The sequence below is a fragment of the Arthrobacter sp. T2-23 genome (genome assembly GCF_055398325.1).
Window position 1 is genome coordinate 680,832 of sequence record NZ_AP027917.1, and the last position, 56,075, is coordinate 736,906.

A 56,075-nucleotide genomic window follows, 5' to 3' on the forward strand; every position below is an offset into this window, starting at 1 on the left:
TTGTGAATAAAGGAAAGCGAGAAAAGTGGTGCGCAGTGGAGGGAATTTCGGCTCCCCGGCGCCTGGCAGCCCCCAAGCTGCCCCCCACCGCTGACGTGGGCCCGGCTCGGCAGCGGTTGCTCCATACGTGCCCTTTTGGCGCCCCACAACGGCAACAACGGAGCAGCGGATGCGGGTTAGATGCGGGTTAAACGGCAAAAGACCCGCCGAAGCGGGTCTTGAGTTGCCTACCGGAGGCCTGGGTGGTGCGGAATGGAGCGGCGGCCCTGGCGGCCGAACGGAAACGCCCGGTCAGGAGTCCCCGCGGTGCCGTTCCTCCCAGCGCTCTTCAAGGTTGCTCATAAAGGAACTGCGCGGCTTGCCGGGCTTTCGGCCGGCGCCGGCAGCCCTGCCTCCCGAGTTGCGCATTGTCGCGAAATAGACGCCGGCACCCATCACAATGAAGCCCAGCACCCCGACGATGATGCTTTGCAACGAAACGCCCAGCAACAGCAACAGGATCCCTGCCAGGGCGCCAAGGACCCCAATGACCAGATGCCGGGTAGACCAGGAGCGACCCGGATCCGAGCCCATGGAACTGGCAAACTTGGGATCGTCCTCGTGCAGCTGCTTCTCAAGTTGCTCCAGCAACTTCTGTTCGTGCTCCGAGAGCGGCATCACGACCTCCTTAAGTCGGCCAACGTCCAGACTTGACGCGGCCCTTGTCCCTAAATCCCTAACGTCCGGGATTCCCGCCTGGTTCCCATTCCCCCGCCATTGGACGAAATGTGGATTCCGGGTTCCCCGAAAGGTGTTTAGTTGGCATGGCCGGCAGCCCGAACGTTTGATCCGGTCGTTCGAAATCTACGTATATCTAGGATAGTTTGTTGCGCCCTGTTCTGAAAGACGCTCCCACCGGCTTCGCGGCTCAGCCGGAGCCGCGCCCGGGGTCCAGCAAGCGGGCCGGGAGCACGGATTTGTTGCCGAACTTGCGGGTGACCCGGTCCAGGGCCTGCTCGGCGGCACGCCAGTTGTCATCCCTGCGGTCCAGACTGAGCTGCAGCGGCGCCTGGGCGGCCTCCTCGAGCTGCTCAGCCCGGATCCCGACGAGCCTGACCGTCATCGGCCGGTCGCCAACCGACTCCAGCAATTGCAGGGCGACGCCGTAGAGCAACTGCGCGCTGTCAATCGGGGTGCTGACCGTCCGGCTGCGGGTAATCGTGGAGAAGTCCGCGTAGCGCAGCTTCAGTGCAACGGTCCGGGCATGCATGCCGGCGCTCCGAAGCCGTTCCGCCGTCCGGTGCGAGAGCCGCAACAGCTCCCGGTGCAGCAGCGCGTCGTCGGCCGTGTCCACCGCAAAGGTCTCTTCCGCGCCGATGCTCTTTTCCAGCCGGACCGGCGTCACCGGCCGCGGGTCGATCCCCCACGACAGCCGGTAGACATGCTCCCCCGTGGCGCCGAGGATCTTCCGCAGCGACGGCAGCGGCGTCGCCGCGACATCCGCGACGGTCCGGATCCCCATCCGGGCGAGTACCTCGACCGTCTTCGCGCCGACCCCCCACAGCGCCCCGACCGGCAGGGTATGAAGGTAGGGCACGGTCTCCTCGGGGCCGATCAGCAACAGGCCGTCCGGCTTGCACCGCGTGGAGGCGATCTTGGCGACAAACTTGCTGGCGGCAATGCCCACTGACGCCGTGATGCCGAGCTCGCCGGCCACCCGGCGGCGGATCAGTTCGCCGATGTCCCGGGGTGGCCCGAGCCGCCGGATGGCGCCACCTACGTCGAGGAAGGCCTCATCAACGCTCAGCGGCTCCACCAGGTCCGTGACCGAGCCGAAGATGGCCATGATCTGGCCGGACACCTCGTAGTAAAGCTTGTGGCGCGGTTCAATGATGACGGCGGAAGGGCACATCCGGGCCGCGACAGCCATCGGCATCGCCGACTTGACGCCAAACTTGCGGGCCTCGTAGGAGGCCGACAGCACCACCGAGCGGTCCGCGGGATAGCCCACGATAACCGGCCGGCCTTTGAGTTCTGGCCGGCTGCGCAGTTCCACGGAGACAAAGAAGGCATCCATGTCCACGTGCAGGATGCTGCTGCGCCGGAGCTCGCGAAGGCCCGCTTCGCCGTACTGTTTTCCGCGCTGGTTCTCGCTCTCCGGCCCCACACATCAATCCTATGCGCAGGGACTGACTAAACTGGAGGCTGAATCCGGCATCAACACCAGGAGGAATGTCCGCGTGAAGGTTTTTGGAGCGCACAATCGTGCCGTCGCGGCTGTGGCCGCCGCAGGCGCCTTGCTGGCCCTGGCCGCTTGCAGCCCCGGACAGGGGGCGCCGGCAGCATCGTCTCCCGCGGCGTCGGCAGTAGCCACCACACAAGCCTCCACGACGGCCCCTCCGAGCCCGTCGGCCGAACCCGGCACCTCCGCGACCGTGGGCGCCCTCGTGGCGGGCTTCCCGCAGAAGCTGCTGCCGGTAATGCCCGGCGCCAAGGTGGAGTCAAGCAGTTTCGACAAGTCCGGGGCCCCGGCAACCGTGGCCCTTGTGGGGAAGATCACCTTACCGTCGGCCGGAGTTGTGGCGTTCTATACCAAGGAACTGGAGAACCAGGGCTTCAAGGCAGTGCCCGGCGAGACCGTCGGGGCGGTGGCTTCCAAGGACTTCCTTCGCGGCGACAATGAAACCGTGAACCTCGCCGTCGTGGAGGCCGCCGGTGTCTCCACCTTCACGATCGGTGCCAACGTCGCCGCTGAGTCCGTCAAGTGAGCCTGGCCGAACAACTCCGGGTTGAGCAGACGGAGTTCGTGGCAGCCGTGGCCGGCAAGCTGACAGACTTCCTGGTCGACCGCACCACGGTGATGTCCACCATCTCCCCGGACATCGACCCGCTGATGGGATCGATCTCCAACCTCGTCACGGGCGGCAAGCGCCTCCGAGCCCTGATGTGCTACTGGGGCTGGCGCGGTGCCGGCGGCGCCGCCGGCGCCGTCGAGGTGGTCACAGCAGGCTCGGCGCTCGAGCTGTTCCAGGCCGCGGCGCTGATCCACGACGACATCATTGACCGGTCCGACACCCGCCGCGGCGGCCCGAGCGTGCACCGCCGCTTCAGTGAACTCCACGCGAGCCAGGGCTGGGCCCTGGATCCGGAGCGCTTCGGCCACGCCGCCGCGATCCTGACCGGCGATCTGTGCCTGTCCTTCAGTGAGGAATCGTTCACGGAGATCGGCGACCGTGCGGCTTCCGGAAGCCGCGCGCGTCTCATCTTCAACCTGATGCGGGCCGAGGTTATGGCCGGGCAGTACCTCGACATCCTGGAAGAGGTGGCGGGGCCGCACCGGGACCGCGCCGGCGCCGTCAGCCGCGCCCAGTCCATCATCCGCTTCAAATCCGCCAAATACTCCACTGAGCACCCGCTGGCCCTCGGTGGCGCCCTGGCCGGGGCGCCGGACGAGCTGCTCCGCGGCTACTCGGCCTTTGCCCTCCCCCTGGGTGAGGCCTTCCAGCTCCGGGACGACGTGCTGGGCGTCTTCGGCGATCCCGTCACCACCGGGAAGCCGGCAGGCGATGACCTCCGTGAGGGCAAGCGTACGGTGCTCGTGGCCTTCGCCCTCGACCAGGCCGCTCCGGCCGAATCGGCTTTCATCGACGCCAAGCTTGGCAGCCCGGACCTGACCACCGGCGACGTCGAGGAAATCCGCCGCATCATCGTCGACTGCGGTGCGCTTCAGGCCACCGAGGTCTTGATCGAGGACTTCGGCCGGGCAGCTTTCGAGGCCCTGGAGCTGCTGCCCCTGGAGGAACTGCCCAAGACTGCGCTCCGCAAGCTGGCCGAGGCCGCGGTCAGCCGCACCGCCTAGCTCCGCGGCCCCACCGCCGCCCACTCCACAAGAGCGCGCGCACACAAAAGGCCGCGCACACAAAAGGCCGTGCACAACGCTTACGCGCCATGCACGGCCTGGGCCGCAGTGCTGTTACCAGGCCATGGTCTGGGCCCGGCGCCGGATCTCGGTCTTGCGCCCCTCGCGGAGGGCGTCGATCGGCCGGCCGCGCAGGGAGTCGTCCGGGGTAAAGAGCCAGGTGATGAGTTCCTCGTCCGAATAGCCGGCGTCCGAAAGCACAACGATCGTGCCCTTCAGGCTCTCCACGGCGTGACCGTCCTGGATGAACGCGGCCGGCACGGAGCGGATACGCCGGTCGCCGATCCGCACAGCTGCGAGAGCACGCTCGTCCAGCAAGGCATGAACCTTGGTGATGGACACGTCCAGCAGCTTTGCTACGTCGGGCAGGGGCAGCCATTCGCCTACAAGGCTTTCTACAGTACTCACGGATCAAGATTGCCACGCCGGACCGGATTGCGCCTAGTCAGCCACGATCGAATAGTGCGACCCCTTAGTACAACCGCCCACGGGCCGCCGCGCGGGCGCCCAACCGGCCGCCTTCATGCCACCGTTGGCGACACTCCAGCATGCCGGGTTTGCGGAATATCAAACAGTTCTTGTGCTATTTCACAATTCATGAGAGATTCGCATAGATCACATTTGTAACTGCAGTATCTTTAGTCACACTGGTAACACCAGTAACACCGGCCTGACTTGCAGCGTTCGCCGCTGAGAAGAGGATTTTTCCCATGACGACGTCACGTTCGCCGAAGCCCAACACGAGGCCAGGCCTCCCGCTGATCGCGGCGACGACGGCGGCCCTGCCTGCCGTCGTGCTGTCGTCGTTGGCGATCGCCCAGCCCGCAGCGGCCGAACCGCGCCCCCGCGCGATTCCGGCGACGCTCGCGGCGGCCATGAAGGCCCAGGCCCAGGGGCTGGCCGCCACTTCGCTGCCCTCGCTGCTGATTCCTGCGGCTTCCGTCCCGGCAACGATTCCCACCGCATTCCGCCCCGCACAGGTCTCCGCGCCGGCCGAATACACCATCGCGCGCGGCGACACGATCAGCGCGATCGCCGGCAAGTTCGGCCTGGACACCTATGCGATCCTCAAGCTGAACAACCTTCAGGCCAACACCGTGATCTACCCCGGCCAGAAGATTAGTCTCACCGGCTCCTCTCCCGCCCAGGCCGCACCTGCGACGCCGGCACCCGCGGCTCCGGCTGCCGTCCCGGCAACGGCCGGCGGGGCGGCCTACACCGTCAAGTCCGGCGATACCCTGAGCGCCATCGCCGCCCGCCACGGTATCGGGCTCTCCGAGGTGCTCACCTGGAATGGACTGAACATGCGCTCGGTGATCTACCCGGGCCAGCAGATCAAGGTCGGCGCCGGCGCGGCAGCGCCCGCCGCTCCTGCCCCCACGGCTCCGGCCGCCCCGTCTCCCGCCCCGGTCAGTTCCGGGTCCTACACCGTCAAGTCAGGCGACACCCTCTCCGGCATCGCCGCCAAGAACGGGGTCAAGCTCTCCGACATCCTGTCGGCGAACCAGCTGACCATGAGCAGCATCATCTACCCGGGCAACAAGCTGGTGATTCCCGGCTCAACCCCCGGCGCAATCAACCCGTCCTCGAGCCAGCCGCCCGCCACCGTGACCCCGCTCGTGCCCAGCACGTTCCTGGGTTTCAGCTACCCGGCGGCCGTCGTCGACTCGGCCAACCAGAACAAGGCGCTGCTCAACGCTTCGCCGGTTCCCAGCCGCGAACAGATGAAGCAAATCGTGGCCGACACCGCGCGCCGAATGGGCGTGGATCCCTCCCTGGCACTTGCCTTCGCCTTCCAGGAGTCCAGCTTCGACCACCGCTCGGTCTCCCCCGCCAACGCCATCGGCACCATGCAGGTGATTCCCTCCTCGGGCCAGTGGGCCTCGGACCTGGTAGGTCGGAAGCTGAACCTGCTGGACCCGTACGACAACGCCACGGCCGGCGTCGCGATCATCCGCCAGCTGGTCCGCACCAGCAAGGACCTGGACAACGCGATCGCGGGCTACTACCAGGGACAGTATTCGGTGAGCAAGAACGGTATGTACGACGACACGAAGGCCTACGTGGCATCGATCAAGAAGCTGCAGAAGCAGTTCAGCTAAACCGACAGCATCGCGCGGGGCTGAGCCCTCCGTCGCGTAACGATACGGGTCCGGATTGCATGTCAATCCGGACCCGTTTCCGTGCAGAGCTTAGGATCAAATGGTGCAGGAATACACATCGGACGCTCTTGTCGGGACCCTGGTGGACAACCGGTACCTGATCCGTTCCAAGCTGGCCCGCGGCGGGATGTCCACGGTTTACCTCGCCACGGACCGCCGGCTGGAGCGGGATGTGGCGCTTAAGGTCCTGCATCCGCACATGGCCGGGGACCCGCAGTTCCTGGACCGGCTGGGCCGCGAAGCCAAGGCCGCCGCCCGGCTCTCTCACCCGCACGTGGTGGGCGTGTTGGACCAGGGCGAGGACGGCCCGCTCGCCTACCTGGTGATGGAGTACATCAAGGGCCACACCCTGCGCGACGTGATCAAGGACAAGGGCGCGCTCACCCCGCGGCTGGCTTTGGCCCTGATCGACCCGGTCGTCGAAGGCCTCGGAGCGGCCCACGCCGCCGGCCTCATCCACCGGGACGTCAAGCCGGAGAACGTTCTCATCGCCGACGACGGCCGGATCAAGATCGGTGACTTCGGGCTGGCCCGTGCCATCTCCACGACCACCAGCACCGGGGCACTGATCGGGACCGTGGCCTACCTCTCCCCCGAGCTCGTGATGGGCCGGCAGGCCGACGCCCGAAGCGACATCTACTCTTTGGGGATCATGCTGTACGAGATGATCACCGGACGGCAGCCGTTCGACGGTGAAGTCCCCATCCAGGTCGCCTACCAGCACGTGAACTCCACCGTGGGCGCACCCTCGGAGCTGGTTCCTGGCCTGGCCGACGAACTCGACGAGTTGGTGCAGTGGTGCACCGCCAACGACCCCGAGCAGCGCCCGGTGGATGGCAACGCCCTGCTATCCGAACTGCGCCACATCCGGACCAACCTCAGCGACGCCGAGCTTGACTTGCGGCCTCCCGCGGCGCTGCCCAACGCCAGCACTCCGGCGGGAGCGGCTGCGGGCTCCATTGCAGGCGTGGCCGGCGCACGGCCCGGAGCACAGCCCGACGCGTCCGGGGAGGCCCACACCGAACTGCTCGGCGGTATCCAGCGGCCCACCGAAGTCATCAGCCGGGACAGCCACCACCCGACGACGGTCCTCTCCGGCACGCCGCGGCCCGGCGCGTACGGCCCGCTCTCCGCCCCGGACGAGCCCGGGTTCGGCGCCACGGCGGAGGAACCGGTTGGCACGCCGGCCCCGGCCAGCAAACGCGCCCTGCGGAAACAGGACCGGGATGAGGAGAAAGCCCGGCAGCGAGCGGCGGCAACGCCCAGCCGCAGCCTGCGTCCGGGCAACCCGCGACGCCGCGGCCTGGTCTGGATCCTGGTTCTGGTTGTGCTGGCGTTGCTCGCGGCCGGGGCCGGCTGGTTCTTCGGCATGGGCCCGGGGTCCCCCGGCACCATCCCGCAGCTGGCCAACAAAACCGTGGCCGAGGCGCAGCAGTTGCTCCGCACTGCCGGATTCCAGTCCACCACCCGCGATGTCTTCGACGACGACGTCTCGCCGGGGCTGGTGGTGGGTTCGGAGCCGAGCGCCGGGCAGGTGGTCCGCAAGTTTGAGTCCGTCTCGCTCGCCGTGTCCAAGGGCCCGGAGCTGTTCCCCCTGCCGGAACTGGCGGGCAAGTCGCTCGACGACGCGAAGGCGGCCCTCAACGGCGCCGGAATGGCCCTGGGGCCCGTCACGGAGAGCTATGACGACGCGGCGGCCGCCGGTACCGTACTGTCCCAGACCCCGGCGAAGGGCACTGCCGCCAAGCACGGGACGCCGGTGGCGCTGACGGTCTCCAAGGGCCCGCAGCCGATACCGGTGCCGGATATGCGCGGCAAAGACCAGGACGCCGCGGTCAAAGCCCTCGAAGCGGCAGGCCTCAAGGCCGTCGTCGCCCCGGAACCGGTGTTCGACCGCGCAGTGGCCAAGGGGAAAGTCGCCGCCCAGGACCCCGCCACGGGCAACCTCACCAAGGGCGGAACAGTGACCTTGACCATCTCCAAGGGGCCGAAGTTCGTCCAGGTCCCGGACGTGTTCCGCAAGCCCGAGGCGGAGGCGGTCAAGGCCCTCAAGGACGCCGGCTTCGAGGTGAAGGTCAGCTACGCCTTTGGCTCCTCCGTGCTGGGCCTCGTGGCAGGCCAGGACAAGACCGGGCGGCAGCCGGAAGGGTCGCTCATCACCATCACCGTGACCTGACCCCCCGCGGCGCCGCCTAGCGCTTGGAGAGGGCCCCCGCCACCAGGAACGCCATCTCGAGGGACTGCATGTGGTTCAGGCGCGGATCGCAGACGGACTCGTAACGGTCCAGGAAGGCGTCCTGGTCGATCGGGTCGGCGCCGCCGAGGCATTCGGCAACGTCGTCGCCGGTCATTTCCACGTGCAGGCCGCCCGGGACGGTGCCCAGGCCGTGGTGCACTTCGAAGAAGCCGCGCACTTCGTCGATGACGTCGTCGAAGTTGCGGGTCTTGTAGCCGTTGGGTGAGGTCACCGTGTTGCCGTGCATCGGGTCGGTGACCCAGAGGACCTGGGCGCCGGAGCCGGTGACCCGTTCAACAATGGAGGGCAGCTTCTCCCGGATGTTGCCGGCACCCATCCGGGTGATGAAGGTCAGGCGGCCCGGCTCGCGGTTTGGGTCCAGCTTGTCGATCAGCCGGAGCGCGTCGTCGCCGCTGGTGGACGGGCCAAGCTTCACGCCGATCGGGTTCCGGACACGGGAGAGGAAGTCGACGTGCGCGTGGTCCAGCTCGCGCGTGCGCTCCCCGATCCACAGGAAGTGCGCGGAGGTGTCGTAGGGCAGGCCGGTGCGCGAGTCGATGCGGGTCAGGGCGCGCTCGTAGTCCAGCAGCAGGGCCTCGTGGCTGGCATAAAACTCCACCCGCTTGAGGGCCTCGAAGTCCGCTCCGCAGGAGGCCATGAACTTGATGGCCCGGTCGATGTCCCGTGCCAGCGACTCGTAGCGCGCGTGCGCCGGGTTCTCCGTGAAGCCCTTGTTCCACTGGTGCACCAGCCGCAGGTCCGCGAAGCCGCCCTGCGTGAACGCGCGGATCAGGTTCAGGGTCGACGCCGAGGTGTGGTAGGCCTTGAGCATCCGGCTGGCGTCGTGGGCGCGGGACTCCGGGGTGAAGTCGTAGCCGTTGACGATGTCGCCGCGGTAGGCCGGCAGCGTGACGCCGTCGCGTGTTTCATCGTTGGAGGAGCGCGGCTTGGCGAACTGGCCCGCCATGCGTCCCATCTTGATCACGGGCATGGCCGCGCCGTAGGTGAGCACAACGGCCATCTGCAGGATGGTCTTGACCCGGGCGCTGATCTTGTCCGCCGTGGCGGCTTCGAAGGTCTCCGCGCAGTCCCCGCCCTGGAGCAGGAACGCCTTGCCCTGCGCCGCAGCGGCGAGCCGCTCGCGCAGGATGTCCACTTCGCCGGCGAAGACCAGAGGCGGCAGCACAGAGAGTTCCTTCACGGAGGCCTCAAAGACCGCCGGATCGGACCAGCGGGGCTGCTGCGAAGCGGGGAGTTCCCGCCAGTGGTCGAGACCGGGATAGTTCGCGGCACCGCTCTGGGCCGTGCTGGCGAAGGGGGTGCCCGCCAGCACGGAATTGTTCAGCGAGGAATCGTTCAGCGAGGAATTTTTCGGGGACGTCGAAGGCGCAGATAGCTCAGTCACCCTCTAAGGATAGTTGCCCCCGCGCTGAACAGGGGCGCCCGGCGTCATTGACTGCCGGCGTTCCGTCACACAGTTCCGGGAGTCTCCGGACCCTGGCCGGCACCCGCCTCCGGCACCTCGGTGGCCTTTCCGGCGAGCCGCAGCTTGACCACGGCGGCGTACTCGTCGACGTACTCCTGGCCGGAGAGCCTCATCAGCTCGTACATGATCTCGTCGGTCACGGAGCGCTGGATCAGCCGGTCATCCTCCATGCCGTAGTAGCGGCTGAAGTCCAGCGGTTCGCCGAAGATCATCCCGATGCGCCGGATGTTGGGCATCCGCTTGCCGATCGGCTGGACCTTGTCCGTGCCGATCATCGCGACCGGGATCACCGGGACCCTGGCCTGCAGGGCGAGCCGCGCCACGCCGACCTTGCCGCGGTACAGGCGGGCGTCAGGGCTGCGGGTGCCCTCGGGGTAAATGCCCAGGAGCGAGCCGTTCTTCAGCACGTCCATGCCGGCGTCAAGCGAGCGGGCGGACGCGGCCCCGCCGGACCGGTCCATTGGCAGCTGGTTGGTCAGGCGGAAGAAGGCCGCGGTGAGTTTGCCTTTGATTCCCTTGCCCGTGAAGTACTCCGATTTGGCCAGGAACACCACCGGGCGGGGCACCATGAGCGGCATAAAAATCGAGTCGGAGAAGGAGAGATGGTTGGAAGCCAGGATCGCCGCGCCCTCGGCCGGAACGTTGTCCATGCCCTTGACCCACGGCCGGAACAGTGTTTTCAGGACCGGCCCAAGGACGAAGGTCTTCATGAACCAATAAAACACGTGGTGAACCTCTCCGGCAGGCGTCTGGCCGGCCCTCCTTCGGGCCCGGCCAGGACTTCAATGACACCCTACTCTAGTGAGTTTTGTCGCGAACAGTGACACGATGGGCACATGAGCGAAAGCAGCACTCCGATGGCGCCTGCCGCTTTCAGCTACCCCGGCCACGGCGCCAACGCGGGCACCGGCGTGGCCATCTGCCACGGCTTCACGGGAAGCCCCCTGAGCGTCCTGCCCTGGGCCGAACATTTGGCGGCCCTGGGCCACGCCGTAACCGTCCCGCTGCTCCCCGGACACGGCACCGACTGGCGGGACCTTGCCCGGCACCGCTGGCAGGACTGGTACGGCGCCTTCGAGGCCGCGTACCTCGACCTCGCGGCCCGAACCGACGCCTGCTTCGTCGCCGGCCTGTCCATGGGCGGGACCATCGCGCTGCGGACCGCGGCGCGCCACCCCGTGGCCGGCGCCGCGGTCGTCAACCCCGGATTCAGCTTCTACGACCGCCGGGTGCGCTACATCGGGGTCCTCAAGCACCTGCAGCGCACCACCGTCCCCGTTCAGGAGACGGAGTCCACGGCGGCGCCCACCCAGGACGGGGATTACGCGCTGACCCCGCTGAAGGCCGTCCATCAGCTGCGCAAGCTGTTTAACGCCACCCTGCGGGAGCTGCCCGCCGTCGACGCTCCCGTCCTGGTCTTCAAATCAGACACCGACGCGGTGGTCCCGCCGACGTCCCTGGCGCTGCTCCGCGAAAGGCTCGGCTCGCCCGAGCTGGCCGTGGTGCCGCTCCCAGACAGCGGCCACGTTGCCACGCTCGACGTCGACGCGCCGCTCATCTTTGCCCAGTCCGCCCGCTTCTTTGCCCGCCACGCGGCGCCGCACACCGTCCAGTCCACCGTTCCCGCAAACCCAGAGCAGTCAAGAAACCCAGAGCAGTCAAGAAACCCAGAGCAGTCAAGAAACACGGAGCACGCATGAGCACAGCCCCCGACCACTCACCGTTCAGCATCCCGTTCACCGGATCGGGTCCGCGGACCGGCGTTGTTGTCTCCCATGGTTTCACCGGCAGTCCGCACGGCGTGCGGGCGTGGGCCGAGTCCCTGGCCGCGGCCGGCTACGCCGTGCGGATGCCGCTGCTGCCGGGTCACGGCACCAGCTGGCAGGAACTGGCCCGGACACGCTGGCAGGACTGGCATGCGGGCCTCGACGCCGCCTACCTGGAGCTGGCAGCCGAATGCGACCACGTCGTGGTGGCGGGCCTGTCCATGGGCGGCGCACTCGCCCTTCGGCTTGCGGCCACCCGCCCGGTGGCCGGGGCGGTGCTGGTGAACCCGGGCCTGGTCATCGACGATCCGCGGGCCCCGCTGGCGGGCATCCTGAGGTTCGTGCTCAAGAGCACCCCGGCGATCGCCAACGACATCCTCAAGGCGGGGGTGGATGAAGGCGCCTACCCGCGGACCCCGGTTGCGGCGGCCCATGAGCTGAACAAGATGTTCAAAGACACCCTGCGGCTGCTGCCGAGGATCACCGCCCCGGTCCGGGTTTACCGCTCCACCGTGGACCACGTCGTCTCCGACACCAGTCTGGCGGCCCTGCGCCGCGGCCTGACCAACGCCCCGCTGGAGGTCATCCGGCTGGAAAACAGCTACCACGTGGCTACCATGGACAACGACGCGCCCCAGATCTTCAGCGGCACGGCCGAATTCATCCGGTCGGTTGTGGAAGGCCACACCCCGGGCACAGCCGGCGCCAGCCAGAAAGAAACGGCAGATGACTAAATCCGACCCCGGCTCCCCCGACCCGGATTCCCCGGACTCCAGCGCCAACCAGGACGACGCCGTCTGGCGTGACCTGGTGGCCAGGCTGGAGGGCACCGATTCGGGTCCCGCCGCCGGGCCCGGCGGCGGGAGCGCCGCCGCGCGAACGTTCCGCGACTTCGACCCGTTGGGCCTGTCGGCCCCGCCGCCGCTGGGTCCCCCGGCCGGGACGCGGCCGGCCCCGGACACCGGCGTGGACGACGACAGCGCCCGGCACGCCGTGTCCGGCCCCCGCGACTACGAGGCGGACGACGACGAAGGCGCGTTCGTCCCGGAAGAACCGCCCAGCCTGGCTTCGGCGGACCCGATGACGGTGCTGGCATGGCTGGGCGCTGTCGGCGGTCCGATCGCCCTGCTCCTGTCCGCCATCTTCTGGCGCTCCGCACCCCTGCTGGCCGTGGTCGGCATGGTGGTCGCGTTCGCGGCGTCGGTGGTGTTCCTGATCATGAAACTGCCGCACGAAAAAGACGAGCACGACGACGGCGCCAGGGTTTAGCCGGTTGTGGACCGGATGGCTGTGGCGTAGCCGGCTGCGGTTTGGCTAGCTGTGCATGCGGCTGCTGACCCGGGAGAGGTCCGCGGCGCCGATTAGGCCGGCATTGGGGCCGAGAGCGGCCAGCTCGATCCCGGCCGCCGGACGGAAGCCGCGGCCGGTCAGGTTGCGGGCGAAGGCCTTCCGCGCCGGGGCCACGAGCAGTTCACCGGCATCGCACAGGCCCCCGCCGATGACGAAGGTACCCGGGTCCAAGGCCGCGGCCAGGTTCGCCAGCCCCAGGCCGAGCCACTCCCCTACGTCCTCGAGGAGTTCCCGGGCGGTAGCGTTGCCGGCCTTGGCGAGTTCGGTGACGATCACTCCGGTGATCAGGTCGGCACGGCCGTCGACTGCCTTCAGAAGTTCCTGGGCCACCGGCGAGTTGGCACTGGCAAGTTCCCTGGCCTCGCGTCCGAGCGCATTGCCGGAGGCGTACTGTTCCCAGCAGCCGCGGTTGCCGCACTCACAGCGGTGGCCCCCGGGCATGATGATCTGGTGGCCGAATTCGCCGGCAACGCCGAAGCGGCCCCGTTCCAGCCGTCCGTCCATCACCATGGCGCCGCCGATCCCGGTGCCCAGTGTGATGCAGACCAGCCGGCTCTCGCCGCGCCCCGCGCCGAAGCGCCACTCCGCCCAGCCGGCGGCGTCGGCGTCGTTCGTCAGGAGCACCGGCCGGCGCAGCAACCGCTGCAGGTTCTCCCGGAGCGGCTCGTTGCGCCAGGCAAGATGGGGGCTGAACAGCACGGTGGCGCCGTCGAGGTCCATCCAGCCGGCCGCCCCGATGCCGACAGACCAGATGCGGTGCCCGCGGCCCAGCTCCTCGACGAGTTCGACGATCACCTGTTCGACAGCTCGCGGGTCGTTGCCCGGCGTCGACCGCCTGGCCTCGCGAAGGATGCGTCCTTCGGCGTCGACCACTCCGGCCGCTACTTTGGTGCCGCCGATGTCCACGCCAATCGCCAGCCCCTTGCGGCCAAGGCGCAGGTGTTCGCGCAGGCGGCCGGCCCGGGCGGAACCGGGGCGGCCCGGAGTGCCGCGGCGCCAGGCGGCCCTCCGGGGCTGCGGACCGGGCTGCGAACGGGGCTCCGGACCGGGCGTTGGAGTATGCATCGTTCCCCATTCTAGGCCCGCCCGAACCGGTGCGGCGGAGCATCCGGCCCCTCCCGAAAGTGGCGCCGCCAACCGGCTTCACCGTAAAGTTACTCGCCAGTAGGTGAAGTGGAACACACCCCGCGGTGGCCACATACTACTGTTAGTCGTACCCCCTAGCGGGTCTATGGATATCAAAGGAGCTATCGTGCGAGAAATCAGTGTCCCGCCCCTGGTCACCGTCCCTCCGGAAACGAACATCACAGACCTGGTGCTGCGCCAGGCCGCCAAGGCATCGAACCCTGCCCTGTTCTCCCGGCTCGACGCCGCCGGGCAGTGGCAGGACATCCGGGCAACCGATTTCCTGGCCGATGTGTCCCTGCTCGCCAAAGGCCTGATGGCCAGCGGCGTGGCGGCCGGCGACCGCGTCGGCATCATGTCCCGCACCCGCTACGAATGGGCCCTCATCGACTTCGCGATCTGGTTCGCCGGAGCCGTCTCGGTCCCGATCTATGAGACCTCTTCCCCGTCCCAGGTGGCCTGGAACCTCGGCGACTCGGGCGCCGTCGCCGCCTTCGGCGAGTCGGCCCACCACGAAGACATCATCCGGCAGGCTGCCACGTCGGAGGGGCTGACCGCGCTGCGGCACGTGTGGCAGCTCGAAGGCGACGCGCTCGACGAGCTCCGCGCCGCCGGCACCGGGATCGGCGATGAGGAGCTTGAGGCCCGGCGCAGCCAGGCCTCGCTCTCTGATCTCGCCACGATCATCTACACCTCCGGCACCACCGGGCGTCCCAAGGGCTGCGAACTGACCCACGGCAACTTCGTGGAACTGTCGGACAACGTGCTCGCCACCTCGCTGGGCCAGACCGTCCACGAGCACGCCCGGACCATCATGTTCCTGCCCCTGGCGCACGTCTTTGCCCGGTTCATCTCGGTGCTCGCGGTGGCGGCCGGCGTGACCGTCGCGCACACCCCCGACATCAAGAACCTGCTGCCGGACCTGCAGAGCTACCGGCCGACCTTCATCCTCGCGGTGCCGCGGGTCTTCGAAAAGGTCTACAACTCCGCCCTGACCAAGGCCGAGGACGGCGGCAAAGGCGCCATCTTCCACCGCGCCGCGGAAACCGCCATCGCCTACTCGCGGGCCCGGCAGGCCGGCAAGGTGGGCCTGGGCCTCAAACTCAAGCACGCGGTGTTCGACAGGCTCGTCTATGGAAAGCTCCGCGCCGCCATGGGCGGCCAGGTGGCGCACGCGGTCTCCGGCGGCGGTCCGCTCGGCGCACGGCTCGGCCACTTCTTCCAGGGCATCGGGCTGCAGATCCTCGAAGGCTACGGCCTGACCGAAACGACCGCCCCGATCACCGTTAACACCCCGTCGCTGATCAAGATCGGCACCGTCGGCGCACCGATTCCCGGCAACGCCGTCAAGATCGCCGACGACGGCGAAATCCTCGCCAAGGGCGTCTGCGTCATGCGCGGCTACTTCAACCGCGATGACCTCACGGCCGAGACCTTTGTGGACGGCTGGTTCCGCACCGGCGACATCGGCCAGCTCGATGAGGAGGGCTTCCTGACCATCACCGGCCGGAAGAAGGAGATCATCGTCACCGCCGGCGGCAAAAACGTGGTGCCGGCGTTGCTCGAGGACCAGATCCGCGCCGACGCGCTGGTCTCGCAGGTGCTCGTGGTCGGCGACAACCGTCCCTTCATCGGCGCCCTGGTGACCCTCGATCAAGAGGCCCTCCCGGGCTGGCTGCAGCGCCACGGCCTGCCGGCGTCGACGTCCGTGGTCGACGCCGCCGAGAGCCCGGCCGTGAAGGCGGCGGTCCAGGAACTGATCAACCGGGCCAACCAGTCCGTGTCGCAGGCGGAGGCGATCAAGTCCTTCCGGATTGTGCCGTCCGATTTCACCGAAGCCTCCGGGCACCTCACCCCGTCCATGAAGGTCAAGCGCGCCCAGGTGATGAAGGACTTCGAGAATGTGATCGAAGAGATGTACTCCGCGAAGCGCGCCAACGTTTAGGCTCCCGCCGCCAGCAACACCAAAGGGCTCCCCCGGCCGTGGTTCACGGCCGGGGGAGCCCTTCTTGCTGTGGCGCCCGGGTCGAGGCGGCTGTCGCTACTCCACGACCAGCAGCAGGTCGCCGCCCTGGACTTGTTCGACGGCGCCGACGGCGAGGCGTGCGACGGTGCCGGCCACCGGCGTCGTGATGGAGGCTTCCATCTTCATGGCCTCGATGGTCGCGACGGTGTCCCCGGCCTTGACCGCGTCCCCGGCCTTGACCGTCAGGGTGACCGCACCGGCGAACGGCGCCGCAACCTGGCCCGGCTGGGAGGCGTCGGCGCGTTCGGCCGCCTTGACGTTGCTGACCACGGAACGGTCGCGGACCACCACGGGCCGGGACTGTCCGTTCAGCGTGCACATCACGGTGCGCATACCCTTCTCGTCCGGCTCGGAGACGGCTTCCAGCGACGCGATCAGGCGCACGCCTTTCTCGAGCTCAATCTCGTGTTCCGCCCCGCGCTGCAGCCCGAAGAGGTAGTCGCGGGTATCCAACACCGAGAGGTTGCCGTACGCCTCGACGCTCTTCTGGTAGTCCTTGGTGGGGCCGGCGAAGAGCAGCCGGTTGAGGGTCTGCTGCACCGTCTTGGAATCGCCCTTGAGCGCCGCGCTGTCCTCGGCGCTCAGCTCGACGTCGCGGACCTTGACACTGCGGCCCTGGAGGGCCTTGGTCCGGAACGGCTCGGGCCAGCCGCCGGGCGGGTCGCCGAGTTCCCCGGAGAGGAAGCCGATCACGGAGTCCGGGACGTCATACTTTTGCGGGTTCTCGTTGAAGTCCGCCGGGTCGGCGTTGAGGCCCACCAGGTGCAGGGCGAGGTCGCCCACCACCTTGGACGACGGGGTGACCTTCACGAGCCGGCCCAGGATGCGGTCCGCCGCGGTGTACATGTCCTCGATCGCCTCGAAGCGCTCACCAAGGCCCAGCGCGATGGCCTGCTGGCGCAGGTTGGACAGCTGGCCGCCGGGGATCTCGTGCTGGTAGACCCGGCCGGTGGGGCCCGGCAGTCCCGATTCGAAGGGGGCGTAGACGCGGCGCACGGCCTCCCAATAGGGTTCCAGGGCGCACACATTGGCCAGGCTCAGGCCGGTGTCACGCGGGGTGTGGGCCAGCGCCGCGACCAGCGCGGACGCGGACGGCTGGCTCGTGGTGCCGGCCAGCGACGCCGATGCGACGTCCACGGCGTCCACCCCGGCGTCCACGGCCGCGAGCAGGGTGGCCAGCTGGCCTCCCGCGGTGTCGTGGGTGTGCAGGTGGACCGGGAGGTCGAACTTCTCCCGCAGGGCCGTGACGAGGCGAGCGGCGGCCGCCGGACGCAGCAGCCCGGCCATGTCCTTGATCGCGAGGATGTGCGCGCCGGCGTCGACGATCTTCTGCGCGAGCTCCAGGTAGTAGTCGAGCGTGTACAGCTTCTCGTCCGGGTCGAGCATGTCCGCCGTGTAGCAGAGCGCCACCTCGGCGACGGCGGTCCCGGTTTCGCGCACGGCGCGGATCGCGGGGGCCATCTGGTTGACGTCGTTGAGGGCGTCGAAGATGCGGAAGATGTCGATGCCCGCAGCGGCGGCCTCGTTGACGAACGCCACCGTCACCTCTTCCGGGTACGGGGTGTAGCCGACGGTGTTGCGGCCGCGGAGCAACATCTGCAGGCAGATGTTCGGCAGCACCTTGCGCAGCGCTGCCAGGCGGTCCCAGGGGTCCTCCCCCAGGAAGCGCAAGGCGACGTCGTAGGTCGCGCCGCCCCAGGCCTCGACGGACAGCAGTTCCGGAAGCATCCGGGATACGGCCGGTCCGGCCGCCACCAGGTCACGGGTGCGGACCCGGGTGGCGAGCAGCGACTGGTGCGCGTCGCGGAAGGTGGTGTCGGTGACGGCGACGGCGTTCTGCTCGCGCAGTGCCCGGGCAAAGCCCTCCGGGCCGAGCTCGAGGAGCCGCTGGCGTGACCCTGCGGGGGCCTCGGTGTCCGCGAGGGCGGGCAGCTTGTCCGCCGGGTCGGTGTGGACCGTGAGCTCGCCGTTGGGCTTGTTGACCGTGACCTCGGCGAGCCAGGTCAGCAGTTTGGTACCCCGGTCCGCGGAGACGCGGGCCTTGAGGAGTTCGGGGCGCTCGTCGATGAACGAGGTGGCCACGTCCCCGGCGACGAAGTCCGGATCGTCCAGGACGGCCTGCAGGAAGGAGATGTTGGTGGAGACGCCGCGGATCCGGAACTCGGCGAGGGCGCGCCGGGCCCGGGCGACAGCGGTCGGGTAGTCGCGGCCGCGGCAGGTCAGCTTGACCAGCATCGAGTCGAAGTGCGGGCTGATCTCGGCGCCGGAGTACACGGTGCCGCCGTCGAGCCGGACGCCCGCGCCGCCGGCCGAACGGTAGCCGGTGATCTTTCCGACGTCGGGCCGGAAGCCGTTGGCCGGGTCCTCGGTGGTGATGCGGGACTGCAGCGCGGCGCCGTTGAGCTTGACGGTTTCCTGCGAGAGGCCCAGGTCCGCAAGGGTCTCCCCGGAGGCGATGCGCAGCTGGGCCTGGACGAGGTCGACGTCGGTGACTTCCTCGGTGACGGTGTGTTCGACCTGGATGCGGGGGTTCATCTCGATGAAGACGTGTTGGCCGGCCCGCTCGCCCACGGTGTCGACGAGGAACTCCACGGTGCCGGCATTGACATAGTTCAGGGCCTTGGCGAACTTCACGGCGTCCCGGTAGAGGGCCTGCCGGATGCCTTCGTCGAGGTTGGGCGCGGGCGCAATCTCGATCACCTTCTGGTGGCGGCGCTGGATGGAGCAGTCGCGCTCGAAGAGGTGCATGACGTTGCCCTCGGCGTCCGCGAGGATCTGCACTTCGATGTGCCGCGGCCGCAGCACCGCCTGTTCCAGGAACATGGTGGGGTCACCGAAGGCGGCGTCAGCCTCGCGCATCGCGGCCTGCAGGGCCTCGGGCAGGGCCTCCCGCGTGTCGACCCGGCGCATGCCGCGTCCGCCGCCGCCGGCAACGGCCTTGGCGAAGATCGGGAACCCGATTTCGTCCGCGGCGGCGATGAGTTCGTCCACGTCCTTCGACGGGGCGCTGGACTTGAGCACCGGGACGCCGGCCTTGCGCGCGGCCTCGAGTGCGGCGACCTTATTGCCGGCCAGTTCGAGGACCTCGGCCGGGGGCCCGACGAAGGTGATGCCGGCGGCCGCGGCGGCGCGGGCCAGGTTGGGGTTCTCCGAGAGGAAGCCGTAGCCGGGGTAGATCGCATCCGCGCCCGCCTCCTTCGCGACACGGACCACCTCGTCGACGTCGAGGTATGCCCGGACCGGGTGGCCCTCCTCGCCGATCAGGTACGCCTCATCCGCCTTCTGGCGGTGGATCGAGTTGCGGTCCTCGGTGGGAAACACCGCAACGGTCTTGGCACCCAGCTCGTAGCTGGCACGGAAGGCGCGGATGGCAATTTCGCCGCGGTTAGCCACCAGAATCTTGGAAAACATACTTCTCCTGCATCATCGCGGGCGGTTCGGTAAGTCGTCACAGTTTCTAAGACTGGTGTGCGCAAACACAAATCATTGTGTCCCCCATCACAAGATTATGCGTCATTTCGGCCGAAGAAGGCAGATCGCCGTGGTTCCGGGGGTTCCCGCGCGGTTCCCAGCCGTCCGGGCGGCCGCCGGGCCGGATGAGACGGGATTCGCCTGCCGGTCAACATATGATGAGGTGGTGGGTGGCGCATGCTCGCCCCGGTCCGAAGGAACGCACGGGCCGGCATGACCCCGTCTCGGCAACCGGCGTTAGGTATTGGTTTTTCAAGTGCAAGTAGTCAGCATCAGCAGCCTCAAAGGCGGGGTCGGCAAGACCTCCGTGACAACCGGACTGGCGTCGGCAGCACTCGCCGCCGGTATCCCCACCCTCGTCGTCGATCTCGACCCGCACGCGGATGCCAGTACGGCCCTCGGCGTCCGGCCCGACGAACAGCTGGACATCGGCCGGATGCTCAAAGCCCCGCGCCGGGCACGCCTGGCCGACAACGTGGTCCCCAGCGGCTGGATGGAGCACGTCAACGGTTCCTCCCGCAACGGTTCCTCCCGCAGCAGCAGCGTGCCTGTCCTGGACGTTGCCGTCGGCTCCGCCTACACCGGGATCTACGACCGGCCGGACCTTGGCCGCCGCGACCTGCGCCGGCTCTCCGCCGTGCTCGCGGGCTCCGGGGACTACGAGCTGGTCCTGATCGACTGCCCGCCCTCGCTCAACGGGCTGACCCGGATGGCCTGGACGGCCAGCGACAAGGTCACCCTGGTCGCTGAGCCCGGACTGTTCTCCGTGGCGGGCACCGAGCGCACCATGCGCGCCATCCAGCTGTTCCGCCAGGAATTCGCCCCGGGGCTCTCCCCCGCCGGCATCGTGGCCAACCGGGTGCGGACCGGTTCCTCGGAGCACAGCTTCCGCCTGGCCGAGATGGAGTCGATGTTTGGCGAGCTGCTGCTGAGCCCGCACATCCCGGAACAGGCCAACTGGCAGCAGATCCAGGGCGCGGCCCATCCTGTCCACCACTGGCCCGGCGAATCCGCCAAGACCGCCGCCGCCTTGTTCGACTCCCTGCTCGCCAACCTGATGCACAGGGGCGACGCCAACGGCGACGCGGCGTCCCCGCTCAGGGTCCGGAGCCGCAGCCAGCGCTAGCGTGACTGGGCCGGCCCCCCGGGGGAAACTTCCCAAACACAGCAACGCGGGGTCGCTTCCCGCCGATCCTGAGGTTCAGGTTAGGCGCGAAGTAACCCCGCGTTGCACTTTGCTGAGGAGCTAGGGTTGCGCTAGCCGATCTTGCGGGCCGCGCGGCGCTTGCTGAGTTCGTCGTCGGGGAACGACTGGTCCGCGGCGTGTTCGCTCGGAAGGGCCGCGAGGCTGCCTTCCACTTCACGCCAGACGCGGCCGACGGCGATGCCGAAGACACCCTGTCCGCCCTGGACCAGGTCGATGACTTCATCCGCCGAGGTGCATTCGTAAACGCTGGCGCCGTCGCTCATGAGCGTGATCTGGGCGAGGTCCTCGACCCCGCGCTCCCGGAGGTGTTCGACGGCGGTGCGGATCTGCTGCAGCGAAACGCCGGTGTCGAGGAGCCGTTTGACGACTTTGAGGACCAGAATGTCGCGGAAGCCATAGAGCCGCTGTGAGCCGGAACCTGCGGCGCCGCGCACCGCGGGCTCGACGAGTCCGGTGCGGGCCCAGTAGTCCAGCTGGCGGTAGGTGATGCCGGCCGCTTTGCAGGCCGTCGGTCCGCGGTACCCCGCGTCCTCGTCCAGCACAGGAAGATCCTCGGTGAAGAGCAGGCCCTGAGCACCGCTCGCGGGCACAGCAACGCCTGCCGTCGAGGCCTGCTTGAGCTCGCCTGCTTCGCCTTTCGGACTCACGTGGATCCTCCTTGTCATGAGTTCCCGCGGGAACTTGCAGCAACAGCGCGCCGATTTCCAGTGTGACTTGCGCGGCTGTCGTATGCAATGGGAACTTGTACCTCTGACGTTAGGCCTGCCGGAGGCCAAGGTCAAAGACGCTGGGACTATTGCCGGGGCGTGTCGAAACTTTCGACCTCGACTTTAAGCTTTAAGCCGTTTCAGCCGGCGAAGTCCTCGGGTTCGACGTCGTCCAGGAACTCCCGGAAGCGGCGCAGCTCCCCCTCCTCGTCGACGGCGGGACCGGGCTGGGCTTCCTCGCCGTCGTCGTGCTCGGTGATCCGCACACCGGCTTCCTCCATCACGGCGTCCGCGCACCAGATCCGGCACTTCGCGCGCAGGCCTAGGGCGAGGGCGTCCGAGGCCCGCGAGCTGACCGTGGTGCCGTCTTCGAACTGCAGCTGGCCGTAGAAGATGTTGTCCTCGACGGCCACAATGTTCACGCTGACGATCGAGTGGCCCAGCGCCTCGACGACGTCCACGAGCAGGTCATGCGTCATCGGCCGCGGCGGGACCACGCCCTGCTGCGCCAGTGCAATCGCGCTGGCTTCCGGGGTGCCGATCCAGATCGGAACGTGGCGCTCACCGTGAATCTCCTTGAGCAGGACCAGCGGCTGGTTGGACGGCAGTTCGATCCGCACGCCTACAATTTCCACCTCAATCATCAGCTGTCCATCCTCGAGATGCGGTCCTGCACCAGGGCGCGGTGCAGCGAGAGGCAGAGTTCGCTAATTTCCCGCGCGGCCTCGGCGGCGCGGGCCTGCGAGGCGGCGTCCTTGCGGGATGTCAGCGTGGCTACCGCGCGTTCCACTAGACCGAACTCACGGTCGGCTGCGGCTTGGAACGGCCGCAGGTGCCGGGGCTCGAGGCCGTGGCTTTCCAGCTGAACGCAGGCGCGGGCGACCTGCAGGGCGTGGTCGTCAAACTTGTCGTTGACGTGCCCGATCAGGCCGAAGCTCAACAGCGACTCGAGCAGCGGGACGCTGGCCCCGGACTCGGTGCGGAGCTGTTCCTCGCTGAGCAGTCGCACCCGGTTGTTCAGCTCGGAGGCGAGTTCGTCGGAAACGATTCGCGGCGAAACCGTCACGCCCGGCGGCAGGCTCTCCGGCCGTTCGCCGCGGTCGATCGCGTCGAGATAGTCCTTGATCACCTTCAGCGGCAGGTACTGGTCCCGCTGTAGCGACAACACAAAGCGCAGCCGCTCGACGTCCCCTTCGGAATACTGCCGGTAGCCGGCGGGGGTCCGCTGCGGATTGATGAGGCCCTTTTCTTCAAGGAACCTGATTTTCGACGCGGTCATGGAGGGGAAGTCGTCGCTCAGTTGAGCCAGGACCTCCCCGATGTTCAGGACCTGGGGTCCGCGCCGTTCGGCTTGTGCCATGGCCACCGGCAATTACCCCGATATCAGACGTTGCCTGCGGTACGGGCAGGGCTGAGGTAAAAAGTGAGCCGGAACTTGCCGATCTGCACCTCGTTACCTGACTTCAGCTCCACGCTGTCGACACGGTCGTGGTTGACGTAGGTGCCGTTGAGGCTCCCGGTGTCCACCACCTCGAAGCTGCGCGCCGTGCGGCGGAATTCGACGTGGCGGCGCGAAACCGTCACGTCGTCGAGGAAGATGTCGGCGTCAGGGTGGCGGCCCGCCGTCGTGACGTCCGAGTCGAGCAGGAAGCGGGCGCCGGAGTTGGGGCCGCTGTGGGCCACTAGCAGGGCAGACCCGGCGGGCAGCGACTCGATCGCCGAACGTTCCTCGTTCGAGACCTTGGGGGTAATGGTGGGCTCATCGCGCACGGGGGTGAGATGGATCGACGTGGTCTCCGAGGCTTTCACTCCACCCGTGCCGTATTCACCGGTGTCGTTCTGTCCGTGCCCAACCATTGAGTCCTCCTCATTCGTTGCAGGTGTCCCCCCTGCAAACAACGGATGCGTCCGGAAAAGCCTGGCAGATCCGGTAGTCAATCCCCTGGCCGGCCACTGTGTCCACTAAGTGTGTCCAGTAACACGGCCCGGAGATCTTCCCATTAGCCTACCTGCTGTTCGTACTCCGATGCACTCAGCAACGACTCCACGGCGTCAGCCTCCGCAAGCTTGATTTCGATCAGCCAGCCCTCGCCGTACGGATCCGAATTGATCAGGGCCGAATCGGTGTCCAGCGCCTCGTTGCGGGCCACCACTTCGCCACTCACGGGGGCGTAAATGTCGCTGACGCTCTTGGTGGACTCCACTTCCCCGACGACGTCGTTGGCCTTGATATCGGTGCCGACCTCCGGCATCTGCGCGTAGACGACGTCCCCGAGGGCGTCCTGGGCAAAATCCGTGATCCCCACGCGCACGACGCCGTCGGCATTCGGTGCGGAAACCCATTCGTGTTCGGCGGTGTAGGACAGTTCTTCGGGAATGATGCTCATGACGGGCCTTTCGTCGGGTCAATCACCAAGGTCGACGGCAGCCGATCGATCGAGCCGCCGCTGAAAGTATAGGCATATCCGCCCGGCGCCCGGGAGGACTCTGACATGATGGGGCCATGGCAGCACCTGCACCCGTTCCGGACGGATTTGCCCATGCCTGAGCTACCGGAAGTGGCGGCCCTGGCGGACTTTCTGGACGCCCGCCTGCGCGGAACCGTCCTAACCAAGGTCCAGCTCGTCTCGTTCGCCGTGCTCAAGACGGCGGATCCTCCCGTCTCGGCCTTGGAGGGCAGGACCGTGACGGGCGTGCGCCGGCACGGCAAGTTCATGGATCTCGACGCCGGCGGGCTGCATCTGGTCTTCCACCTGGCCCGGGCAGGCTGGGTCCGTTTTACCGATTCCCCCACCGGCGCGGTGCTGAAAATGGGTAGCGGGCACATTGCGGCGCGGCTGTCGTTTTCGAGCGGGGACGGCCCGCTCGACCTGGACCTGACCGAGGCCGGCACGAAGAAGAGCCTGGCGATGTACGTGGTCCGCGATCCCGCAGACGTGCCCGGGGTCGCGGCCCTTGGCCCGGACCCGTTCAGCTCCGGGTTCGACGTCGATGCGCTGGCCCGGATCCTGGCGGCCAGCTCCCAGCAGATCAAGGGTGTGCTCCGCAGCCAGGGCATCATCGCCGGCATCGGCAACGCGTACAGCGACGAGATCCTGCACGCGGCGAAGACATCCCCGTTCGCCCTTGCCAGTTCCCTCGACCGGGCGGCGGTGGAACGCCTCTACGACGCCATCCACGACATCCTTGGCACGGCGCTGGCGGAAGCCGCCGGGAAGCCGCCCAGCGAGCTCAAGGACACGAAACGGAGCCACATGCGGGTGCACGGCCGGACCGGTGAGGCGTGCCCGGTCTGCGGTGACACCGTGCGCGAGGTTTCCTTTGCGGACACCGCGCTGCAATACTGCCCAAGCTGCCAGACGAAGGGGAAAATCCTGGCGGACCGGCGGACGTCGCGCTTCTTGAAGTAGGTGCTTCCTGAAGCGGGCGGTGCCTGAACCGACGTGTGCCGGGAAACAGAAAACCCCGCCACTCCGTTGCCGGAATGGCGGGGTACTTTCTGTTGGTCGGGCTGACAGGATTTGAACCTGCGACCCCTTGACCCCCAGTCAAGTGCGCTACCAAGCTGCGCTACAGCCCGCTGGTTCCGCCGTTCTCCGCTCCCGATGCTTCGTTTGGAAATCCAAAGGAATTCATCTGAGCAGTCCGGCCGAACCACCTCCAAAAGCTTACACGATTCCGGAGGGTGCCCGTGACACTTTCACTTGAGTCACGGGAACATTTTCCCGCGGCGGGCGCGTTCGGAACTAACGCTTCTTGCCGCGCTTTTCCCGGACCCGCATGTTGACCTCGATCGGCGTGCCCTCGAAGCCGAAGGTTTCGCGGAGCCGGCGGGTGATAAAGCGGCGGTAGCCGGGATCCAGGAAGCCAGTGGTGAAAAGCACGAACTTCGGCGGCCGGCTCGAGGCCTGGGTGCCGAAGAGGATGCGGGGCTGCTTGCCGCCGCGGACCGGGTGCGGGTGCGCCGCCACCAGTTCGCCGAGGAACGCGTTCAGGCGCCCGGTGGGGATGCGCTTGTCCCAGCTCTCCAGCGCGGTGTCCAGGGCCGGGACCAGGCGGTCCTTGTGCCAGCCGGTCTTGGCCGAGATGTTGACGCGCGGGGCCCACGCCACGTGGGCGAGGTCCTGCTCGATTTCCCGTTCCAGGTAGGTGCGGCGTTCGTCGTCGAGCAGGTCCCATTTGTTGAACGCCAGCACCAACGCGCGGCCGGATTCGATCGCCAACTGCAGGATGCGGACGTCCTGCTCGCTGAGCACCTCGTCCACGGCGAGGAGCACGACGGCGACCTCGGCCTTTTCGAGCGCGCTCTGGGTGCGCAGCGAGGCGTAGAAGTCCGCGCCCTGGGCCATGTGCTGGCGGCGGCGGATGCCCGCCGTGTCCACGAAGCGCCAGGTGCGGCCGCCGAGCTCGATGAACTCATCGACAGGGTCGCGGGTGGTGCCGGCAGTGTTGTCGACGACGACGCGCTCGGAGCCTGCGAGCTTGTTCAGCAGCGAGGACTTGCCGACGTTCGGCCGGCCGATCAGGGCGATGCGGCGGGGGCCGCCGCTGCGCTCGAGGCCTTCGATCGTGGAGAACTCCGGGAGCGTGTCCATCACGTGGTCGAGCAGGTCGGCGACGCCGCGGCCGTGCAGCGCTGAAACCGGGTAGGGCTCGCCGAAGCCGAGGCCCCAGAGCGCGGCCGAGTCGGCTTCCTGGGCGAAGTCGTCGACCTTGTTGGCCACCATGATGACCGGCTTCTTGGACTTGCGCAGCATCTTCATGACGCCCTCATCCGTGGCGGTCGCGCCGACGGCGGAGTCCACCACGAACAGCACGGCGTCGGCGAGCTCCACGGCCATCTCGGCCTGCTCGGCAACGCGGGCGTGGATGCCGCGGGCGTCGTGCTCCCAGCCGCCGGTGTCGACGACGGTGAAGTTCCGGCCGTTCCAGTTCGCCGAGTACATCACGCGGTCACGGGTGACACCGGGGGTGTCCTCGACCACGGCTTCGCGGCGGCCCAGGATGCGGTTGACCAGGGTGGACTTGCCGACGTTGGGCCGGCCGATGATGGCCAGGACCGGGTCAAGCTTGACCGGGCCGTCGAAGTCCTCGTCCTCGTAGCGGCCGCTCAGCAGGGCGGCGTCTTCCTCGTCCAGCTCGTAGTCATCCAGGCCGGCGCGGAGCGAGGCCGCGCGGAGTTCGGCTTCCTCGTCGTCCAGGGCGGCAAGATTCTCCGCCACCTGGTCCGTGCCGGTGGGCGTGTATTCGTCTTCGCCGGCGCCGAAGTGGCCGGGGGTTTGAGTCGTATCGCTCATTGCACTTTCCTTAGGTGGTGATCTGCCGGCGTCCCGGCTACTGCTGTCTGGCGTTCTTGCGGGGAATCCGCGTCGGGCAGGCTCTGCCCGCTGCACTGAATGGTGTCTTGGACGTGCCGCGCAAGGGCGGCGCGGATCTCGGTTCCCACCCTGTCCATTGAAGCACGCCCGGTCTCCCCGGGCCTGCGGCTGAGATTGAGGGCGCCGCCGAAGCTGACATGCAGCCGGCGGCCGGGCCGGGGAACCGCGTTGAGGTGCTCGCCGCCGATCCTGGTGCCCAGGATGGCGACCGGGATCACGGTGGCGGCCGAGTTCAGCGCGAGCCAGGCCACCCCGTTGTTGATCGCCGCGGCTTCCCCGCTCCCCCGGGTGCCCTCGGGAAGGATCCCGACGCACCGTCCGGCGTCGAGGACGCTCTTGGCCCGCTGCAGCGCCGTCCGGTCACCGGACCGGTCCACCGCCAACTGGCCGGAGGCCTTCAGCACCAGGCCCGGGAAGCCCCGGAACATCTCCTTCTTGACGAAAATGTGCATCGGCCGCGGCGCGGCCCCGAACATGACCGGGCCGTCCAGGAAACTGATGTGGTTTCCGGCAAAAATAACCGGGCCGGCGTCCGGCACGTTGGAACGGCCCCTGACGGTGGTCCGGTAGACCAGGTGGTCCAGGATCCAGCCGACCGGCCGGCTCCAGGCCATGGTCCCGTCGAGGAACCAGCGGCCGGGGTGCTCCGCCCCGGCTGGGCGCTCAGTCACGGTTGATGGCCGTGTGGTTGATGACGCGGTGCACGATCCCGAGGGCCGCGTCGACGGTCTGGGCGAAGTCCAGGTCCGAGGAGTCGAGGGTGACCACGCCGTCGGCCGCCTGGGTGAAGTTCACCACGGTGGAGTCCTTCGCGTCACGGGCTGTGACCTGCGCCGCGAGCTGTTCGGCGCTCTGGCTGCCGCCGAGCTGGATGCCGCGGCGGCGGAGGCGTGCCTCCTCGCTGGCGGTGAGCAGCATGCGTACCTCGGCGTGGGGTGCGACGACGGTGGTGATGTCCCGTCCCTCGACCACCATGCGGCGGTGGTGCTTTTCGATCAGCTCGCGCTGCCGGCGGATCAGTTCGGTCCGCGCGCCAAGCGTGGTGGCGATGGCGCTGACCGCGGCGGAAATGGCCGGTTCGCGGATGGCGTCGGTGATGTCGGTCCCCGCGACCCGGACATATTCTTCCTGAGGGCTGGTGCTCATCTCGAGCTGGAGTCCCTCGGCGGCAGCTTCAATGGCTTCGCCGTCGGCAAGGTCCGTGCCGCTGTCGAGGCAGAACCAGGTCAAGGCCCGGTACATCGCGCCGGTGTCGAGGTAGGCCAGCCGGAGCCGGCGTGCCACCTCTTTGCTGACGCTCGATTTGCCGGAGCCGGAGGGTCCGTCGATTGCGACGACGAGGCTCTTGCCGGGGCGGACGACGTCCACCATTTCAATGAGTTCCTGGGTCATTACTGGAGTACCCGCCATCCACGGTCGTTGAGGGCTTCGATGAGCAGCTCGTGCTTGTTGGGCAGCACGGAGATTTCCACCATGCCGACATTCTGTCCCGAGGAGTGGTCCAGGCGGAGGTCCTCGAGGTTGACGCCGATTTCGCCAATCTCCGTCAGGAGCTTCGCGATCTGGCCGGGCGTGTCGTCCACCAGCACGGTCAGCCAGGAGTAGGCCTGCGGCGGTCCGCCGTGCTTGCCCGGGATCCGGGCCTGGCCGGCGTTGCCTTCGCTGATCAGCTGGGCAAGGTCCAGCCGGGCGCCCGGCGCCGTCGGATCCTCGAGGGTTCCGATCAGCCGGTTCAGGTCCTCGCGGACGCCGTAGAGGATCTCCACGATCTTGCCCGCGTTGGCGCCGAGGATCTGCACCCACAGCGTGGGGTCGCTCGCGGCGATCCTGGTCACGTCGCGCAGGCCGTTGCCGGCCAGCGAAAGGGCGTGCAGCGGGGTTCCCTGCAGCCTGCTGGCCACGAGCGAGGACATGACCTGGGGCAGGTGCGAGACCAACGCCACGGCTTCGTCGTGCTCCTCGGCGCCGAATTCGGAGACGACGGCGCCTAGGTCGCCGGCCAGAGCGCGGGCCGCCTGCAGTGCCTCGGGCCGGGTTTCAGCCGAGGGGCAGAGCACCCAGGGCATGGAGGTGAACAGTTCGCCGCGGGCGGCCACCGGGCCGGACTTCTCCCGGCCGGCCATCGGGTGCGTGCCAACGTAGCGGGCCAGGTCGGCGCCGCGGGCGCGCAGTTCTGCCTGGATGGACGCCTTGACGCTGGCGATGTCGGCCACTACGGCCTGCGGGTAGTCCGCAAGGGCCTTGGCGACGACGTCGGCAGTCACGTCCGGCGGCGCGGCGACCACAACGAGTTCCGGCGCTTCGCCCTCAAGGCGAGCCAAAGGCAGGCCGGCGCCGATGTCGACGGCGACGGCCTGGTTGGTCGGCGAAGGGTCGGAGAGGAACACGGCCACTCCCCGGCCGCGAAGGCCCAGCCCGATGCTGGTGCCCAGCAGCCCGGTCCCCAGGACCACGACCGGCCCGTTCAGGTGGCCGCGGCCGTGGGTGCGAAATGCGGACATGCCTACAGCCCCACGGATGCCAGCAGGTGGCCGACTTCCTGCTTGCCGAGGTTGCGGATGCTGCCCTGGCGCTGGTCGCCCAGGCCGATGGGTCCGACCTTGACGCGTACCAGGCGCAGCACCGGGAAACCAACGGCGTCGAAGAGGCGCCGCACGATGCGGTTCTTGCCCGAGTGCAGCACAACCTCGATCAGCACGTGGCCCGGGGTCGAGTCGACGAGCTTGAAGGAGTCCACGGAGGCGATGCCGTCTTCGAGTTCGATGCCGGCCTTGAGCTGGGCGCCGACGCCCTGCGGGAACGGCCCGCGGACCTGGACGAGGTACGTCTTGGGCACCTCGTAGGACGGGTGCGTCAGGCGGTTGGCGAGCTCGCCGTCGTTGGTCAGCAGGAGCAGGCCCTCGGTGGCGACGTCGAGGCGGCCGACGTGGAAGAGGCGTTCGCCGTGGTGGTTGCGAACGAAGTCGCTGATGCACGGGCGGCCGTCCGGGTCCTCCATGGTGGAGACAACACCCTTGGGCTTGTTGAACACCATGTAGACCATGTTTTCGTCCAGCTGGATGCGCAGGCCGTCGACATGGATCACGGCGGTCTTGGGGTCGACGCGCACGCCGAGCTCCGTGACGACCTGGCCGTCGACCTCGACGCGGCCTTCGGCGATCATTTCCTCGCAGACGCGCCGCGAGGCGACGCCGGCGGAGGCCATGACCTTCTGCAGGCGGACACCGTCGGCGTCGTGCAGCTCGGACTGCGGCACGGCGCCGCGGGGTCCGCGCTTGCGGGCCGGCTTGCGGACGGGGCCGAGGCTCTGGCCGAAGCGTTCGCTGCCGAAGGCGCGGGACCCGACTGCCTTGGCCGCACCGGCGCCGACGCGCGGTTTGGGCTTGAGCGCGCCCGGGGTGCCGGGGACCTTGCCGGCGCCCGGCTTGCGGGCCGCGGGCTTGCGGGCGGCGGGCTTGGCGCCGGCCTTCCGGTCAGCCTGGTCCGGCGCTCCGCCGCCCGGGTTCAGATCCGGGTCAACAAAAGCCTCTTCGCGCGGCTTGGGGCGCTTGAAGGGGCGGTCGCCGCCGCCTTTGGAGACGTCGCGCTGGCCTCGGCCTGCGCCGCCCGCACCCTGGGTGCGCGCTGATTGTTGTCCGGCGCTGGTGCGTCCCGAACTGTTACGTGGTGAACCCTGGCGTCCCGCCTGTGTCATGACCCGTCCTTCGTTTGGTGGCCCGTGACGGCTGCCTCACGGCAGTCCCCCACCGGCCGGGCAAATGGTTCTGCCCTGGTGGATACTCTTACGCAGGCAGCATTCCTGCCTACATTCTTCCTGCGTCGTAAAACTCTGCTATGCCTTCGAGCCCTGGAAGATGGGGTGAAAGCTGAGGCAACTCAGCCACCGAGCCGATTCCCATGCGTTCGAGGAAATACGACGTCGTGCGGTACAGGATGGCCCCGGACTCGGGATCGTTTCCCGAGTCCTCGATCAGGCCGCGCTGGGTCAGCGTCCGCACCACGGAGTCAACATTGACCCCACGAATTGCAGAGACCCGCGCCCTGGAGACGGGCTGGCGGTAGGCGATGACGGCGAGCGTTTCGAGCGCCGCCTGCGTCAGCCTGGCCGTCTGGCCTTCCAGCACGAATCCGCCTACGACGTCGGCGAACTCAGCGCGGGAATAGATCCGCCAGCCACCGGCGATATTCCGCAATTCAAAACCCCGGGGGGCGGCACTGAAGCTAGCAGTAGGTAAAGATGTGCTGGCGTCATCCGCATCCGGGGCATTACCAGTATAGCCGTTATACTCCCGCTGCAGTTCCCCGAGCAGTCCTTCGACGACGTCGACCGTCAGGTTAAGGCCGGTGGCGAGTTCCGTGGCGGTGGCTGGCTCGTCGATCACCATGAGCACCGCCTCGAGGGCCGCGCGGGCGCCCCCGGGCAGGCCGGCGAGGTCAGGAATCCCGGGCTCTCCGGCGTCTCCGGGGTCGGCGTCGGGTTGGGAAAGGTTCCCTGCGTCGCTCACGGCTGTTCCTCGTATTCTTCACTCAGGTTCTCGCTGCTCCAGTCCGCGTCGTCGGCGGTCCAGTGCACGGACAACTCGCCGAGGGGCAGCAGCTGGTCGAATGCGACCGCTTTGTCCCGGAACATCTCCAGCAGGGCAAGGAACCGCGCCACCACCACGAGGGTTGATTCGGCGTCGGCGATCAGGGACCTGAAGGTGAGCGGTTTGCCGAGCCGCAGGCGCAAGCCGAGGATTTCCGCTTGTTCCTTCACACTGACCGGCGTCCCGTGCAGGTGGGCGAGGCCAACCTCGGTGGGGGCCGCTTCCTTGGGTTTCAGGGCCTTCTCGGCGAGGGCGGCGAACTCCGCCGGGCTGTGCTTCCAGACCAGTTCGGGCAACAATGCAGCGAAGTGGCCCTCCAGGGCGACCTGCCGCGGGTAGCGTCGGCCCTCCAGTTCCAGAGTCGAGCCGAGAAGTCCGGCCACGTGTTTGAAGGCCTTGTACTGCAGCAGCCGGGCGAACAGCAGGTCGCGGGCCTCGAGCAGGGCGATGTCCTCGTCGTCCTCGACCTCGCCGGCGGGTAGCAGCCTGGCCGCCTTCAGGTCCAGCAGGGTCGCGGCGATGACCAGGAACTCGCTGGCCTCATCCAGCGCCCAGTCTTCCCCCAGCCGCTGCAGCCCTTTGATGTACTTGATGAATTCGTCGGTGACCGTTGCCAGCGCCACCTCGGTGATGTCCAGCTGGTGCTTGGAGATCAGGCCCAGCAGCAGGTCGAACGGACCGGTGAAATTGGCCAGCCGTACCTCGAAGCCGGGTTTCTTGGCGGACGGCGACAGTTCCGCCGTCGGGGCTGTCGCTACCACGGCCTTGGCTAGGGCGCGCCGCCGCGCGAGATCAGCTCTTTGGCCAGTCGGCGGTAGGCGTCGGCGCCGGCGTGGTTCCCGGCGTAGCTGGTGATGGGTTCGGCGGCGACGGTCGCGTCAGCGAACTTGATGGACCGCTTGATAACGGTCTCGAAGACCTTGTCGCCGAAGGCTTCCACGAGTCGGGCGATGACTTCGCGGCCGTGCAGGGTACGGGCGTCGTACATCGTGGCGAGCACGCCGTCGACCTGGAGCCGCGGGTTGAGCCGGTCTTGGACCTTGTCGATCGTCTCGACCAGCAGCGCCACCGCGCGCAGCGCGAAGAACTCGCAGATCAGCGGGATGATGACGCCGTGCGCCGCGGTCAGCGCGTTCACCGTGAGCAGCCCCAGCGAGGGCTGGCAGTCGATCAGGACCACGTCGTAGTCGTCCTCGACCTTCTTCAGCGCCCGGTCCAAGACCTGTTCGCGAGCGACCTCGTTCACCAGCTGGACTTCAGCGGCAGAGAGGTCGATGTTGGCCGGCAGCAGGTCCACGTTCTCGACGCCGGTCTTCTGGATGGCGTCGCGGATATCGACTTTGCGGTCCATCAGGACGTTGTAGACCGTCAGGTCCAGTTCGTGCGGGTTGGTGCCCAGTCCGGCTGAGAGCGCGCCCTGCGGATCGAAGTCGACCAGGAGTACACGGCGTCCGTATTCGGCCAGGGCCGCGGCCAGGTTGATGGTGGACGTGGTCTTGCCGACGCCGCCCTTCTGGTTGACCATGGCGATGACCCGGGCCGGGCCGTGCGAGGACAGCGGCGCGGGTTCCGGGAAATCGCGGTAAGGGCGCCCGGTGGGGCCCATCACGGCGTCTTCCAGGTCGAGTTCGGTGCCTTCCAGAGTGGCTGAACCCTGTTCGCTGCTCACGTATCTATCCACACTTTCGATGACGGTGATTTTCCTGCCGGATCCGGCTGGTTCGGCGCTGCCTGCTGAGGCTGGCGCCGCCCGGGACGGATCGTTATTCCTCCCAAGGTTACAGCCCCCGACACGGTATTCGACGGACCTTGACAACCGCCGCCCGGCGCGTCTGACCCTCTGGTAGAGGTCGAGGGTTGCCGGCCGGCGGATCCCTGGACCACGCAAAACCGCCCGGACGCGGGTTGCGCGTCCGGGCGGTTTAGTTGTGATCTGAGAGTACCGCTGCTGGTGCTTAGGCGTTGGCCGGGACCGGCTGTGCCGGGTGGGAGGCCGGCTCGGCTGCGGGCTGCGCGGCGCTGTGCCCGGCGATCATGGTCTGCTCGTCGAAGGGCGCGGCGCCGGAGAGCACGCGTTCGACCTGCCCGCCGTCGATCTCCTTGACCCAGGTGCCGATCAGGACGGTCGCGACGGCGTTGCCGGTGAAGTTGGTCAGCGCACGGGCCTCGGACATGAAGCGGTCGATGCCGACGATCATACCGACGCCGCCGAGCAACTCCGGCCGGTGGGCCTGGAGGCCTGCGGCCAGGGTAGCCAGGCCGGCGCCGGTGACACCGGCGGCGCCCTTGGAGGCGATGATCATGAAGATCAGCAGCGAGATCTGGGCGCCCAGGTCCAGCGGGGTGCCCATGGCGTTGGCGACGAACAGGGAGGCCATGGTCAGGTAGATCGCCGTGCCGTCCAGGTTGAACGAGTAACCGGTGGGGACGGTGACGCCGACGACCGGCTTGGACACACCGAGGTGTTCCATCTTCGCGATCAGGCGGGGCAGAGCGGCTTCGGAGGAGGACGTGGAGAAGATCAGCAGGTACTCGCGGGCCAGGTACTTCATCAGGCGGAAGATGTTGACGCCCGAGACGACCTGGAGGAGCCCGCCGAGGATCACGATAATGAAGACCGCGCAGGTGATGTAGAAGGCGACCATGAGGGTGGCCATGCTGATGATGGCCTGGACGCCGGTGGCGCCGACGACGGCGGCGATGGCGCCGAAGGCGCCGACCGGGGCGAGCCACATGACCATGATCAGGATGCGGAACACGAGGGCCTGGCCGTGGCCGATGGCCTTCAGGATCGGGGTGCCCTGCGGGCCCATCTTCTGCAAGGCGAAACCGACCAGGATGGCGGCCAGCAGGGTGGGCAGCACGGGGATGTCACCCGGGATGATGCCGAGCAGGAAGTCGACGGTGCTGTCCGTGGCGGCCTTCTTGTTCGGGTCGTACGGGGCAAGCTTGAGGCCTTCACCCGGGTGGATCAGGTTGCCGACGACGAGGCCGATGGCCAGGGCGAACGTCGACATCACGATGAAGTAGCCGAGGGCCAGGCCGCCGACCTTGCCGACCGTGGCGGCCTTGGCGATGGAGCCGATGCCCAGCACGATGGTGCAGAAGATGACCGGGGCGATCATCATCTTGATGAGCTTGATGAAGCCGTCACCGAGGGGCTTCAGGGACTTGCCGACCTCCGGGAACATCAGGCCGACAACGGCGCCGAGGATGACGGCGGCGATGACCGCGATGTAAAGGTAGTGGGACTTGTCCAGACCCTTGCGCTGCTTGACCGGCGCCGCGGCCGGCGCCGCTGACTCTCCTCGTTGAGAGGCCATGTTGTTCTCCTTGGATAGGCTGGACTTTGATGCGGCTTGGGATGCGCATCACGTCCGTTCTGCGTGTTCCTCCATCATTGGGGATGAAGTGATGCGCATCACCGTTGCGTTCATATTGGTCATGGAAGGTGCAGTTGATCCATCACTGGAGCATCGCCCGCAGGCTGTTCGTGGCTCACCTGCTGTTCATGCTGGCCCTGACCGCCGTCGTCGGCACGGCCACCTTCGTGGACGCGCGCGACCACGCCTACGAGGAAGCGGGCCGGCGGATGGCCGGGATCGCCACCGCCGTGGCAGACAACCCCCTGGTCCTGCAGGCGGCGGGCTCCCCCGATCCGTCCGCGCTGCTGCAGCCCTACGCCCTGCGGGTGATGCGGGACGCCCGCGCGGACTTCATAACGATCATGGCGCCGGACCGGACCCGGTGGACCCATCCCCGCGACGAGGAGCTGGGCAAGCCGTACATCGGCTCGATCGACGCCGCCTTGAAGGGCCAGGTCTTCACCGAGATTATGGCCGGGACGCTCGGACCCTCGGTGCGCACCATCGCCCCGGTCAAGGACGCGAACGGCACGGTCCTGGCCCTGGTGGCGGCGGGCGTGACGGTGGGGACGGTGGATGTGGCGTTTTCCGGCCGGCTGCCCGCCCTGCTGGCGATCGCGGTCGCCCTGCTGGCGGGCGGATCGGTGGCCTCCTGGCTGCTGGGCCGGTACCTCCGCCGGGTGACGCGCGGCTGGGGGCCCGAGCAGCTCGCCCAGCTGTTCGCCTACTACGAATCGGTGCTGCACTCGGTCCGCGAAGGCGTGATCCTCGTCGATCGCAAGGGCAAAGTGGTGATGTACAACGACCAGGCGGCCGCGTTACTCGGGGTCCCGCCCCGCGCGGTCGACGGCGGCTTCCCGCGCGGCCGCGGCGCGGCGGCACCGTCGCTGGCCGAACTGCCGCTGGCGCCGAGCCTCAAGGAATTGTTCGAGTCCGGCCGGACCGCGCAGGACGAAATCCACTTGACCGGAGAGCGCGTGCTGGTGGTCAACCAGGGCCCCGCGGTGGGGCCCCGCTCCCCCGCATCCCGCCAGCGCCAGACGGCGGGGTCACCGGTCTACGGCACGGTCGCCACCATCCGGGACCGCACCGAGATCGAGTCGCTCGGCAGTGAACTGGAAACCATGCGCACGCTCTCGGACGCGCTTCGGGCCCAGACGCACGAGCACGCCAACCGGCTGCACACCATGGTGTCCCTGATGGAGCTGGGCCGCGGCGCCGAGGCACTCGACTTCGCGACCAAGGATTTGGAGCTGAGCCAGCGGCTGACCGACGACCTGGTCAGTTCTCTCGACGAACCGGTGCTCGGCGCGCTGGTCATGGGCAAAGCGGCCGAGGCCCACGAACGCGGCGTCGAACTCATCCTCACCACCGGCGGCTCCACCGCCGTCACCGGGCTTGCCGTCCAGGACCTCGTGGCCATCCTGGGCAACCTGCTGGATAACGCGATCGACGCGGCCGCCGATGCGCCGCCGCCGCGGCTTGTTGAACTCTCGGTCGCGTCGGAGGGGGGAGCCCTGCAGATCTCGGTGGAGGACAGCGGCCCGGGCATCGATCCGGACGCGGTGGAGGACGTCTTCCGGCACGGCTTCAGCACCAAGGCACCGGGGCCGTTCGGGCGCGGACTCGGACTGGCCCTGGTGCGCCAGGCCGTGCAGCGGCTGGGCGGTAGCATGACAATCACCAGCCCGGCCGGGGCACAGTTCCGGGTCACGCTGCCGACGGCGCCAGCCGCCCCCGCTTCAGGCCCCGCAGCCGGCAGCCCCGCAGCAGCAGACCCTGCAGCAGGCTCCCAGGAACAACCAGCCGGGACAGCAAAGGAACAGCAATGAGCGAGATCCGCGTACTCGTGGTCGAGGACGAACCGATTGCCGCCGCGGCCCACGCCGCCTACATCGGCCGGCTGGACGGGTTCACCCTGGCCGGGTCCGCCCCGGACGGGCAGTCGGCCCTCCGCCTGATGTCGGACCTGTCGGCCGCCGGCCAGCCCGTGGAACTGGTCCTGCTGGACATGAACCTGCCGGACCTGCATGGGCTGGACATCGCCCGCCGGATGCGCGCCTCCGGCCTATTCGCCGACATCATTGCCATCACGGCGGTGCGCGAACTGAACATCGTCCGCAGCGCCGTGGCGACCGGCGTCGTGCAGTACCTGATCAAACCCTTTACCTATGCCACCTTCGCGGACAAATTGCGCAGCTACCGGCTGTTCCGTGAGCAGTTGGCTTCCCCCGGGCCAGACGGTGCCGGGCCGGGCGCGTCCCAGAGCGACGTAGACCAGGCCTTCGCCAGCCTGCGGGCGCCCTCGGAGCTGCCGCTGCCCAAGGGCCTGTCCGGGTCCACCCTGGGCTCCGTACAGGACTTCATGAAGCAGCAGTCAGGTGCCGTATCGGCCAGCGAGGTGATGGAAGCACTGGGCATGTCCCGGGTGACCGCCCGCCGCTACCTCGAGTACCTTGCCGACGCCGGCACCGTCTCCCGCACGGCGCGCTACGGTGCGCCCGGCCGGCCCGAAAACGAATACCGCTGGAGTCGGGCCGGGTCCTAGGCCGGCCGCTCCCCCGCTGCATCGGGCCGCAGCGCCTCCAAGAGCTGGTCGATCACCCCGGCGTCCTCGATGGTCGAGGGCACCACGTAGTCGTCGCCGTCGGCGATCTGGCGCATGGTCTTGCGCAGGATCTTGCCCGAGCGGGTCTTGGGCAGCGCCTCCACCACGGTGACGTGCTTGAAGTCCGCCACGGCGCCGATGTCCCGCCGGACCAGGGCGATCAGGTCCTTGACCAGGATTTCCTCGGGCACGTCCACCCCGGATTTGAGGACCACATAGCCGCTGGGGCGCTGGCCTTTGAGCGGGTCGGCGAGGCCGATCACGGCGCATTCGGCGACGGCCGGGTGCTGGCCGATCACCTGCTCCATGGCGCCGGTGGAGAGCCGGTGGCCGGCGACGTTGATGATGTCGTCGGTGCGGCCCATCACGAAGAGGTAGCCGTCCTCATCCCGGTAGCCGGAGTCGCCGGTGGCGTAGCAACCTTGAAAGGCCTGCAGGTAGGAGGAGATGTAGCGGTCGTCGTTGCGCCAGAGCGTGGCCAGGGTGCCCGGCGGCAGCGGTAGCCCCAGGACAATGTTCCCCTCGGTGCCGGCTTCGACTTCCTCTCCGGCCCCGTCAAGGATCCGCAGTTTGAAGCCGGGCATCGGCACGCTCGGCGAGCCTGCCTTGATCGGCAGCCCGTCCAGGCCGCGCGGGTTGGCGCAGATGGCCCAGCCCGTCTCGGTCTGCCACCAATGGTCCACCACCGGGACGCCGAGGATGCGGGATGCCCAGTGGAAGGTGTCGGTGTCGAGCCGCTCGCCGGCGGCAAAGAGGGTCCGCAGGCTGGAGATCTCGTACTGTCCCAGCAGCTTCGCCTCGGGGTCGGCCTTCCGGATGGCCCGCAGCGCCGTCGGGGCGGTGAACAGCACGTTGACCTTGTGGTCCTGGATCACGCGCCAGAATGCACCGGCATCCGGGGTTCCCACCGGCTTGCCCTCGTACATCACGGTGGTGGCGCCGGCGAGCAGCGGCCCGTAGACGATGTAGGAGTGCCCTACTACCCAGCCGACGTCGGACGCTGTCCACATCACGTCGCCGGGTCCTACGTCGTAGATGTTCTCCAGCGTCCAGCTCAAGGCGACGGCGTGGCCGCCGTTGTCCCGCACCACGCCCTTGGGTGCGCCGGTGGTACCGGAGGTGTAGAGGATGTAGAGCGGGTCCGTGGCCCTCACGTCCACCGGCGCGGCAGGCTCGGCGGATGCCATCACCGTGTCCCAGTCCAGCCAGCCCGCATGGTCCGCCGCGGTCGCCCCGAAGCCGTCCCGCGCCTTCACCAGCACAGGGATGTCGGGGGTGCCGGCCAGCTCGAGGGCTTCGGCGACGGCCGGTAGGTATTCGATGCGGCGGGAAGGTTCGATTCCGCCGGAGGCTGTGACCACCGCGGCGGGCGCGGCATCCCGGATCCGGGCGGCGAGTTCCTTCGGCGCGAAGCCGCCGAAGACCACCGAGTGGATCGCGCCGAGCCGGGCCGTGGCCAGCATGGCGATGGCGGCTTCGGGGATCATTGGCATATAGATCACGACGCGGTCGCCTTTGCCCACCCCCTGGCTGCGCAGAACGCCTGCGAAGCGGGCCACCAGCTCGGTGAGCTCGGCGTAGCTGAAGCGCTGCTGCGTGCCCAGCATGGCCGAGTCGTAAATCAGTGCGTCCTGGGCGCCGCGGCCCGCCGCCACATGCCGGTCCAGGGCGTTGTAGCAGGTGTTCAGCACGCCGTCGGGAAACCAGCCGTAGAGCGGCGCGCGGCTGGAGTCGAGGGCCCTGCTGGGCGGCGTGCTCCAGTCGACTTTTCCGGCGGCTTCAAGCCAGAAGTCCTCCGGCTGCTCAACGCTGCGCTGGTAACTGTCCCGGTAGCTCTTGGTGACCATGAAGTATTCCCGTCCACGACGTTGTGATGCAGCTCATGGTAGCCCTGCAGGAGTCCCGCCACAAGAGCTGTGTATACAGTGGAGAGTGAATTTTCCCCTTTCCGCCTAAAAAGCTGGGCTGCTGGGCCAATTGTGTATACACTGATGGGGTCAGCTAACGAAGGAGTCAGGATGCGCGCCAGCGACAAGGCCTACGCGGCCCTGCGCGAGGACATCATTGAATGGCGCCTGGCACCCGGAACAGTCCTCGCCGAAGTGGAGCAGTCCGAGCGGCTCGGCATCTCGCGGACCCCGCTGCGTGAGGCCCTTAGCCGGCTCACCGCGGAAGGGCTGACCACGACGGCAGGCGGCCGCGGCGTCGTCGTCACCGACATCTCCCTCGAGGACATCGACGAACTCTTCGAACTCCGCGAAACCCTCGAGGGCAAGGCGGCGGCGTTGGCGGCCGAGCGCGGCGACGCCGCGACCTTCGAGCAACTGCGGCGTGAGCTCCTGCGAGCGCCGGAGATGATTAGGGGTGCGGACCCGGCACGGCACGACTACTACAGCCTGGTCGGCCGGCTCGACTCGGCCATTGATGCCGCGATCTCCAATTCCTACCTGGTCCAAGCCATGCGCAGCCTCCGCGTTCACCTGGTCCGGGTGCGCCGGCTGGCAGCCGACGACGCCGAGCGTCTCACCGCAGCTGCCGCCGAGCATGCCGCCATCGCCGAAGCCATCGCCGCCGGCAACCCGCGGCTGGCCGAGGCCGCCACCACGCTGCATCTTCACCGCAGCCTTTCCCACGTCAAAGCCACCCACGTACCTCATGAGAAGGAGCACCATGGTTAAGGAACACCACGTCCGCGTTTACAAGAGCGAGGAAAACCTGGCCCGCGAGGACCAGCTCGCCTACAAGATCGCCAAGGTCGCCGCGGATCCCGTCGCCGTCTCCGACGAGGTCACCGACATGGTGATCAACCGCGTCATCGACAATGCTTCGGTGGCCATCGCCTCCCTGAACCGCGCCCCGATCGTCGCCGCCCGCGCCCAGGCACTCACCCACGGTCCCAGCACCGGCGGGAAGGGCTCGAAGGTGTTCGGAATCGAGGAGCGCGTGGCTCCGGAATGGGCGGCCTGGGCCAACGGCGTCGCCGTCCGCGAACTCGACTACCACGACACGTTCCTGGCCGCGGACTATTCCCACCCGGGCGACAACATCCCGCCGATCCTCGCCGTCGCCCAGCACGTCGGTTCTAGCGGCAAGGACCTGATCCGAGGCATCGCCACCGGCTACGAGATCCAGGTCAACCTGGTCAAGGCCATCTGCCTGCACAAGCACAAGATCGACCACGTAGCGCACCTGGGCCCCTCCGCCGCCGCTGGCATCGGCACCCTGCTGGGCCTCGACGTCGAGACCATCTTCCAGTCCATCGGCCAGGCACTGCACACCACCACCGCCACCCGCCAGTCCCGCAAGGGCGAGATCTCCACCTGGAAGGCCCACGCCCCCGCGTTCGCCGGCAAGATGGCTGTTGAATCCGCCGACCGGGCCATGCGCGGCCAGACCTCCCCGGTGCCGATCTACGAAGGTGAAGACGGCGTCATCGCCTGGATGCTCGATGGCCCCGACGCCAACTACACGGTGCCGCTGCCCGAGGACGGCGAAGCCAAGCGCGCCATCCTGGACACATACACGAAGGAACACTCCGCCGAGTACCAGGCCCAGGCCTGGATCGACCTGGCCCGCAAGCTGCACGGCGAACACCCCGAGGTCACCGACCCGGCCAACGTCGAATCGGTGCTGATCAAGACCAGCCACCACACCCACTACGTGATCGGTTCCGGCGCCAACGACCCGCAGAAGTACAGCCCCACGGCCAGCCGCGAGACCCTGGACCACTCCATCCCGTACATCTTCACGGTGGCGCTGCAGGACGGGGCGTGGCACCACGTCGATTCCTACGCCCCGGAGCGCGCGGGCCGCCCGGACACGGTGGAACTGTGGCACAAGGTCACCACGGTCGAGGATCCGGAATGGACCCGCCGCTACCACTCGCTCGACATCGCGGAGAAGGCGTTCGGCGGCTCCGTGGAGATCACGCTCAAGGACGGGACCGTCATCACCGACCAGATCGCCGTCGCCGACGCGCACCCGCTGGGCGCCCGGCCGTTCGCCCGCGAGCAGTACGTCAACAAGTTCCGCACCCTCGCCGCCGGCCTCGTGGCCGAGGAAGAGATCGAGCGCTTCCTGGCCGCCGCCGCGAGGCTGCCCGAACTGGCCGCCGGCGAGCTGGACCAGCTCAACATCAAGGCCGCCGACGGCGTGATCGACCTGGCGTCCGCACCGAAGGGACTCTTCTAATGCTGTATTCGAAGACCACGCCGGAGCAGAAGCGCATCCGTTTCCGGGAGCTGCTCGCCTCCGGCACCATCCAGCAGTTCCCGGGCGCGTTCAACCCGCTCTCTGCCCGGCTCATCGAGGAAAAGGGCTTCGCCGGGGTGTACATTTCCGGCGCAGTCCTCGCCAATGATCTTGGTCTGCCGGACATCGGCCTGACCACGCTCACCGAGGTGGCCACCCGTGCCGGGCAGATCGCCCGGATGACGGACCTGCCCTCGATCGTCGACGCCGACACCGGCTTCGGCGAGCCAATGAACGTGGCGCGCACCGTCCAGGAACTTGAAAACGCGGGCCTGGCCGGCCTGCACATCGAGGACCAGTTCAACCCGAAGCGCTGCGGCCACCTCGATGGCAAGAACGTCGTGGACCTGGAGACCGCCACCAAGCGGATCCGGGCCGCGGCCGATGCGCGCCGGGATCCGAACTTCCTGATCATGGCCCGGACCGACATCCGGGCCACGGATGGCCTGGAGGCGGCGCAGCAGCGTGCCAAGGCCCTCGTGGAGGCCGGCGCGGACGCGATCTTCCCGGAGGCCATGAAGGACCTGAGCGAATTCCAGGCGATCCGCGACGCCGTCGACGTGCCGATCCTGGCCAACATGACCGAGTTCGGCAAGAGTGCGCTGTTCACGGTGGACGAGCTGGCCGGCGTCGGCGTCAACATGGTGATCTACCCGGTGACGCTGCTCCGTAGTGCCATGGGCGCTGCTGAGCGTACTCTGGAATCGATCAAATCCGACGGCACCCAGGAGGCGCAGGTTTCGAGCATGCTGACCCGTGCGCGGCTCTACGACCTCGTGGACTACGAGGCCTACAACCGCTTTGACACCGGGGTCTTCAATTTCCAGATCCCCGGCATCTGACACCCCCACCGGACTGCCGGCCCCGGCCGGTCAACAGGCGTTAGGAACAAAGGAGTTTCAGCATGGCTGAAAATGAGATTAAAAAGGGCCTTGCCGGCGTCGTGGTGGACTACACCGCGGTTTCCAAGGTCAACCCGGACACCAATTCGCTGCTCTACCGCGGCTACCCCGTCCAGGAGCTGGCCGCCAAGTGCAGCTTCGAGGAAGTGGCGTACCTGCTGTGGAACGGCGAGCTGCCCACCGAGGAGCAGCTGGCGGAGTTCACCGCACGGGAACGCGCGGGCCGCGCGCTGGATCCGGTGGTCAAGCAGGTCATCGATGCGCTGCCGCTCACTTCGCACCCGATGGACGTTTGCCGCACGGCGGCTTCGGTGATGGGTGCCCGGCATCCGCTCGCCGAGGACTCCTCGCGGGAGGCCAACATGGCCAAGGCAGTGGACCTGTTCGCCGCAATGCCGGCCGTGGTCGCCTACGACCAGCGCCGCCGGCACGGTCAGGGTGTGGTGGAGCCCCGGGAGGACCTGGGCTACTCGGCCAACTTCCTGTGGATGTCCTTTGGCGAGGAGCCGGTACAGGAAGTTGTGGAGGCTTTCAACGTCTCGATGATCCTGTACGCCGAGCACTCCTTCAACGCCTCGACCTTCACGGCCCGGGTGATCACCTCGACGCTCTCCGATCTGCACTCGGCCGTCACGGGTGCGATCGGGGCGCTCAAGGGCCCCCTGCACGGCGGCGCGAATGAGGCCGTGATGCACACGTTCGACGAGATCGGCATCCGGCAGGAAGAGTCGCTGGACGAGGCGGCGGTGCGGGCGAAGGCCTGGATGGAAGACGCGCTGGCGCACAAGAAGAAGGTCATGGGCTTCGGCCACCGCGTCTACAAGCACGGCGACTCCCGGGTTCCCACCATGAAGGCCGCCCTGGACAAGATGATCGCGCACTACGGCCGTCCGGAGCTGCTGGGGCTCTACAACGGGCTTGAGACCGCGATGGACGAGGCGAAGGCGATCAAGCCGAACCTCGACTACCCGGCGGGTCCCACGTACCACCTGATGGGCTTCGACACCCCGACGTTCACTCCCCTGTTCGTGGCCAGCCGGATCACCGGCTGGACCGCGCACATCATGGAACAGCTGGACTCGAACTCGCTGATCCGCCCACTGAGCGAATACAACGGTGTGGAGGAACGGCACGTGCCGTAGTTCCTGCCAACAGCAAATAGCGCGGGCCGGCCACCTATGACTGGTGGCCGGCCCGCGCTTTTTGCTTGCTGGGGTCGCGGCTACCCCGCGGTGATCTTCAGCGAGGTGATCATGCGCTTCGCGTTCAGGTACTCCGGGGTCTGCATGTAGGCCCGGGCAGCGTCCATCGAAGGGAAGGTCTTGGCTCCCTTGTGGGCGGGGGTTGGCTGCGTGTCACCAACCCGGACCTCGAAAGTGTCGGCGAAGGAGTACATCGGCGGATCGGCGGGGCCCGTAACAACGTTGTAGAACATGCAGGTGGTGCCGTTCTGCCCGGCCGGGGAGTTCGTCAGTCCGTAGGAGGCGGTGATGTGGTCCGCTTCCTGGAGGGCGCGGAAGACAAACCTCGGCGTGACAGACCCCTTCGAGGCCTGGTACGGGAGATCGACTTCAACCGTGTCCAGTACCGTGTACGGAACCGCGCCCTGGCACGCGCCGCCGAGGCCGCCTGCCGGGCCAAAGGTCAGGGAGGCCACCACCACACCGGCCTCATCGGCGACGTCGACTGCGGTGCCCGTGTAGGCCGAGGATCCCGGTGTCGGGGATACACGCCAGGCGGCCGGGTACTCGAAACTCGCCCTCGAATCGGCGCTTGTGAATGTCTTCCAGTCCCCAGCGGCAGCTGCGGCGGTTGCCGGACCGGACGCGTTGGCCGCCGAGGGCGTCGCAGGCACCGACGGCGCGGCGGTGGGCGCAGACTTCGTTGTCGAAAGGCCCTCGGATACCGTGGGGGATTACTGCGGGCGTCGAAGCTGCCGCCGGGACCGGCTTCCCGGACCCCATGGTTCCGGCCAAGGCAACGCCCCCGGCCACGGCCGCCAGGGCGAGGACGACGACGGCCGCCGCCCACACCCGGCGCCGTCTGGCCCTGGTGTTTGCGGACGGATCGTCCTCGTTAGCTTCTCCGTCATAACGTTTGGCGTCGCGATTGCTCGAGTCCATGCCCTGCCCCAAAGTGTCCGTGTGCGCTCCCGACTTCACCAAGGAAGAGCCCGGATTGCCGCGCATGAGAGTCGATCCCTAGGCTACCGGTCTGACGCCGGCATTCCGGGCAACACGATTCCGCGTCGCTAACTTAGACGGCGCGAGGACGCGGTTCACCCGGGGAAGAGGAGTGCCTGATCGACGCGACGGTTTCGTTGTCCGCGTTGAGGACAACCATGACGTCGATCGTCTCCCCTGCCAGCGCCGGCGGCAGCCAGTGCTCCGCGTCCTGCCACATCCGCTCCAGCGGCAAGGACGCGGCCTCGAACCACTCGGGCGTGATCTCCGGGCTTTCGGACGGCTCGCCTTCCCAGCGGCGGGTGGTGAACAGTCGGCAGGTCATGTTCCACTCCGGCCGGGCGGGAAAGACGAACTCGACGACGCCGGCGTGGTCCAGGTCCTCCTCGAGCACCACGATGCCGGATTCCTCACGGACTTCGCGGACCACGGCCTCGGCGTCGCTCTCTCCGGGCTCCACGTGGCCGCCGATGCCAACGATCTTGCCGAGGCCGAAGCCGGTCCGCTTCAGGCCCAACAGCACCTCCGTACCGCGCTCCGACTCACGGAGCAGGAAGCAGAGGGTGACTGGCGTGGACGTCATGTGTTCAACCCTATAGCCGGCGCGGGGAGCCGCGGCTATCCGGCTGCCGGCCCGTCGCCCACGAGCTGAGGACGCAGCTCGACGGGTATGCCCTTCTGCGCGAATTCCTTGTCCATGGCCTGCTGCGGCGCGAGGCCCTGGTTGTTCGAGGCCTGGAACTCCCGGTTGAAGACGCTGGACCACTGTTGCCGGACGTCGCAGAGGAACCGCCCGTTCTGCAGTTGGGCGATCTTGAACCAGGCGTTGCCGCCGTCGAGCTGGAGTGCCCGGACCCCGTCGTCGGAGATGGAGTAGGCGAGCCAGCCGCCGGCGCAGCCCAGCACCGTGTAGTAGCTAGGAGCCACCCGCTACCGGGCGGCTCAGGTAGCTGTTTCTCCCAGGCGATCCTGAAGCCATCGGCGGCAAGTTCTTCGGCCCGGTGCCCGTCGTTGATACGGCACGCGATGTAGGCGTACACCCGCGCGGAATGCTGGGTGTGCAGGTCAATGAAATGCTTGCTCTTTCGCAGCCAACATGGCGGTTCCCCCGGACATCGGATGACTTCTTCCTGAAGACTAAGTGTCCCGGCAGGGCGTTTTTCTTACACATCCCACTAGGTACTTTCAGGAAACGGTCTTCAGGCAGAATAAACCGATGACCATCACTCTGCGCGAGCCCACACTCCCCGATGCACCCCGGATCGCTGAACTGCACGTGGCGACGTGGCGGGAAGCTTACTCGCACCTACTGCCGGCAGAGTTCTTCACCGAGGACCACGTCCACGGCAGACATGTCATGTGGCAGCGGATCCTCGCGAATCCACGCCAGGATTGGAATATCCACATCGCGGAGCACAAGGGACGGATCGTCGGCTTCGCCTTCGCTGGCGCCAGCTACGGAGCGGAGGGCCAGGACCTCCCCCGCGATCGTCAATTGTTCAGCCTCTACGTGTCGGCCGCGTTCCACGGCACCGGTACCGGGCAATCCTTGCTTGATGCGACGGTGGGCGATGGTGGGGCCATGTTGTGGGTCGCGAAAGACAATCCCCGCGCGGTCGCGTTCTATCGTCGGAACGGCTTTGCCTTCGACGGTGTGGAGCAGATCGACCCCGGAGCTCCACGGATCGTCGACGCCCGGATGGTGAGGTAGGAAATTCGTTGAGGTTGGACGCTCCTCGCGGCGGCCCTCAGCCCAGCGCCCTCGGATGCGCGGCGGCGTAGATCTCGCGCAGCGTGTCAGCTGTCACCAGGGTGTAGACCTGCGTGGTGGTCACGGATGCATGGCCAAGCAGCTCCTGCACTACCCGGACGTCCGCCCCGCCTTCCAGCAGGTGCGTGGCGAAGGAGTGCCGCAGGGTGTGCGGCGAGACGTCCTTGGTGATGTTGGCCTTCTCTGCTGCCGCCTTGAGGATGGTCCAGGCACTTTGCCGGCTGATCCGGCCGCCCCGGGCGTTCAGGAACAGCGCCGGCGTTCCCTTTCCCTTGCCGGCCAGCAGCGGCCGCCCACGGACCAGGTAAGCGTCCAGGGCCCGGGCCCCGAAGGATCCCAGCGGCACCAACCGCTCCTTGGAACCCTTGCCGAACAGGCGGACGATGGCAGGGCCCGGCTCGTCGTCGCCCTGCAGCGCGATGTCATCGACGTCCAGGCCCACGGCCTCGCTGATGCGTGCGCCGGTGGAGTAGAGGAACTCAAGCAGGGCGCGGTCGCGCAGGCCGGTGGCTGTGTCGGTGCCGGCCGCTTCCAGGATGCGGGTGACCTCGTCCACCGTGATGGCCTTGGGCAGCCGCTTTCCGGGCATCGGCGGGTGCACGTCGCTGGCGGGATCGGTGGGCGTGACACCCTCCAGCGCCCAAAACTTATGCAGCCCGCGGACTGCGACCACCGTGCGGGCCGCCGAGCGGACGCCCAAGGCCGAACCGCCGTCGGAGCCGTCGGAGAGTGCCTGCACGAAGCCGGTCACGTCGCGCCGGGTGATCTCCTCGGGACGCCGGCGGCCTGCGGCGGACAGGTGCCGGGCGTAGCGGGCCAGGTCGCGGCGGTAGGCGGACAGGGTGTTGGCGGCCAGACCGCGTTCCACGCCCATGTGCTGCAGGTAGTCCGTGATGGCCCGGTCGACGGCGGTCAGCGGCCGGGCAGCCGGTTCGGCGGGCGAGGCGGCGGGCGAGGCACCAGGTTCTGAGGCGTCAGGCCCTGAAGCTCCCGGCTCGGCGGCGGGCCCGGCCGCCAGCAGTCCGGTCATCAGCGCTGGCTGGGGTGGGCGGGCCACGGCGCGCCAGCCGGGCGGAGGCCTTCGAAGCCGTCGGCTCGCGCCGCCGCGGCGGCCAGGATCCCGACGACGGCGGACGGGTTGTGCAGGCGGCCCTCCAGCACTGCCCGGACCGCATCGTCGAGCCGGATCCAGTGCAGCTCGATTTCCGCTTCCTCGTCGGTACGTTCGTGCAGCTCGTGGCCGGGGACGTCGCTCAGGCCACGGGCCAGGTAGATGCGGATCGCCTCGCTGGAGGAGCCCGGCGAGTTGAAAAAGTCGGCCAGCACGTTCCAGCGCGCAGCCACCAGGTCGGCTTCCTCCGCGAGCTCCCGGGCCGCCCCGGCCACGAAATCCTCGCCCTCGACGTCGAGCAGTCCTGCCGGAATCTCCCAGAGGGCCATGCCCACCGGGTGGCGGTACTGCCTGATCAGCAGGATCTCGCCGTCGTCGTTCATCGGGAGCACGGCAACCGCCCCGGGGTGGTCGATGTAGTCGCGGACCAGGGGCTCGCCGTCGTCGCTTAGCTGGAAGCTGTCGCTGACGACATCCCAGATCCGGCCCTGATAGACCTTCTCTGAAGACAAAAGACGGCGCGGGCTCGGCTCGTCCGAAACCTGCCGTGCAGCATTGGGGGTCTCAGGCTTTCCGGGCATCGCGCCGTCCTTTGATTCAGTTGGGAGTTACTTCGACGCTGCCGGGGCGGTCTTGGCTGAGGCCTTGGCAGTCGCAGCGGCAGGCTGGCCCGCGCCGTGCTGGTGGTCTAGGGCGGCCTTGACCAGCCCGGCGAACAGCGGGTGCGGGCGGGTGGGCCGTGAGCTGAGCTCCGGGTGCGCCTGGGTGGCCACGTAGTACGGGTGGACTTCGCGGGGAAGCTCCACGTACTCGACCAGCTTGCCGTCCGGTGAGGTTCCGGAGAACACCAGGCCCTCGGCGGCGATCTGCTCGCGGTACTTGTTGTTGACCTCGTAGCGGTGCCGGTGGCGTTCGCTGACCTTCGTGGTGCCGTAGGTCTCGGCGATAACGGAGCCCTCGTCCAGCTTGGCTTCGTACAAGCCCAGGCGCATGGTGCCGCCCAGGTCGCCCTTGCCGTCGACGATGTCGAGCTGCTCTTCCATCGTTGCGATAACCGGGTACTTGGAGTCCGGCTCGAATTCGGAGGACGACGCGCCCTCGAGGCCGACCACGTTGCGGGCGTACTCAATGACCATGCACTGCAGGCCCAGGCACAGGCCCAGGACCGGGAGCCTGGTTTCGCGGGCGTACTTCAGGGCGCCGAGCTTGCCCTCGAGGCCGCGAATGCCGAAGCCGCCGGGAACGCAGATCGCGTCCACACCGTCCAGAGACTTGACCGCACCCTCGTGGGTTTCGCATTCGTCCGAGGGGACCCAGCGGATCTTGACCTTGGTGTTGTTCGCGAAGCCGCCCGCGCGCAGCGCCTCGGTCACGGAAAGGTAGGCGTCCGGCAGGTCGATGTACTTGCCGACGAGGGCGATCTCCACCTCGTGCTTGGGGTTATGCACAGCATCGAGGAGCTTGTCCCAGCTGGTCCAGTCGACGTCCTTGAACGGCAGGTCGAGGGCGCGGACGATGTAGGAGTCCAGGCCCTGGGAGTGCAGCGTCTTGGGGATGTCGTAGATGCTCGGTGCGTCCGGGCAGCCGATCACGGCGTCGATGTCGACGTCGCACATCCGGCCGATCTTCTCGCGCATGGCCTGCGGAACCTCACGGTCCGAACGGATCACGATCGCCTCGGGCTGGATGCCGATAGAACGCAACGCGGCAACGGAGTGCTGCGTCGGCTTGGTCTTGAGCTCCTGCGAGGGGCCGATGTACGGCACCAGCGAGACATGCAGGAAAAACACGTTGTTCCGGCCCACGTCTTGGCGGACCTGGCGGGCAGACTCGAGGAACGGCTGGGATTCGATGTCGCCGACGGTGCCGCCGATTTCGGTGATGATAACGTCCGGGGCGTTCTTGCCCTCGGCGGGCAGCCGCATCCGGCGCTTGATTTCATCCGTGATGTGCGGGATGACCTGCACGGTGTCGCCGAGGTACTCGCCACGGCGTTCCTTGGCGATGACCGTGGAGTACACCTGGCCGGTCGTGACGTTGGCCGAGCCCTCGAGGTTTTCGTCGAGGAAGCGCTCGTAGTGGCCGATGTCGAGGTCCGTCTCGGCGCCGTCGTCGGTCACGAAGACTTCGCCGTGCTGGAAGGGGTTCATCGTGCCCGGATCCACGTTCAGATAGGGATCGAGCTTTTGCATTGTTACAGACAGGCCGCGTGCCCGCAGGAGGTGACCGAGGCTCGAAGCCGTCAGTCCCTTACCGAGCGAGGACGCCACACCACCGGTTACGAAGATGTGTTTGGTCGTCTTGGACGAGCCCGGGAACCGGGAATTTACACGGGAATTTGATCGCTGCACCACGGAGTTCGAGCCTATCATCAATTCGGTCTTCCTAGGGTCGGTAAAACGCCGTTGTGATGGTCATCCCAGTCCCGGCGCGGCGACCGGAACTGTCAGGCGCGTTGCGGCAACAGCCGCGCGTCATCCAGCAACTCCTGGGCGTGAGCCCGCGCCGATTCGGAATCTTCCTGGCCGGCCAGCATGCGGGCCAGTTCACGGACGCGTTCCGCCTCGTCAAGGAGCTGGACGTCGCTGGAGGTGAAGCCCGTGGCCGTCGCGCCGTCGGCCCCGCGGACCGAGGTCTTGGTGACCCGGATGTGCTGGTCGGCGAAGGCCGCCACCTGCGGCAGGTGGGTGACCACCAGCACCTGGACATGCCGGGCGAGCATGGCCAGCCGGCGGCCGATTTCGACGGCGGCACGGCCGCCGACGCCGGCGTCGACCTCGTCGAAGACGAAGGTCGGCACGGGGTCGACCGCAGCCAGCACTACTTCGATGGCGAGCATCACGCGGGAGAGTTCACCGCCGGAGGCGCCCTTGCCCAGCGGCCGGGCCGGCGCGCCGGAGTGCGGCTGGAGCAGGAAGGAAATCTCGTCCGTACCGAACGGGCCCAGCTGCTCACCGGGGTCCACGTTGATCACCAGTGTGGCGTCGGCCATGGCAAGGGCCGTCAGCTCGGCGCTGACGCGGGCGGACAGGTCCTTGGCGGCCTTCTTCCGTGCCTTGCTGATGGCGGCGGCCTGCTTGCGGAGATCGGCCTCGGCGCGGACGACGTCGGCGTCCAGCGCCTCGATCCGGGTGGAGTCGTCCTGGAGCTCCTCGAACCGTGCCCGGGCCTGCTCCGCCCAGGCCAGCACCTCGTCGATGCTGGGAGCATACTTGCGCACCAGTTTGGCCAGGGCGGCGCGGCGGTCCTCGATTTCGGCGAGGCGTTCCGGGCCCTCCGTGTCGAGGGAGGCCTGGTAGCTGGCCAGCTCCGCGGCGATGTCGTTGAGCAGGAAGCCCACCTCCGCCAGCCGGGCGGCGGCGGAGCCGAGTTCCCCGTCGTGTTCGGCCACGTGCTCCAGGGTGCGTTTCGCGGCGTCCACCAATGTGGTTGCGTCGGCTTCTTCGCCGAAGTCCTCGGAAATGAGGGCCTGGTGCGCGGTGCTGGCGGCGATCCGGAGCTCTTCGACGTTGGCAAGCTTGACTGCCTCGGCCTTGAGAGACTCGTCCTCGCCGGGCTGCGGATCGACGGCGTCGATCTCGGCCAGCGCGGCCTCGAGGGATTCCGCCTCGCGCAGCCGTTCGCGGGCGGCGCTGCGGAGTTCGTCCAGCTCGGCCTGGCTGGCCTTCCAGTGCCCGTGCAGCTCCTGGTAGGCGGCCAGGGAACCGGCGAGCGACTCCCCCGCGAACTTATCCAGGGCCTCGCGCTGGGCCACCGGGCTCTTGAGCCGGATCTGGTCGGACTGTCCGTGGACCACCACCAGCGTCCCGCCGATCTCGGCGAGGACGCCGACCGGCACGGTGCGGCCGCCGAGGTAGGCGCGGCTGCGCCCGTCGGCACCGACGCTGCGGGCGAGCAGCAGCTCGGCGCCCCCGTCGAACTCCTCGACCTCTGCCCCGGCCTCGCGGGCACGGCAAACCGCGGCGTGGCCGGCGTCGAGCTTGAGGACTGCCTCGGCCGAGGCGCTCTTCGCACCGCTGCGGACGGCGCCGGCGTCGGACCTTGCGCCGAGCAGGAGGCCGACGGCGGTGACCACCATGGTCTTGCCGGCGCCGGTCTCGCCGGTCACTACGCTCAGGCCGGGGCCCAGCGGGAGCGTCGCGTCGGTGATGACGCCGAGGTCGCGGATTCTCAGTTCTTCAAGCATGGGTCACTTCGCAGTCGATGGATCGGTGGGTGCGCCAGGGGCCGCGTGCTGCGGTTCTACCTGCGGCGGCGTTGGCAGGGGCGGCATGGGCCGCGGGGTGCGCACCACCGGCAGGGGTCCGGTGTGGATGGCCTCGGGCTGCGGAACGGGGCCGCGCCAGCCCTGGATGGGAAGTTCGAACTTACGGACCAGCCGCCCGGAGAACGGGGTCTGGTGGGTGCGCGCGAGCCGGACCGGGGTGGCCGAGCGGGTGACTTCCACGCGGGCGCCCGGCGGCAGGTCCACGGAGCGCCGGCCGTCGCACCACAACACACCCTGCGCGTCGGTGCGGTTCAGGATTTCGACGGCAAGCCGGGACCTGGGCGAGACCACAAGCGGCTTGGCGAAGAGCGCGTGCGCGCTGATGGGCACGATCAGCAGCGCCTCCACTTCCGGCCACACCACCGGGCCGCCGGCGGAAAAGGCGTAGGCGGTGGATCCGGTGGGGGTGGCAAGGACAACGCCGTCGCAGCCGAAGGACGTCAGCGGACGTTCGTCGACTTCTGTGACCACCTCGAGCATCCGTTCCCGGTTGCCCTTCTCGATGGCGGCTTCGTTGAGCGCCCAGGTGTGCCAGATCTTCTGGCCGCGGACCCACACCTGAACGTCGATGGTCATCCGCTCCTCCACCGTGTACTGGCGGCTGGCGATCCACTCCACGGTCTGGGCAAGGTCCGCCCGCTCGCTTTCGGCGAGGAATCCGACGTGGCCGAGGTTGACGCCCAGCAGCGGCACGTCGACCTCCCGGACCAGTTCTGCGGCGCGCAGGATGGTGCCGTCGCCGCCGAGCACCATCACGAGCTCGACGTCGGGAAGTTTGACGTGGTCATGCAGCACCTCAACGGGCTGGTCCAGCCGCCCGTAGAACCGGACCATGTCGCCGAGTTCGGATTTCTGCATCACGGGGACGATCCCGGAGGCATGCAGCTGGGCGCACGCTTCCCAGGCGGCCTTGAGGGATTCCTCGCGGCCGGTGTGGGCAAGGATGAGGACACGCCTGCTCATCGGGTTCCGCCTTCTAGTGCTTCTCGTGCTGCTTGTGCTTTCAGTACTACGGCCAGATTGTTCCGAGTAACGCAGCAACGGCTGCGTCCCGCTCTTCGATCTTAGGCAGGTCTGCCCGGTTTCCGCGTTTTATCCACAGGAAGTACTCGACGTTTCCGTCCTGGCCCGGCAGCGGGCTCTGCGCCAGGCCCTCCAATTCCAGGCCCGCGTCCATCGCCGCGGCTGCGACCTTGGCAACCGCCATCCGGCGTTCCCGCTCGGAGGTGACCACCCCGGTGCGGCCCAGGCGGTCCTTGCCGATCTCGAACTGCGGCTTGACCATCAGGACCAGGTCTCCGCCGGTCGCGGTGCACGCCGCCAGCGGCGCCACTACGAGGGTTAACGAGATGAAGGACAGGTCCGCCACCGTCAGCGCCGCAGGGCCGCCAATCACATCCGGGGTGATGTAGCGGACATTGAGGCCCTCATGGACCGAGACCCGGGCATCGTTGCGGATCTGCGGCACCAGCTGGTCATGCCCGACGTCGACGGCCACCACGTGCGCGGCGCCACGCCGGAGCAACACCTCGGTGAAGCCTCCGGTAGAGGCTCCGGCATCGAGGCAGCGTTTGCCGGCAACCGCGACCGCGGGAAAGGCGTCCAGGGCGCCGGCGAGTTTGTGGGCCGCACGGCTGACGTAGTCGTCCTCGCTCGTAGTGGCGACATCCAGGGCCATGCCGTCCTGGACCTGCAAGGAAGCCTTGGCCAGCACCTCCCCCGCCGAGCTGACTTTGCCTTCGCTAATCAGGCGCGCGGCGTGGGTGCGGGACCTCGCCAGCCCGCGGCTGACGAGGGCCTGGTCGAGCCTGGTCATCGTGGGGTGTCCCCCGCTCCCTGTCCAGCCACGTCCTCGTTGAGGGCCGCGGCCAGCTCGTCGTGCAGGCCGGCGTAGACCTCGCCGTGGGACGCGACCGGCAGCTCCGGCACGTCGCCAAGGCGGAGCAGCAGTGCGTCGACGGCGGGGTCGCCGGCCGCGGGGTCGACCGCGGGTGCCGGCCAGTCGATCCGCGCTTCAGCGCGGTCGGGGCTATCCGGCTGGGCGTCGGTGGAGGGGTTCAGCTCGGTCATGCTCTCCAGTCTAGTGATCCAGCCATTCCAGGCTCGGTGCCTTGGCGATGGGTTCCTCCGGGTTCGCGGCCCACCAGGCGGCACAAGCCGCACGCCACGAATCGATGTCCGCGGGATCCCCGTTGACGCGCAGGCTTGTACCGAGCACCTCGGCCGAGGCGCCGCCGCAGCGGTAGCGCCCGCCGCCGTCGTCCTCCACCGCCGGGTAGGGCTGGTAAAGATCGGTGAGGTCATTGATCAGGAACGTGGGCCGTTCCATGGTGCGGGCGGCGAGGATGGATTCCCGCGTGTCGACGCCCGTCAGCACGGCGACGGTGGCGAAGCCTGCGTTGTTGCCGCCGAGAATATCGGTATCCAGCCGGTCGCCGACCACCAGGGGACGGTCGGCGGCCAGCCGCTTAGCGGCGGCGTGGAACAGCGGGGCCTCGGGCTTGCCGGCCACCAGCGGCTGACGGCCGGTGGCGGCAGCGACGGCGGCCACCAGGGTGCCGTTGCCGGGCGCCATGCCGCGCGCCTGCGGAATGGACATGTCCGTGTTGGTGGCCACCCACAGGGCGCCGGCCGCGACGACATAGGACGCCTCCGCGAGGTCCTTCCAGCCCACCTCGGGGTGGAAGCCCTGCACGACCGCGACTGGGTCTTCTGCCTCGGTGCGGACCGGTACCAGGCCCACGAGCTCGACCTCGCGGGCGAGTGCCTCGCCGCCGGTGATCAGGACGCGGGCACCGGCGGGCAACATGGAAGCGAGCAGCTCGGCCGCCGCCTGGGAGGAGCTCACCACCTGCTGATCCTCGGCGGGGGCGCCGAGCTCGCGCAGGTGCTGCGCTACCTCGGCGGGCGACCGCGAGGCATTGTTCGTCACGTAGCCCAGCCCGACGCCGACGCCGGCGAGGCGCTGAAGCGACTCCACGGCGCCGGGAATGGCCTGCGGGCCGGCGTAAACGACGCCGTCCAAATCGGCCAGGAGCGCGTCGAACCGGGAAATGAGGTGAGCTTCGGCCATGGTTGCCTAGTCCTCGCCGCGTTCCGGCACGCGGGACTCTTCATTGTGGGCGTCTCCACTTTCCGCGTCGCCGGCCTCGAGTTCGTCCGCTTCAACGGAATCTTCGTCGGATTCGGCGTCGTCGGACTCGAAGAAGTCCGGCTCTTCGTCGTCGGAGCCGGCCTCAAGCTCGTGAGCAGCGGACTGGGGTGCCGCGTCCTCCGGGAGCCCGGCTACCGCTTCGGCGCTGGCGGCGCGCGGTACGCGCTCACCCGCGGCCCCCTCGGCCTGCTCCGCGGACTGCTGGTGCAGGGTCCGGCGGCGCCGCTGTTCCTCGCGGGCTTCCTCTTCCTCGTCCCAGCCGAGGTCGATGATATCCGGCTCCTCGTCGATGCCCAGGCCGAGGGCGTTTTCGGCGACGACGGCCTGGCGCTGCCACTTCGCGGCTTCGGTTTCGCGGCCGACCGCGGTCAAGGCATCGGCGTAGGCTCGGAAAAGCCGGGGGCTGTAGGAGAAGGCGCGGTTGATGTCCAGCTGCGCGATTTCCAGCTCGGAGACGGCGGCGTCGAGCTGGCCCAGGTCGGTGCGGGCGCCGGCGGCGACGATTGCGAGCTCCACCTTGCCGGGAGCGTCAAGGTCCTTGGCTTCTTCGGAGCGGGCCATGTCCAGTGCCCGGTCAGGGCGGCCCAGGCCGCGTTCGCAGTCCGCCATCACCGGGAGGTGCATGTTGGATCCGCTGATCCGGCGGTAGGTCCGGAATTCGCGCAACGCTTCGCCGTAGTGTCCCGCCGCATAGGCGGTCAGGCCGACGGCTTCGCGGACCGCTGCGAGGCGGCCACCTCGGCGGCTGGCGGCAAGGGCGTGCTGGAAGGCGAGTTCCGGCTCGTCGTCGATGAGGCGGCCGGCCATGACGAGGTGGCGTGCAACCCACTCGGCGCTGTTGTCTTCAAGGGTCTTGATCTGGTGCTGCGTGGCGCGGTCCAGTTCCTTGCCCGTGACGTCCTCATCGATCTGGGGTGAACGCTCGCGGTCCGGTCGGTTGGCACTGCGCAGGTCCCTGGCGTTCGGTTCGCGGACGGGACGATCCTCGGCGCGGTCGCGGCCGAACTGTCGGGGACCTGAGTCGCCGCGGTCGAAGCTGCGGGCCGGACGGTCCTCGCGGTTGCC

The 56,075-nt window shown here is 68.1% G+C and carries 51 protein-coding genes and 1 tRNA gene (1 of these 52 only partly in view); 17 read left to right on the forward strand and 35 right to left on the reverse strand.

The window, feature by feature from the left end:
• Positions 1 to 291: 291 nt before the first annotated feature.
• Both ACZ5Z0_RS03145 and dinB read right to left on the reverse strand, forming a co-directional pair.
• The gene (locus ACZ5Z0_RS03145; protein ID WP_464109853.1) at positions 292 to 657 is read right to left on the reverse strand and encodes a DUF3040 domain-containing protein; all 366 of its coding nucleotides are present in this window, start codon (positions 655 to 657) and stop codon (positions 292 to 294) included.
• Positions 658 to 907: 250 nt separating this feature from the next.
• Complete coding sequence (dinB, locus tag ACZ5Z0_RS03150) at positions 908 to 2,146, reverse strand: DNA polymerase IV (RefSeq protein ID WP_464109854.1); 1,239 nt, start codon at positions 2,144 to 2,146, stop codon at positions 908 to 910.
• A gap of 73 nt (positions 2,147 to 2,219) precedes the next feature.
• Between dinB and ACZ5Z0_RS03155 the strand changes: the two genes are divergently transcribed.
• The gene (locus ACZ5Z0_RS03155; protein ID WP_464109855.1) at positions 2,220 to 2,747 is read left to right on the forward strand and encodes a hypothetical protein; all 528 of its coding nucleotides are present in this window, start codon (positions 2,220 to 2,222) and stop codon (positions 2,745 to 2,747) included.
• Positions 2,744 to 3,838: a polyprenyl synthetase family protein gene (locus ACZ5Z0_RS03160; RefSeq protein ID WP_464109856.1), complete on the forward strand. Its 1,095-nt coding sequence runs from the start codon at positions 2,744 to 2,746 to the stop codon at positions 3,836 to 3,838. Before ACZ5Z0_RS03155 ends, ACZ5Z0_RS03160 begins: the two co-directional genes overlap by 4 nt.
• A gap of 114 nt (positions 3,839 to 3,952) precedes the next feature.
• Here the strand turns inward: ACZ5Z0_RS03160 and ACZ5Z0_RS03165 are convergent, their stop codons facing one another.
• Positions 3,953 to 4,306 (reverse strand): Rv2175c family DNA-binding protein, encoded by a 354-nt coding sequence (locus tag ACZ5Z0_RS03165; protein ID WP_138769649.1) that lies wholly within the window; start codon positions 4,304 to 4,306, stop codon positions 3,953 to 3,955.
• A gap of 302 nt (positions 4,307 to 4,608) precedes the next feature.
• Here ACZ5Z0_RS03165 and ACZ5Z0_RS03170 point away from each other — a divergent pair, with 302 nt between their 5' ends.
• Entirely contained in the window at positions 4,609 to 6,000 is a 1,392-nt protein-coding gene (locus ACZ5Z0_RS03170) for a lytic transglycosylase (RefSeq protein ID WP_464109857.1), read from the forward strand.
• Between the two features lie 100 nt (positions 6,001 to 6,100).
• Positions 6,101 to 8,236 (forward strand): protein kinase domain-containing protein, encoded by a 2,136-nt coding sequence (locus ACZ5Z0_RS03175; protein WP_464109858.1) that lies wholly within the window; start codon positions 6,101 to 6,103, stop codon positions 8,234 to 8,236.
• Positions 8,237 to 8,252: 16 nt separating this feature from the next.
• Here ACZ5Z0_RS03175 and ACZ5Z0_RS03180 read toward each other — a convergent pair whose 3' ends face one another.
• Positions 8,253 to 9,641, reverse strand: coding sequence for a class II 3-deoxy-7-phosphoheptulonate synthase (locus tag ACZ5Z0_RS03180; protein WP_464110696.1), 1,389 nt, complete (start codon positions 9,639 to 9,641; stop codon positions 8,253 to 8,255).
• Positions 9,642 to 9,766: 125 nt separating this feature from the next.
• On the reverse strand, positions 9,767 to 10,507 hold the full coding sequence (locus tag ACZ5Z0_RS03185; protein ID WP_138769652.1) for a lysophospholipid acyltransferase family protein: 741 nt from the start codon (positions 10,505 to 10,507) through the stop codon (positions 9,767 to 9,769).
• A 111-nt stretch (positions 10,508 to 10,618) separates the two neighbouring features.
• Here ACZ5Z0_RS03185 and ACZ5Z0_RS03190 point away from each other — a divergent pair, with 111 nt between their 5' ends.
• From ACZ5Z0_RS03190 to ACZ5Z0_RS03200, 3 genes are read left to right on the forward strand one after another with little or no spacing between them, the layout of a single operon-like run.
• Entirely contained in the window at positions 10,619 to 11,482 is an 864-nt protein-coding gene (locus ACZ5Z0_RS03190; protein WP_464109859.1) for an alpha/beta hydrolase, read from the forward strand.
• Positions 11,479 to 12,282 (forward strand): alpha/beta hydrolase, encoded by an 804-nt coding sequence (locus ACZ5Z0_RS03195; protein ID WP_464109860.1) that lies wholly within the window; start codon positions 11,479 to 11,481, stop codon positions 12,280 to 12,282. The genes ACZ5Z0_RS03190 and ACZ5Z0_RS03195 overlap by 4 nt, the downstream gene beginning before the upstream one ends.
• Positions 12,275 to 12,817 carry a hypothetical protein gene (locus tag ACZ5Z0_RS03200; RefSeq protein ID WP_464109861.1) on the forward strand — a complete coding sequence of 181 codons (543 nt, stop codon included), beginning with the start codon at positions 12,275 to 12,277 and terminating at the stop codon, positions 12,815 to 12,817. The genes ACZ5Z0_RS03195 and ACZ5Z0_RS03200 overlap by 8 nt, the downstream gene beginning before the upstream one ends.
• A gap of 45 nt (positions 12,818 to 12,862) precedes the next feature.
• Here ACZ5Z0_RS03200 and ACZ5Z0_RS03205 read toward each other — a convergent pair whose 3' ends face one another.
• On the reverse strand, positions 12,863 to 13,963 hold the full coding sequence (locus ACZ5Z0_RS03205) for an ROK family glucokinase (protein ID WP_464109862.1): 1,101 nt from the start codon (positions 13,961 to 13,963) through the stop codon (positions 12,863 to 12,865).
• Positions 13,964 to 14,150: 187 nt separating this feature from the next.
• Here ACZ5Z0_RS03205 and ACZ5Z0_RS03210 point away from each other — a divergent pair, with 187 nt between their 5' ends.
• On the forward strand, positions 14,151 to 15,968 hold the full coding sequence (locus ACZ5Z0_RS03210) for an AMP-dependent synthetase/ligase (protein WP_464109863.1): 1,818 nt from the start codon (positions 14,151 to 14,153) through the stop codon (positions 15,966 to 15,968).
• A 96-nt stretch (positions 15,969 to 16,064) separates the two neighbouring features.
• On the opposite strand, the gene ACZ5Z0_RS03215 is transcribed toward ACZ5Z0_RS03210, so the two are convergent.
• Positions 16,065 to 19,460 (reverse strand): pyruvate carboxylase, encoded by a 3,396-nt coding sequence (locus ACZ5Z0_RS03215; RefSeq protein WP_464109864.1) that lies wholly within the window; start codon positions 19,458 to 19,460, stop codon positions 16,065 to 16,067.
• Positions 19,461 to 19,776: 316 nt separating this feature from the next.
• On the opposite strand from ACZ5Z0_RS03215, the gene ACZ5Z0_RS03220 reads away from it, so the two are divergent.
• A complete protein-coding gene (locus tag ACZ5Z0_RS03220; protein ID WP_464109865.1) occupies positions 19,777 to 20,646 on the forward strand; it encodes a ParA family protein in 870 nt (289 codons plus the stop codon).
• Positions 20,647 to 20,777: 131 nt separating this feature from the next.
• On the opposite strand, the gene ACZ5Z0_RS03225 is transcribed toward ACZ5Z0_RS03220, so the two are convergent.
• The 5 genes from ACZ5Z0_RS03225 to gcvH form a co-directional block, all read right to left on the reverse strand.
• Entirely contained in the window at positions 20,778 to 21,374 is a 597-nt protein-coding gene (locus ACZ5Z0_RS03225; protein ID WP_028275903.1) for a MerR family transcriptional regulator, read from the reverse strand.
• A gap of 200 nt (positions 21,375 to 21,574) precedes the next feature.
• Entirely contained in the window at positions 21,575 to 22,078 is a 504-nt protein-coding gene (locus tag ACZ5Z0_RS03230; RefSeq protein WP_138769660.1) for a bifunctional nuclease family protein, read from the reverse strand.
• A complete protein-coding gene (gene ftsR / locus ACZ5Z0_RS03235; RefSeq protein ID WP_464109866.1) occupies positions 22,078 to 22,794 on the reverse strand; it encodes a transcriptional regulator FtsR in 717 nt (238 codons plus the stop codon). Before ftsR ends, ACZ5Z0_RS03230 begins: the two co-directional genes overlap by 1 nt.
• Positions 22,795 to 22,817: 23 nt before the next feature.
• Complete coding sequence (locus ACZ5Z0_RS03240) at positions 22,818 to 23,291, reverse strand: FHA domain-containing protein (protein WP_138769662.1); 474 nt, start codon at positions 23,289 to 23,291, stop codon at positions 22,818 to 22,820.
• A gap of 143 nt (positions 23,292 to 23,434) precedes the next feature.
• Positions 23,435 to 23,821, reverse strand: a complete 387-nt coding sequence (gene gcvH, locus ACZ5Z0_RS03245) for a glycine cleavage system protein GcvH (RefSeq protein ID WP_138769663.1) — start codon at positions 23,819 to 23,821, stop codon at positions 23,435 to 23,437.
• Between the two features lie 153 nt (positions 23,822 to 23,974).
• Here gcvH and ACZ5Z0_RS03250 point away from each other — a divergent pair, with 153 nt between their 5' ends.
• A complete protein-coding gene (locus ACZ5Z0_RS03250; RefSeq protein WP_464109867.1) occupies positions 23,975 to 24,844 on the forward strand; it encodes an Fpg/Nei family DNA glycosylase in 870 nt (289 codons plus the stop codon).
• Between the two features lie 93 nt (positions 24,845 to 24,937).
• On the opposite strand, the gene ACZ5Z0_RS03255 is transcribed toward ACZ5Z0_RS03250, so the two are convergent.
• The 10 genes from ACZ5Z0_RS03255 to ACZ5Z0_RS03300 form a co-directional block, all read right to left on the reverse strand.
• Positions 24,938 to 25,014: transfer RNA gene (locus tag ACZ5Z0_RS03255), tRNA-Pro, on the reverse strand.
• Positions 25,015 to 25,180: 166 nt separating this feature from the next.
• Complete coding sequence (gene der, locus ACZ5Z0_RS03260; RefSeq protein ID WP_146337879.1) at positions 25,181 to 26,731, reverse strand: ribosome biogenesis GTPase Der; 1,551 nt, start codon at positions 26,729 to 26,731, stop codon at positions 25,181 to 25,183.
• Positions 26,728 to 27,426 carry a lysophospholipid acyltransferase family protein gene (locus ACZ5Z0_RS03265; RefSeq protein WP_464110697.1) on the reverse strand — a complete coding sequence of 233 codons (699 nt, stop codon included), beginning with the start codon at positions 27,424 to 27,426 and terminating at the stop codon, positions 26,728 to 26,730. The genes der and ACZ5Z0_RS03265 overlap by 4 nt, the downstream gene beginning before the upstream one ends.
• A gap of 49 nt (positions 27,427 to 27,475) precedes the next feature.
• Positions 27,476 to 28,204, reverse strand: a complete 729-nt coding sequence (cmk, locus tag ACZ5Z0_RS03270) for a (d)CMP kinase (RefSeq protein ID WP_464109868.1) — start codon at positions 28,202 to 28,204, stop codon at positions 27,476 to 27,478.
• Positions 28,204 to 29,313, reverse strand: a complete 1,110-nt coding sequence (locus tag ACZ5Z0_RS03275) for a prephenate dehydrogenase (RefSeq protein WP_464109869.1) — start codon at positions 29,311 to 29,313, stop codon at positions 28,204 to 28,206. The genes cmk and ACZ5Z0_RS03275 overlap by 1 nt, the downstream gene beginning before the upstream one ends.
• Positions 29,314 to 29,315: 2 nt before the next feature.
• A complete protein-coding gene (locus ACZ5Z0_RS03280) occupies positions 29,316 to 30,506 on the reverse strand; it encodes a pseudouridine synthase (RefSeq protein ID WP_464109870.1) in 1,191 nt (396 codons plus the stop codon).
• A 109-nt stretch (positions 30,507 to 30,615) separates the two neighbouring features.
• On the reverse strand, positions 30,616 to 31,197 hold the full coding sequence (gene scpB / locus ACZ5Z0_RS03285) for an SMC-Scp complex subunit ScpB (RefSeq protein WP_464110698.1): 582 nt from the start codon (positions 31,195 to 31,197) through the stop codon (positions 30,616 to 30,618).
• 116 nt (positions 31,198 to 31,313) lie between these two features.
• Positions 31,314 to 32,159 (reverse strand): segregation and condensation protein A, encoded by an 846-nt coding sequence (locus tag ACZ5Z0_RS03290; RefSeq protein WP_138769670.1) that lies wholly within the window; start codon positions 32,157 to 32,159, stop codon positions 31,314 to 31,316.
• Between the two features lie 8 nt (positions 32,160 to 32,167).
• Complete coding sequence (locus ACZ5Z0_RS03295) at positions 32,168 to 33,067, reverse strand: ParA family protein (protein WP_138769671.1); 900 nt, start codon at positions 33,065 to 33,067, stop codon at positions 32,168 to 32,170.
• A gap of 286 nt (positions 33,068 to 33,353) precedes the next feature.
• Positions 33,354 to 34,721, reverse strand: coding sequence for a cation:dicarboxylate symporter family transporter (locus ACZ5Z0_RS03300; RefSeq protein WP_464109871.1), 1,368 nt, complete (start codon positions 34,719 to 34,721; stop codon positions 33,354 to 33,356).
• A 134-nt stretch (positions 34,722 to 34,855) separates the two neighbouring features.
• Between ACZ5Z0_RS03300 and ACZ5Z0_RS03305 the strand changes: the two genes are divergently transcribed.
• Positions 34,856 to 36,595 (forward strand): sensor histidine kinase, encoded by a 1,740-nt coding sequence (locus tag ACZ5Z0_RS03305; RefSeq protein ID WP_464110699.1) that lies wholly within the window; start codon positions 34,856 to 34,858, stop codon positions 36,593 to 36,595.
• A complete protein-coding gene (locus ACZ5Z0_RS03310) occupies positions 36,592 to 37,311 on the forward strand; it encodes a response regulator (RefSeq protein WP_464109872.1) in 720 nt (239 codons plus the stop codon). Before ACZ5Z0_RS03305 ends, ACZ5Z0_RS03310 begins: the two co-directional genes overlap by 4 nt.
• Here the strand turns inward: ACZ5Z0_RS03310 and ACZ5Z0_RS03315 are convergent.
• Entirely contained in the window at positions 37,308 to 39,218 is a 1,911-nt protein-coding gene (locus tag ACZ5Z0_RS03315; protein ID WP_464109873.1) for a propionyl-CoA synthetase, read from the reverse strand. The genes ACZ5Z0_RS03310 and ACZ5Z0_RS03315 overlap by 4 nt on opposite strands.
• A gap of 171 nt (positions 39,219 to 39,389) precedes the next feature.
• Here ACZ5Z0_RS03315 and ACZ5Z0_RS03320 point away from each other — a divergent pair, with 171 nt between their 5' ends.
• The 4 genes from ACZ5Z0_RS03320 (at position 39,390) to ACZ5Z0_RS03335 (ending at position 43,666) form a co-directional block, all read left to right on the forward strand.
• On the forward strand, positions 39,390 to 40,049 hold the full coding sequence (locus ACZ5Z0_RS03320) for a GntR family transcriptional regulator (protein WP_464109874.1): 660 nt from the start codon (positions 39,390 to 39,392) through the stop codon (positions 40,047 to 40,049).
• Positions 40,042 to 41,562: an MmgE/PrpD family protein gene (locus ACZ5Z0_RS03325; RefSeq protein ID WP_464109875.1), complete on the forward strand. Its 1,521-nt coding sequence runs from the start codon at positions 40,042 to 40,044 to the stop codon at positions 41,560 to 41,562. The genes ACZ5Z0_RS03320 and ACZ5Z0_RS03325 overlap by 8 nt, the downstream gene beginning before the upstream one ends.
• A complete protein-coding gene (gene prpB, locus ACZ5Z0_RS03330; RefSeq protein WP_138769677.1) occupies positions 41,562 to 42,464 on the forward strand; it encodes a methylisocitrate lyase in 903 nt (300 codons plus the stop codon). Before ACZ5Z0_RS03325 ends, prpB begins: the two co-directional genes overlap by 1 nt.
• A 62-nt stretch (positions 42,465 to 42,526) precedes the next feature.
• Positions 42,527 to 43,666: a bifunctional 2-methylcitrate synthase/citrate synthase gene (locus tag ACZ5Z0_RS03335; protein WP_138769678.1), complete on the forward strand. Its 1,140-nt coding sequence runs from the start codon at positions 42,527 to 42,529 to the stop codon at positions 43,664 to 43,666.
• Between the two features lie 80 nt (positions 43,667 to 43,746).
• Here ACZ5Z0_RS03335 and ACZ5Z0_RS03340 read toward each other — a convergent pair whose 3' ends face one another.
• From ACZ5Z0_RS03340 to ACZ5Z0_RS03350, 3 genes are all read right to left on the reverse strand, one after another.
• The gene (locus ACZ5Z0_RS03340; protein ID WP_464109876.1) at positions 43,747 to 44,379 is read right to left on the reverse strand and encodes a hypothetical protein; all 633 of its coding nucleotides are present in this window, start codon (positions 44,377 to 44,379) and stop codon (positions 43,747 to 43,749) included.
• A gap of 401 nt (positions 44,380 to 44,780) precedes the next feature.
• Positions 44,781 to 45,290, reverse strand: coding sequence for an 8-oxo-dGTP diphosphatase (locus ACZ5Z0_RS03345; protein WP_464109877.1), 510 nt, complete (start codon positions 45,288 to 45,290; stop codon positions 44,781 to 44,783).
• Between the two features lie 35 nt (positions 45,291 to 45,325).
• Complete coding sequence (locus tag ACZ5Z0_RS03350; protein ID WP_464109878.1) at positions 45,326 to 45,634, reverse strand: hypothetical protein; 309 nt, start codon at positions 45,632 to 45,634, stop codon at positions 45,326 to 45,328.
• A 289-nt stretch (positions 45,635 to 45,923) separates the two neighbouring features.
• Here ACZ5Z0_RS03350 and ACZ5Z0_RS03355 point away from each other — a divergent pair, with 289 nt between their 5' ends.
• Complete coding sequence (locus ACZ5Z0_RS03355) at positions 45,924 to 46,418, forward strand: N-acetyltransferase family protein (protein WP_464109879.1); 495 nt, start codon at positions 45,924 to 45,926, stop codon at positions 46,416 to 46,418.
• A gap of 37 nt (positions 46,419 to 46,455) precedes the next feature.
• Here ACZ5Z0_RS03355 and xerD read toward each other — a convergent pair whose 3' ends face one another.
• The 9 genes from xerD to ACZ5Z0_RS03400 form a co-directional block, all read right to left on the reverse strand.
• Entirely contained in the window at positions 46,456 to 47,508 is a 1,053-nt protein-coding gene (gene xerD, locus ACZ5Z0_RS03360) for a site-specific tyrosine recombinase XerD (RefSeq protein WP_464109880.1), read from the reverse strand.
• The gene (locus tag ACZ5Z0_RS03365) at positions 47,508 to 48,170 is read right to left on the reverse strand and encodes an NUDIX domain-containing protein (RefSeq protein WP_464109881.1); all 663 of its coding nucleotides are present in this window, start codon (positions 48,168 to 48,170) and stop codon (positions 47,508 to 47,510) included. Before ACZ5Z0_RS03365 ends, xerD begins: the two co-directional genes overlap by 1 nt.
• A 27-nt stretch (positions 48,171 to 48,197) precedes the next feature.
• Complete coding sequence (locus tag ACZ5Z0_RS03370; protein WP_464110700.1) at positions 48,198 to 49,961, reverse strand: CTP synthase; 1,764 nt, start codon at positions 49,959 to 49,961, stop codon at positions 48,198 to 48,200.
• A 74-nt stretch (positions 49,962 to 50,035) separates the two neighbouring features.
• Positions 50,036 to 51,775 (reverse strand): DNA repair protein RecN, encoded by a 1,740-nt coding sequence (recN, locus tag ACZ5Z0_RS03375; protein WP_464109882.1) that lies wholly within the window; start codon positions 51,773 to 51,775, stop codon positions 50,036 to 50,038.
• A 3-nt stretch (positions 51,776 to 51,778) separates the two neighbouring features.
• Positions 51,779 to 52,819, reverse strand: coding sequence for an NAD kinase (locus ACZ5Z0_RS03380; protein WP_464109883.1), 1,041 nt, complete (start codon positions 52,817 to 52,819; stop codon positions 51,779 to 51,781).
• 46 nt (positions 52,820 to 52,865) lie between these two features.
• Positions 52,866 to 53,672, reverse strand: a complete 807-nt coding sequence (locus tag ACZ5Z0_RS03385) for a TlyA family RNA methyltransferase (RefSeq protein ID WP_464109884.1) — start codon at positions 53,670 to 53,672, stop codon at positions 52,866 to 52,868.
• Positions 53,669 to 53,926, reverse strand: coding sequence for a hypothetical protein (locus tag ACZ5Z0_RS03390; RefSeq protein ID WP_464109885.1), 258 nt, complete (start codon positions 53,924 to 53,926; stop codon positions 53,669 to 53,671). The genes ACZ5Z0_RS03385 and ACZ5Z0_RS03390 overlap by 4 nt, the downstream gene beginning before the upstream one ends.
• Positions 53,927 to 53,936: 10 nt before the next feature.
• Positions 53,937 to 54,929 (reverse strand): HAD-IIA family hydrolase, encoded by a 993-nt coding sequence (locus ACZ5Z0_RS03395; protein WP_464109886.1) that lies wholly within the window; start codon positions 54,927 to 54,929, stop codon positions 53,937 to 53,939.
• Positions 54,930 to 54,935: 6 nt separating this feature from the next.
• On the reverse strand, positions 54,936 to 56,075 hold the 3' portion of the coding sequence (locus ACZ5Z0_RS03400) for a tetratricopeptide repeat protein (protein ID WP_464109887.1). The gene runs 723 nt beyond the window's last position; 1,140 of the gene's 1,863 nt are visible here — the last part of the coding sequence; the start codon falls outside the window, past its right edge; the stop codon is at positions 54,936 to 54,938.

Excerpts from the sequence above, each read along its gene's own strand:
- ACZ5Z0_RS03145 (WP_464109853.1), bottom strand. The coding sequence starts at position 657 with ATGCCGCTCTCGGAGCACGAACAGAAGTTGCTGGAGCAACTTGAGAAG.
- ACZ5Z0_RS03170 (WP_464109857.1), top strand. The coding sequence starts at position 4,609 with ATGACGACGTCACGTTCGCCGAAGCCCAACACGAGGCCAGGCCTCCCG.
- ACZ5Z0_RS03175 (WP_464109858.1), top strand. The coding sequence starts at position 6,101 with ATGGTGCAGGAATACACATCGGACGCTCTTGTCGGGACCCTGGTGGAC.
- ACZ5Z0_RS03190 (WP_464109859.1), top strand. The coding sequence starts at position 10,619 with ATGAGCGAAAGCAGCACTCCGATGGCGCCTGCCGCTTTCAGCTACCCC.
- ACZ5Z0_RS03195 (WP_464109860.1), top strand. The coding sequence starts at position 11,479 with ATGAGCACAGCCCCCGACCACTCACCGTTCAGCATCCCGTTCACCGGA.
- ACZ5Z0_RS03200 (WP_464109861.1), top strand. The coding sequence starts at position 12,275 with ATGACTAAATCCGACCCCGGCTCCCCCGACCCGGATTCCCCGGACTCC.
- ACZ5Z0_RS03205 (WP_464109862.1), bottom strand. The coding sequence starts at position 13,963 with ATGCATACTCCAACGCCCGGTCCGGAGCCCCGTTCGCAGCCCGGTCCG.
- ACZ5Z0_RS03215 (WP_464109864.1), bottom strand. The coding sequence starts at position 19,460 with ATGTTTTCCAAGATTCTGGTGGCTAACCGCGGCGAAATTGCCATCCGC.
- ACZ5Z0_RS03230 (WP_138769660.1), bottom strand. The coding sequence starts at position 22,078 with ATGATTGAGGTGGAAATTGTAGGCGTGCGGATCGAACTGCCGTCCAAC.
- ftsR (WP_464109866.1), bottom strand. The coding sequence starts at position 22,794 with ATGGCACAAGCCGAACGGCGCGGACCCCAGGTCCTGAACATCGGGGAG.
- ACZ5Z0_RS03240 (WP_138769662.1), bottom strand. The coding sequence starts at position 23,291 with ATGGTTGGGCACGGACAGAACGACACCGGTGAATACGGCACGGGTGGA.
- gcvH (WP_138769663.1), bottom strand. The coding sequence starts at position 23,821 with ATGAGCATCATTCCCGAAGAACTGTCCTACACCGCCGAACACGAATGG.
- ACZ5Z0_RS03250 (WP_464109867.1), top strand. The coding sequence starts at position 23,975 with ATGCCTGAGCTACCGGAAGTGGCGGCCCTGGCGGACTTTCTGGACGCC.
- der (WP_146337879.1), bottom strand. The coding sequence starts at position 26,731 with ATGAGCGATACGACTCAAACCCCCGGCCACTTCGGCGCCGGCGAAGAC.
- ACZ5Z0_RS03265 (WP_464110697.1), bottom strand. The coding sequence starts at position 27,426 with ATGGCCTGGAGCCGGCCGGTCGGCTGGATCCTGGACCACCTGGTCTAC.
- cmk (WP_464109868.1), bottom strand. The coding sequence starts at position 28,204 with ATGACCCAGGAACTCATTGAAATGGTGGACGTCGTCCGCCCCGGCAAG.
- ACZ5Z0_RS03275 (WP_464109869.1), bottom strand. The coding sequence starts at position 29,313 with ATGTCCGCATTTCGCACCCACGGCCGCGGCCACCTGAACGGGCCGGTC.
- ACZ5Z0_RS03280 (WP_464109870.1), bottom strand. The coding sequence starts at position 30,506 with ATGACACAGGCGGGACGCCAGGGTTCACCACGTAACAGTTCGGGACGC.
- scpB (WP_464110698.1), bottom strand. The coding sequence starts at position 31,197 with ATGGTGATCGACGAGCCAGCCACCGCCACGGAACTCGCCACCGGCCTT.
- ACZ5Z0_RS03300 (WP_464109871.1), bottom strand. The coding sequence starts at position 34,721 with ATGGCCTCTCAACGAGGAGAGTCAGCGGCGCCGGCCGCGGCGCCGGTC.
- ACZ5Z0_RS03310 (WP_464109872.1), top strand. The coding sequence starts at position 36,592 with ATGAGCGAGATCCGCGTACTCGTGGTCGAGGACGAACCGATTGCCGCC.
- ACZ5Z0_RS03315 (WP_464109873.1), bottom strand. The coding sequence starts at position 39,218 with ATGGTCACCAAGAGCTACCGGGACAGTTACCAGCGCAGCGTTGAGCAG.
- ACZ5Z0_RS03320 (WP_464109874.1), top strand. The coding sequence starts at position 39,390 with ATGCGCGCCAGCGACAAGGCCTACGCGGCCCTGCGCGAGGACATCATT.
- ACZ5Z0_RS03325 (WP_464109875.1), top strand. The coding sequence starts at position 40,042 with ATGGTTAAGGAACACCACGTCCGCGTTTACAAGAGCGAGGAAAACCTG.
- prpB (WP_138769677.1), top strand. The coding sequence starts at position 41,562 with ATGCTGTATTCGAAGACCACGCCGGAGCAGAAGCGCATCCGTTTCCGG.
- ACZ5Z0_RS03335 (WP_138769678.1), top strand. The coding sequence starts at position 42,527 with ATGGCTGAAAATGAGATTAAAAAGGGCCTTGCCGGCGTCGTGGTGGAC.
- ACZ5Z0_RS03345 (WP_464109877.1), bottom strand. The coding sequence starts at position 45,290 with ATGACGTCCACGCCAGTCACCCTCTGCTTCCTGCTCCGTGAGTCGGAG.
- ACZ5Z0_RS03355 (WP_464109879.1), top strand. The coding sequence starts at position 45,924 with ATGACCATCACTCTGCGCGAGCCCACACTCCCCGATGCACCCCGGATC.
- xerD (WP_464109880.1), bottom strand. The coding sequence starts at position 47,508 with ATGACCGGACTGCTGGCGGCCGGGCCCGCCGCCGAGCCGGGAGCTTCA.
- ACZ5Z0_RS03365 (WP_464109881.1), bottom strand. The coding sequence starts at position 48,170 with ATGCCCGGAAAGCCTGAGACCCCCAATGCTGCACGGCAGGTTTCGGAC.
- ACZ5Z0_RS03370 (WP_464110700.1), bottom strand. The coding sequence starts at position 49,961 with ATGATAGGCTCGAACTCCGTGGTGCAGCGATCAAATTCCCGTGTAAAT.
- recN (WP_464109882.1), bottom strand. The coding sequence starts at position 51,775 with ATGCTTGAAGAACTGAGAATCCGCGACCTCGGCGTCATCACCGACGCG.
- ACZ5Z0_RS03380 (WP_464109883.1), bottom strand. The coding sequence starts at position 52,819 with ATGAGCAGGCGTGTCCTCATCCTTGCCCACACCGGCCGCGAGGAATCC.
- ACZ5Z0_RS03385 (WP_464109884.1), bottom strand. The coding sequence starts at position 53,672 with ATGACCAGGCTCGACCAGGCCCTCGTCAGCCGCGGGCTGGCGAGGTCC.
- ACZ5Z0_RS03390 (WP_464109885.1), bottom strand. The coding sequence starts at position 53,926 with ATGACCGAGCTGAACCCCTCCACCGACGCCCAGCCGGATAGCCCCGAC.
- ACZ5Z0_RS03395 (WP_464109886.1), bottom strand. The coding sequence starts at position 54,929 with ATGGCCGAAGCTCACCTCATTTCCCGGTTCGACGCGCTCCTGGCCGAT.